Origin of the sequence: Rhizobium sp. ZX09, from assembly GCF_017357485.1 — a bacterium.
GTDB lineage: Bacteria > Pseudomonadota > Alphaproteobacteria > Rhizobiales > Rhizobiaceae > Agrobacterium > Agrobacterium pusense.
In genome coordinates this window covers 1-57,671 of the sequence record NZ_CP031364.1, presented here as the reverse complement: position 1 = coordinate 57,671, position 57,671 = coordinate 1, and the positions used below count along the sequence as shown (strand labels likewise).

General features: G+C 58.8%; 52 protein-coding genes and 4 pseudogenes (1 of these 56 running past the window's edge). 33 read left to right on the top strand and 23 right to left on the bottom strand.

The window, feature by feature from the left end; all coding sequences use genetic code 11:
- The 7 genes from BTN45_RS14920 to BTN45_RS14890 form a co-directional block, all read right to left on the bottom strand.
- A protein-coding gene (locus BTN45_RS14920; RefSeq protein WP_022562620.1) for an LLM class flavin-dependent oxidoreductase crosses the window boundary here: on the bottom strand, positions 1–624 show its start. 702 nt of this gene lie to the left of the window's left edge; the window shows 624 of its 1,326 coding nt (coding positions 1–624); its start codon is at positions 622–624; the stop codon falls past the left edge of the window.
- A 300-nt stretch (positions 625–924) separates the two neighbouring features.
- Positions 925–2,046 carry a sn-glycerol-3-phosphate import ATP-binding protein UgpC gene (locus BTN45_RS14915; protein WP_207589798.1) on the bottom strand — a complete coding sequence of 374 codons (1,122 nt, stop codon included), beginning with the start codon at positions 2,044–2,046 and terminating at the stop codon, positions 925–927.
- A 33-nt stretch (positions 2,047–2,079) separates the two neighbouring features.
- Complete coding sequence (locus BTN45_RS14910) at positions 2,080–2,964, bottom strand: ABC transporter permease subunit (RefSeq protein ID WP_207589796.1); 885 nt, start codon at positions 2,962–2,964, stop codon at positions 2,080–2,082.
- A gap of 7 nt (positions 2,965–2,971) precedes the next feature.
- Positions 2,972–3,862: a sugar ABC transporter permease gene (locus BTN45_RS14905; RefSeq protein WP_004444905.1), complete on the bottom strand. Its 891-nt coding sequence runs from the start codon at positions 3,860–3,862 to the stop codon at positions 2,972–2,974.
- Between the two features lie 79 nt (positions 3,863–3,941).
- Positions 3,942–5,285 carry an extracellular solute-binding protein gene (locus tag BTN45_RS14900; protein ID WP_004444904.1) on the bottom strand — a complete coding sequence of 448 codons (1,344 nt, stop codon included), beginning with the start codon at positions 5,283–5,285 and terminating at the stop codon, positions 3,942–3,944.
- Between the two features lie 261 nt (positions 5,286–5,546).
- Positions 5,547–6,020, bottom strand: coding sequence for a VOC family protein (locus BTN45_RS14895; RefSeq protein WP_207589794.1), 474 nt, complete (start codon positions 6,018–6,020; stop codon positions 5,547–5,549).
- A 130-nt stretch (positions 6,021–6,150) separates the two neighbouring features.
- On the bottom strand, positions 6,151–6,741 hold the full coding sequence (locus tag BTN45_RS14890) for a methyltransferase (protein ID WP_207589792.1): 591 nt from the start codon (positions 6,739–6,741) through the stop codon (positions 6,151–6,153).
- Positions 6,742–7,005: 264 nt separating this feature from the next.
- Here BTN45_RS14890 and BTN45_RS14885 point away from each other — a divergent pair, with 264 nt between their 5' ends.
- From BTN45_RS14885 to chrA, 15 genes are all read left to right on the top strand, one after another.
- Positions 7,006–8,787, top strand: coding sequence for a PAS domain-containing methyl-accepting chemotaxis protein (locus tag BTN45_RS14885; RefSeq protein WP_207589790.1), 1,782 nt, complete (start codon positions 7,006–7,008; stop codon positions 8,785–8,787).
- A 167-nt stretch (positions 8,788–8,954) separates the two neighbouring features.
- Positions 8,955–9,866, top strand: a complete 912-nt coding sequence (locus BTN45_RS14880; RefSeq protein ID WP_042936997.1) for a lytic transglycosylase domain-containing protein — start codon at positions 8,955–8,957, stop codon at positions 9,864–9,866.
- 142 nt (positions 9,867–10,008) lie between these two features.
- On the top strand, positions 10,009–10,422 hold the full coding sequence (locus BTN45_RS14875) for a hypothetical protein (protein WP_034496568.1): 414 nt from the start codon (positions 10,009–10,011) through the stop codon (positions 10,420–10,422).
- Positions 10,423–10,615: 193 nt separating this feature from the next.
- Positions 10,616–11,599 carry a 3'-5' exonuclease gene (locus tag BTN45_RS14870; protein WP_034496567.1) on the top strand — a complete coding sequence of 328 codons (984 nt, stop codon included), beginning with the start codon at positions 10,616–10,618 and terminating at the stop codon, positions 11,597–11,599.
- A 168-nt stretch (positions 11,600–11,767) separates the two neighbouring features.
- Entirely contained in the window at positions 11,768–12,520 is a 753-nt protein-coding gene (locus BTN45_RS14865; RefSeq protein ID WP_037092628.1) for a GntR family transcriptional regulator, read from the top strand.
- Positions 12,517–13,302: a transporter substrate-binding domain-containing protein gene (locus BTN45_RS14860; RefSeq protein ID WP_004444890.1), complete on the top strand. Its 786-nt coding sequence runs from the start codon at positions 12,517–12,519 to the stop codon at positions 13,300–13,302. The genes BTN45_RS14865 and BTN45_RS14860 overlap by 4 nt, the downstream gene beginning before the upstream one ends.
- Positions 13,303–13,371: 69 nt before the next feature.
- A complete protein-coding gene (locus BTN45_RS14855) occupies positions 13,372–14,043 on the top strand; it encodes an amino acid ABC transporter permease (RefSeq protein WP_034496560.1) in 672 nt (223 codons plus the stop codon).
- Positions 14,040–14,699 carry an amino acid ABC transporter permease gene (locus tag BTN45_RS14850; RefSeq protein ID WP_006700491.1) on the top strand — a complete coding sequence of 220 codons (660 nt, stop codon included), beginning with the start codon at positions 14,040–14,042 and terminating at the stop codon, positions 14,697–14,699. The genes BTN45_RS14855 and BTN45_RS14850 overlap by 4 nt, the downstream gene beginning before the upstream one ends.
- Positions 14,677–15,402, top strand: coding sequence for an amino acid ABC transporter ATP-binding protein (locus tag BTN45_RS14845; protein WP_006700492.1), 726 nt, complete (start codon positions 14,677–14,679; stop codon positions 15,400–15,402). Before BTN45_RS14850 ends, BTN45_RS14845 begins: the two co-directional genes overlap by 23 nt.
- Positions 15,403–15,686: 284 nt before the next feature.
- The gene (locus tag BTN45_RS14840; RefSeq protein ID WP_004444882.1) at positions 15,687–16,772 is read left to right on the top strand and encodes an ABC transporter ATP-binding protein; all 1,086 of its coding nucleotides are present in this window, start codon (positions 15,687–15,689) and stop codon (positions 16,770–16,772) included.
- 30 nt (positions 16,773–16,802) lie between these two features.
- Positions 16,803–18,092, top strand: coding sequence for a PotD/PotF family extracellular solute-binding protein (locus BTN45_RS14835; RefSeq protein WP_004444880.1), 1,290 nt, complete (start codon positions 16,803–16,805; stop codon positions 18,090–18,092).
- Between the two features lie 173 nt (positions 18,093–18,265).
- Positions 18,266–19,177 carry an ABC transporter permease gene (locus BTN45_RS14830; RefSeq protein ID WP_004444878.1) on the top strand — a complete coding sequence of 304 codons (912 nt, stop codon included), beginning with the start codon at positions 18,266–18,268 and terminating at the stop codon, positions 19,175–19,177.
- Positions 19,178–19,179: 2 nt separating this feature from the next.
- The gene (locus BTN45_RS14825; RefSeq protein ID WP_022562606.1) at positions 19,180–19,998 is read left to right on the top strand and encodes an ABC transporter permease; all 819 of its coding nucleotides are present in this window, start codon (positions 19,180–19,182) and stop codon (positions 19,996–19,998) included.
- Positions 19,999–20,009: 11 nt separating this feature from the next.
- Positions 20,010–20,768, top strand: coding sequence for an aspartate/glutamate racemase family protein (locus tag BTN45_RS14820; RefSeq protein WP_048902868.1), 759 nt, complete (start codon positions 20,010–20,012; stop codon positions 20,766–20,768).
- A gap of 137 nt (positions 20,769–20,905) precedes the next feature.
- The gene (gene chrA, locus BTN45_RS14815; RefSeq protein WP_207589788.1) at positions 20,906–22,135 is read left to right on the top strand and encodes a chromate efflux transporter; all 1,230 of its coding nucleotides are present in this window, start codon (positions 20,906–20,908) and stop codon (positions 22,133–22,135) included.
- A 5-nt stretch (positions 22,136–22,140) separates the two neighbouring features.
- On the opposite strand, the gene BTN45_RS14810 is transcribed toward chrA, so the two are convergent.
- Positions 22,141–23,019, bottom strand: a complete 879-nt coding sequence (locus BTN45_RS14810; protein ID WP_004444871.1) for a LysR substrate-binding domain-containing protein — start codon at positions 23,017–23,019, stop codon at positions 22,141–22,143.
- Positions 23,020–23,150: 131 nt separating this feature from the next.
- Between BTN45_RS14810 and ampC the strand changes: the two genes are divergently transcribed.
- From ampC to catB, 6 genes are all read left to right on the top strand, one after another.
- A complete protein-coding gene (gene ampC, locus BTN45_RS14805) occupies positions 23,151–24,308 on the top strand; it encodes a class C beta-lactamase (RefSeq protein WP_207589785.1) in 1,158 nt (385 codons plus the stop codon).
- A gap of 243 nt (positions 24,309–24,551) precedes the next feature.
- Complete coding sequence (locus tag BTN45_RS14800; RefSeq protein ID WP_072492933.1) at positions 24,552–25,874, top strand: solute carrier family 23 protein; 1,323 nt, start codon at positions 24,552–24,554, stop codon at positions 25,872–25,874.
- Positions 25,875–26,075: 201 nt separating this feature from the next.
- Positions 26,076–28,865: a bifunctional aconitate hydratase 2/2-methylisocitrate dehydratase gene (locus BTN45_RS14795; protein WP_207589783.1), complete on the top strand. Its 2,790-nt coding sequence runs from the start codon at positions 26,076–26,078 to the stop codon at positions 28,863–28,865.
- A gap of 407 nt (positions 28,866–29,272) precedes the next feature.
- Positions 29,273–31,216 carry a methyl-accepting chemotaxis protein gene (locus BTN45_RS14790; protein WP_207589781.1) on the top strand — a complete coding sequence of 648 codons (1,944 nt, stop codon included), beginning with the start codon at positions 29,273–29,275 and terminating at the stop codon, positions 31,214–31,216.
- Between the two features lie 200 nt (positions 31,217–31,416).
- Positions 31,417–31,599, top strand: coding sequence for a hypothetical protein (locus BTN45_RS14785; protein WP_207589780.1), 183 nt, complete (start codon positions 31,417–31,419; stop codon positions 31,597–31,599).
- Positions 31,600–31,802: 203 nt separating this feature from the next.
- Complete coding sequence (gene catB, locus BTN45_RS14780) at positions 31,803–32,438, top strand: type B chloramphenicol O-acetyltransferase (protein ID WP_207589779.1); 636 nt, start codon at positions 31,803–31,805, stop codon at positions 32,436–32,438.
- A gap of 173 nt (positions 32,439–32,611) precedes the next feature.
- Here catB and BTN45_RS14775 read toward each other — a convergent pair whose 3' ends face one another.
- On the bottom strand, positions 32,612–32,944 hold the full coding sequence (locus tag BTN45_RS14775) for a tetratricopeptide repeat protein (RefSeq protein WP_207589778.1): 333 nt from the start codon (positions 32,942–32,944) through the stop codon (positions 32,612–32,614).
- Positions 32,945–33,191: 247 nt separating this feature from the next.
- Between BTN45_RS14775 and BTN45_RS14770 the strand changes: the two genes are divergently transcribed.
- Positions 33,192–34,178 (top strand): hypothetical protein, encoded by a 987-nt coding sequence (locus BTN45_RS14770; protein WP_207589777.1) that lies wholly within the window; start codon positions 33,192–33,194, stop codon positions 34,176–34,178.
- A gap of 46 nt (positions 34,179–34,224) precedes the next feature.
- Here BTN45_RS14770 and BTN45_RS14765 read toward each other — a convergent pair whose 3' ends face one another.
- The 7 genes from BTN45_RS14765 to BTN45_RS14735 form a co-directional block, all read right to left on the bottom strand.
- Positions 34,225–34,638, bottom strand: a complete 414-nt coding sequence (locus BTN45_RS14765; RefSeq protein WP_034496519.1) for a curlin — start codon at positions 34,636–34,638, stop codon at positions 34,225–34,227.
- A 168-nt stretch (positions 34,639–34,806) separates the two neighbouring features.
- The gene (csgH, locus tag BTN45_RS14760; RefSeq protein WP_207589776.1) at positions 34,807–35,205 is read right to left on the bottom strand and encodes a curli-like amyloid fiber formation chaperone CsgH; all 399 of its coding nucleotides are present in this window, start codon (positions 35,203–35,205) and stop codon (positions 34,807–34,809) included.
- Positions 35,206–35,265: 60 nt separating this feature from the next.
- Positions 35,266–35,703: a curlin gene (locus tag BTN45_RS14755; RefSeq protein ID WP_006700628.1), complete on the bottom strand. Its 438-nt coding sequence runs from the start codon at positions 35,701–35,703 to the stop codon at positions 35,266–35,268.
- A 180-nt stretch (positions 35,704–35,883) separates the two neighbouring features.
- On the bottom strand, positions 35,884–36,372 hold the full coding sequence (locus BTN45_RS14750; protein WP_207589775.1) for a cupin domain-containing protein: 489 nt from the start codon (positions 36,370–36,372) through the stop codon (positions 35,884–35,886).
- Between the two features lie 180 nt (positions 36,373–36,552).
- Positions 36,553–38,556 carry a hypothetical protein gene (locus BTN45_RS14745; protein WP_207589773.1) on the bottom strand — a complete coding sequence of 668 codons (2,004 nt, stop codon included), beginning with the start codon at positions 38,554–38,556 and terminating at the stop codon, positions 36,553–36,555.
- A 225-nt stretch (positions 38,557–38,781) separates the two neighbouring features.
- Positions 38,782–39,186 carry a hypothetical protein gene (locus BTN45_RS14740; RefSeq protein ID WP_077987649.1) on the bottom strand — a complete coding sequence of 135 codons (405 nt, stop codon included), beginning with the start codon at positions 39,184–39,186 and terminating at the stop codon, positions 38,782–38,784.
- Between the two features lie 46 nt (positions 39,187–39,232).
- On the bottom strand, positions 39,233–39,451 hold the full coding sequence (locus BTN45_RS14735; protein ID WP_004444840.1) for a hypothetical protein: 219 nt from the start codon (positions 39,449–39,451) through the stop codon (positions 39,233–39,235).
- Positions 39,452–39,638: 187 nt separating this feature from the next.
- On the opposite strand from BTN45_RS14735, the gene BTN45_RS14730 reads away from it, so the two are divergent.
- A complete protein-coding gene (locus BTN45_RS14730) occupies positions 39,639–39,980 on the top strand; it encodes a metalloregulator ArsR/SmtB family transcription factor (RefSeq protein WP_037092612.1) in 342 nt (113 codons plus the stop codon).
- Positions 39,977–40,894, top strand: a complete 918-nt coding sequence (locus BTN45_RS14725; protein WP_207589772.1) for an SRPBCC family protein — start codon at positions 39,977–39,979, stop codon at positions 40,892–40,894. Before BTN45_RS14730 ends, BTN45_RS14725 begins: the two co-directional genes overlap by 4 nt.
- 55 nt (positions 40,895–40,949) lie before the next feature.
- On the opposite strand, the gene BTN45_RS14720 is transcribed toward BTN45_RS14725, so the two are convergent.
- From BTN45_RS14720 to BTN45_RS14700, 5 genes are all read right to left on the bottom strand, one after another.
- Positions 40,950–41,120: a hypothetical protein gene (locus BTN45_RS14720; RefSeq protein WP_199233045.1), complete on the bottom strand. Its 171-nt coding sequence runs from the start codon at positions 41,118–41,120 to the stop codon at positions 40,950–40,952.
- 262 nt (positions 41,121–41,382) lie between these two features.
- Positions 41,383–43,212 (bottom strand): ATP-binding protein, encoded by a 1,830-nt coding sequence (locus tag BTN45_RS14715; RefSeq protein ID WP_207589766.1) that lies wholly within the window; start codon positions 43,210–43,212, stop codon positions 41,383–41,385.
- Positions 43,213–43,214: 2 nt separating this feature from the next.
- Positions 43,215–43,712 (bottom strand): ABC-three component system middle component 2, encoded by a 498-nt coding sequence (locus BTN45_RS14710; RefSeq protein ID WP_174058907.1) that lies wholly within the window; start codon positions 43,710–43,712, stop codon positions 43,215–43,217.
- Position 43,713: 1 nt separating this feature from the next.
- The gene (locus BTN45_RS14705; protein ID WP_174058908.1) at positions 43,714–44,712 is read right to left on the bottom strand and encodes an ABC-three component system protein; all 999 of its coding nucleotides are present in this window, start codon (positions 44,710–44,712) and stop codon (positions 43,714–43,716) included.
- A 61-nt stretch (positions 44,713–44,773) separates the two neighbouring features.
- Positions 44,774–45,871, bottom strand: coding sequence for an IS630 family transposase (locus BTN45_RS14700; protein ID WP_125269925.1), 1,098 nt, complete (start codon positions 45,869–45,871; stop codon positions 44,774–44,776).
- A gap of 2,555 nt (positions 45,872–48,426) precedes the next feature.
- Here BTN45_RS14700 and BTN45_RS14695 point away from each other — a divergent pair.
- The 5 genes and pseudogenes from BTN45_RS14695 to BTN45_RS14675 all read left to right on the top strand — a co-directional run bounded on the left by BTN45_RS14695 (position 48,427) and on the right by BTN45_RS14675 (position 53,347).
- Positions 48,427–49,523: pseudogene (locus BTN45_RS14695) on the top strand (IS630 family transposase).
- 61 nt (positions 49,524–49,584) lie between these two features.
- Complete coding sequence (locus tag BTN45_RS14690) at positions 49,585–50,583, top strand: ABC-three component system protein (RefSeq protein ID WP_174058908.1); 999 nt, start codon at positions 49,585–49,587, stop codon at positions 50,581–50,583.
- A 1-nt stretch (position 50,584) separates the two neighbouring features.
- The gene (locus BTN45_RS14685; RefSeq protein WP_174058907.1) at positions 50,585–51,082 is read left to right on the top strand and encodes an ABC-three component system middle component 2; all 498 of its coding nucleotides are present in this window, start codon (positions 50,585–50,587) and stop codon (positions 51,080–51,082) included.
- Between the two features lie 2 nt (positions 51,083–51,084).
- Complete coding sequence (locus BTN45_RS14680; RefSeq protein ID WP_207589766.1) at positions 51,085–52,914, top strand: ATP-binding protein; 1,830 nt, start codon at positions 51,085–51,087, stop codon at positions 52,912–52,914.
- A 262-nt stretch (positions 52,915–53,176) separates the two neighbouring features.
- A complete protein-coding gene (locus BTN45_RS14675; protein WP_199233045.1) occupies positions 53,177–53,347 on the top strand; it encodes a hypothetical protein in 171 nt (56 codons plus the stop codon).
- 55 nt (positions 53,348–53,402) lie between these two features.
- Here the strand turns inward: BTN45_RS14675 and BTN45_RS14670 are convergent.
- Together BTN45_RS14670 and BTN45_RS14665 are read right to left on the bottom strand one after the other, a co-directional pair.
- Positions 53,403–54,319 (bottom strand): annotated as a pseudogene (locus tag BTN45_RS14670) (SRPBCC family protein).
- Positions 54,316–54,656: pseudogene (locus BTN45_RS14665) on the bottom strand (metalloregulator ArsR/SmtB family transcription factor). Before BTN45_RS14665 ends, BTN45_RS14670 begins: the two co-directional pseudogenes overlap by 4 nt.
- Before the next feature lie 187 nt (positions 54,657–54,843).
- On the opposite strand from BTN45_RS14665, the gene BTN45_RS14660 reads away from it, so the two are divergent.
- The 4 genes and pseudogenes from BTN45_RS14660 (at position 54,844) to BTN45_RS14650 (ending at position 57,417) form a co-directional block, all read left to right on the top strand.
- Positions 54,844–55,062: a hypothetical protein gene (locus BTN45_RS14660; protein ID WP_004444840.1), complete on the top strand. Its 219-nt coding sequence runs from the start codon at positions 54,844–54,846 to the stop codon at positions 55,060–55,062.
- A 46-nt stretch (positions 55,063–55,108) separates the two neighbouring features.
- Positions 55,109–55,512: pseudogene (locus BTN45_RS26380) on the top strand (hypothetical protein).
- A gap of 223 nt (positions 55,513–55,735) precedes the next feature.
- Positions 55,736–55,987: a hypothetical protein gene (locus tag BTN45_RS26375; RefSeq protein ID WP_246751697.1), complete on the top strand. Its 252-nt coding sequence runs from the start codon at positions 55,736–55,738 to the stop codon at positions 55,985–55,987.
- Positions 55,988–56,040: 53 nt separating this feature from the next.
- Positions 56,041–57,417 (top strand): hypothetical protein, encoded by a 1,377-nt coding sequence (locus BTN45_RS14650; protein WP_246751696.1) that lies wholly within the window; start codon positions 56,041–56,043, stop codon positions 57,415–57,417.
- The last annotated feature ends 254 nt before the right edge of the window (positions 57,418–57,671 follow it).

Sequence of the window (57,671 nt, the reverse complement as noted above, 5' to 3'; positions counted from 1 at the left end):
ATTGAGCGGTCCGCGCACCGAAAATTCGGGGCCCCTGTGGTTCAGCACATGCATTTTTTCAGGGTCGAAGAACAGTCCGCTATCGACATCCCGAATGAAGGCATCGTCCGAAAATGAATCCCACAGCCCGGTGACGACATCATAGAACTCCCGCGCGCGGCCATAGCGCTCGGCGTGGTCGGGTTGATCATCACGGCCGAAATTCCGGGCGGCGTCCGGGTTCGAGGTAGTGACGATGTTCCAGCCGGCGCGGCCATTGCTGAGGTGATCGAGAGAGGCAAAACGCCGGGCCACGTGATAGGGCTCGTCGAATGTGGTGGACGCGGTGGCGACGAGACCGATGCGCTGGGTGACGGCGGCCAGGGCGGAAAGAAGCGTGAAGGGCTCGAAGGAAGTAACGGTATGGCTGCGGCGCAGCGCCTCCGTGGGCATGTTCAGGACGGCGAGATGATCGGCCATGAAGAATGCGTCGAATTTCGCAGCTTCGAGCTGCTGCGCGAAACGCGCCAGATGGGCGAAATTGAAATTGGCGTCAGGAAAGGCGCCGGGATAACGCCATGCGCCCGTGTGGAGGCTGACGGGCCTCATAAAGGCGCCGAGATGCAGTTTGCGATCATTTGCCATTGGCTTTCACTCTCTTGTCGGTGTTTCGGCGCGGACGGCTCGCTGTCGCATCCGCTGGCGGGCGCAAGCCCGCTTCTTGCTTGCGGCGACGATATCCCCGTCAGGGAATTGGCGCGGCAAAGACTATTCCGATTATGATTTCCAAACCGAAAGATTTTTCCCGGGATCGCGTTTGCGACGATGCAACCGTCACTGCCGACCGGTTGTCGCGGGCTGGTAATATGTCTGCAACTTCGTATCGTCGTGTGAAGGTCCGGCAGGTGGCCTGCCACCGGACCTCTTTTTCGGTGCCGTCCGCGTTCAGACCGCCAGAAGCGCCTCGTTGCCCGTGCGGTGGGTCTCAATGGCGCTTTCCGTTTCGATACGCTTGCCGGTAGCCGGATCGAAGAAGTGCAACTGCGCGGCCGGCAGGTCGAGATGGATGCGCTGCCCGGGCTTCACGGCCAGGTCCTCGCCGATGGCAGCGGAGAATGTTTCGCCGGCAATCTCGGCGTGTACGATGCGGCCCGATCCCAGTTCTTCGACGAAATCGACGATGGCCGGGACGCCCTCGCCATCCGCGCTGACGAGGCATTGCTCCGGGCGGATGCCGACCGTTACGTCGCGGCCGCGCAGTTCCAGTGCGGTTTCGGGGAAGAGTTTCACCGGCGTGCCGGCCAGCATGACGGCGTGGGATTCCACTTCAACCCGGGTGGTGAACAGGTTCATGGCCGGCGAACCGATGAAGGATGCAACAAAGGTGCTGGCGGGACGGTGATAGATATCGAGGGGATGACCGACCTGTTCGACGATGCCCCTGTTCATCACGACCAGCCGGTCGGCCAGCGTCATGGCTTCCACCTGGTCGTGGGTGACGAAGACGGAGGTGGCGGACAGGCGCTGGTGCAGCTTGCGGATTTCGGCGCGCATGGTGACACGCAGCTTGGCGTCGAGATTGGAGAGCGGCTCATCGAACAGGAAGACCTGCGGCTCCCGAATGATTGCCCGGGCCATGGCCACACGCTGGCGCTGGCCGCCGGAAAGCGCAGCCGGCTTGCGTTCCAGATAATCGGAAAGGCCGACAATCTTCGCCGTTTCCTCGATCCGGCGCTGGCGCTCGGCCTTGGCGACGCCAGCGACTTTCAGCGCGTAGCCGATATTGCCGGCGACGGTCATGTGCGGATAGAGCGCATAGTTCTGAAATACCATGGCGCATCCGCGCTCACGCGGCTCGAGCCTGTTGACCACGCGTCCGCCAATCGCGATTTCGCCGGAGGTGATGTCCTCCAGCCCGGCGATCATGCGCAGAAGGGTGGACTTGCCGCAGCCGGAGGGACCGAGGATGACGACGAATTCGCCGGAGCCGAAAGTGAGATCCACGCCATGCAGCGTGGGGGTCTTGCCATAGGATTTGCGGAGCTGGCGGATATCGATCTGAGCCATGATGGGAACCTTGTTGTTAAAAGCCGCGCGCCGTCACTTTTCGGACGAAACGAGACCGCGGACGAACCAGCGTTGCAGGAAGGCGACAACGAGAAGCGGCGGTGTGATGATGATGAGGGAGCCGGCCAGTGTCACGTTCCAGTCCGGAGTGCCGTCTTCGGCGGGCAGAAGGGCGCGCAGCGACATCATCACCGTCTTGTAGGAAGGATCGGTGACCATCAATAACGGCCAGAGATACTGGTTCCAGGCATAAACGAACATGATGGTGGTGAGCGCCGCCATGTTGGTTCGGGAGAGCGGCAACAGCATTTCCACGAAGAAGCGGATTGGCCCCGATCCGTCCATGCGCGCCGCTTCAGCCAGTTCGTCGGGGATGGTCATGAAGAACTGGCGGTATAGAAAGGTGCCGGTGGCGGTTGCGACCAGCGGCAGGGTGAGGCCGACATAGGAATTCAGGAGGTTCCACTCCACTGAGACCTCAATTCCGAACCATCCGAGGATGGAGCGGAATGGCTGGAAAATATCCGCGGCCACCGAATAGGTCGGCACCACGCGCACTTCCAGCGGCAGCATGAGGGTGATGAACACCGTCCAGAAGAAGATGTGCTTCAGCGGCGAGCGGAAGAACACGATGGCGAAGGCGGTAAAGGCCGAAAGGGCCACCTTGCCGATCGTGACCAGCGTGGCCATGATCATGCTGTTGAGAAGGGCGTTGCCGAGATTGGCGCGTTGCCAGGCGGTTTGGGCATTGGTGAGGAATTCGCCCTGTGGCAGAAAGCTGAACGGGATGCTGTTGACCTGAACGACAGACTGGCTGGCGCCGGCGATCACGACGAGCAGGGGACCGATGAGCAGAAGAAAACCGGCAATCATCAGCCCGTAGGTCAGGGCGTCGGCATAAGGGGTGCGCTGGATCATCGTCGCCTCACTTGTAATGGACCTGCCGCTCGACGAAGCGGAACTGGATGAAGGTGAAAATCATGATGAGGCCGATGAGGACGAGGCTCTGTGCCGAGGCGCCGGAATAGTTCAGCCCCTCGAATGCTTCGCTGACGATGCGGTAGACCATCACTTCGGTGGCGCGGTTGGGACCGCCCTCGGTGGTGGAGGCGACGATGCCGAAGGTATCCGCGCCGACGAAACCCTCCGTCATCATGATGACGGTCAGGAAGAACAGGGTCGGTGCCAACAGCGGCACCTGAATGTCGATGGCGCGGCGGACGGGCCCGGAGCCGTCCATGGCGGCTGCTTCCGTCAGCGCGCGCGGCACGGATTGCAGGCCGGCAAACAGGAAGATGAAGGTGTAACCCGCCCATTTCCAGATGAAGATGACGATGACGAGGATCAGCGCGTGCTCGCCATATTTTGCCGGGTTCCAGAAATCCGGCCACCAGGCGTTGAGCGAGGCGGCAAGCCCGCGTTCCGGCGAGAGGATGAAACGGAAAGCCATGCCCGCCGCAGGCCCGGCGATGGCGTAAGGAAGAATGTAAAGCACCCGGAAGAAGCCGGAGCCGGGAAGGGCGCGATCTACGCAAAGCGCAAGGACAAGGCCGATGAGAATGGTGAAGAACGGACCGGCGACGGCGAAGATCAGGCTGACGAGCACCGATTGCCAGTAAAGCGGATCGAAGAAGGTCTCCTTGAAATTGGCGAGCCCGACGAATTCCGCCGCACCGCCGAAGGGCGGTTCAAGTGTGAACGCCCAGTTGATGACCGCTGCCACGGGCCAATAAAAGAACAGAAAGATCAGCAGAAGCTGCGGCAGGGCGAACAGCACGGGTAACCACGTGCTCTTGAAGACGGCGCGCTTTTCCATTGAGTAACCGGCAAAAGTGGAGAACTGGACGGGCTTGCCCGGGAGATCCCGCGGGCAAGCCCCTTCAAAACGGCAAAGCTTAGTTCAGCTTGGCGCCGGCATAGGTCTTTTCGAAGCGGCGCAGGCCGGCATTGGAGCGCTCGACGGCCTTGTCGAGTTCTCCCTGAACGTCGGCATTCTGCATGAAGATGGCTTCGAGTGCCGTGGAGACTTCCTTCCGGATCTGCGTGAAGTTGCCGAGACGGATGCCGCGCGTATATTCGGAAGGCGGCGTGAAGGTCAGGCTCTCGATTGCCTTTTCACGGCCCTTATAGGGTGCCTTGTCGTAGAAGCCGTTGGCCTTCATGGCGTCGAAGCCGGTCTTGGTGACCGGGATGTAACCGGTGACCGTGGACCACCACTGAACCATCTCCGGCTGGGCGATGAAGTTGAGGAATGCTGCCGCGCCCTTGTATTCCGCTTCCGGACGGCCGGCCATGACCCACAGGGAAGCGCCACCGACGAGTGAGTTCTGCCGCTGCGTGCCCTTCCAGACCGGCAGCATGGCCACGTCCCACTTCACGCCCTCAGGCATGCCTTTGCCCACGGTGCCGTGCCCGGCAATCGAAGACATGAACATCTGGCAGGTCTGCGAGGTGAATGCGGGCAGGATGTCCATGCCGAGCTGCTTCGTCTTGACGACGAACAGCTTCTCGTCCTGCATCTTTTTGAAGAATTTCACATGGTCGACGAACTTGGTCTTGTTGATCGTCAGTTCCGCGTCGAGGCCCTGATAGCCGTTGCCTTTGGTGGCGATCGGCTGGTTATGGATGGCGGAGAACTGTTCCATCAGCATCCAGGTGTCGAAGTTGAAGGCGAGAGGGCATTCGAAACCGGCGGCTTTCAGCTTCTTCGCGGCCTCTTCAACCTGTTCCCATGTATCGGGCTTGAAGGTGATGCCGGCTTTTTCGAAAGCATCGACATTGTAATAGAAGACAGCGGTGGAGGAATTGTAGGGGAAGGAGTTCAGCTCGCCCGCAGCCGTTGCATAATAATTGGCAATGCCCGGGAAATAATTGTCCCAGTCGATCTTGTAGCCATTGTCAGCCATCAGCTTTTTCGCGGGAACGAAAGCCTTGGACAGCATCATGTCCAGCGTGCCGGCGTCGTAAATCTGGGTGATCGCCGGCTGCTTCTTGGCGCGGTAGGCGGCGATGGTGTTCTGCAGCGTGGCGTCGTAATCGTTCTGAGACGTGCAGACGATCTCGAATTCAGCCTGGGATTCGTTGAACTTCTTGCAGGTGTCCTGAACGCGTTCGCCAAGATCGCCGGAAAGGCCGTACCAGAATTCGAACTTGGTCTTTTCAGCGTGGGCAGCCGTTGCGCCGAAGGCGGCGGCTATGGCGACGCCGGCCATGAAAGAGGTTAGAGCGGAAGGTTTCATGAGTTGAGCCCCGTTGATGGAATGATGGCCTGATCGGCAGGGACGTCATGTCCTGAGCACGAAGCCACGGGCTCTGCTAACAGTCGTATTTGACGGATAGCTTACATTTTGTTGAACGTTTTATGATGACTTGCGGCGCAGCATCGTCGGCGCCGCGAAATACGATCGCTGGAAGCGCAATGCATGTATTTCTGTTTAGACGTCAGTTATTTACGTGGAAAGCGGGCGTTTCGCTACCTGATGCTGAACCGTCTGTCTCCATCAACCCCGGCGTGCGGCTTCGATGGCGGCGACGTCGATTTTCTTCATATCCATCATCGCCGTGAAGGCTCGTCTGCCTTCTGCCCCGCCGGCAGCCATGGCATCCATCAGTACCCGCGGCGTGATCTGCCAGGAGATTCCCCATTTGTCCTTGCACCAGCCGCAGGCGCTTTCCTGGCCGCCATTGCCAACGATGGCGTTCCAGTAGCGGTCGGTTTCCTCCTGATCTTCAGTCGATATCTGGAATGAAAAAGCTTCGCTGTGCTTGAATTGCGGCCTACCATTGAGGCCGATGCAGGTTACGCCTGCGACAGTGAACTGCACCATGAGGACGTCCCCCTGCTTGCCGGAGGGATAGTCGCCCGGCGCGTGATACACTTTTATAACCTCGCTATCGGGAAACGTGTCGGCATAAAAACGGGCTGCTGCCTCTGCGTCCTTGTCGTACCAGATACAGATCATGTTCTTTTGCATGGGTATGGTCCTCCGAGGTTGACGGCATCCCCCTTGCCGGCGGGTAACTCATGGGCAGATTGACGGCTCCCCATCCGGCATAAAATGCAGCCGCAGCGAAAACGTTCCGAAAACGCTACGGTGACCAGTGTCAAAGCCAGCGTCTCACCCTGCGCCGATAGGCAACATAGGCCGGGCCAAGTTCCTTTGTCAGCACGCGCTCTTCAATGTTGACCTGCAGCATCACCGCAATGATGAGGACGATGGCGACGGTGAGCTGCAGAACGGAGGTGAACACCAGAACCAATCCCGTAAACAGCACAATCTGCCCGACGAAGACGGGGTTTCTTGACATGCTGAAAGGCCCGGTATCCACGATGGTTCCGAGATGGCCTTCGGCCGCGCCGATGCGCCACGATTTGCCCATGTAACGCTGCGCGTAGAGCGCGAGCGCACTTCCCGCCAGCGCCATAACCACCCCAGCGAAGCGGATGGCTGCGCCGGTATAGTGTCGGTCCAGCAGCCAACCGGCCTGTTGCGGTTCCAGCCAGAGGGTGAAAAGCGGCAGAAGCGCGCCGAGAAGAAACGCGACACGGAAAAGCGTGGCGGGAACGGTTTGCCTTTCGCGACCCTTGGCAAAAAGCCAGACCGGTTCGCCCGTGCGCTTCGCCAGCCGGGCCGTCAGCCATAAGAAGCCGCCGATATAGGTCCACACCGCAAGCACTGCCACAAGATCAATCATGTCTCCCCCAAATATATTGCCCAGGCCGGAAGCGGGCTCCCGACTCGGAACAAATGTATCAATGGAACTATTGCATCGCCCTGTCTTCGACTACGGGGACAGGTGTGAAATTTCAAAAAACGAACCAATGAATGGAAATTTCGCTGGAGTACGCACGCGCATCGGACGAAAATAAAATTATCATTAAATATCAATTAATACTGAAATTATAATATGCGTGAATAATTTTGGATGGAAACTTCCTGTTTTATCGGAGAAGCGCGCTTGAGTGTTCTTGATCGTGGTGCCAATGCTTTCGCGGTTCTCGCCGCGCTTTCCAAATCCCAGGCCATCATAGAATTCGACCTTTCGGGAAAGATTCTTGCCGCCAATGAGAATTTCTGTCGGGCTCTGGGTTACGAACTTTCGGAAATCCTCGGCAGGCATCACAGCATGTTCGTCGAACCCGCCGTCATGGCTTCGGCGGATTACAAGGGCTTCTGGGCAAAACTTGCTGCCGGTCAGTTCGATCAGCAGCAGTATAAGCGTATCGGCAAGGGCGGCAGGGAGGTCTGGATCGAGGCTTCCTATAACCCGGTGTTTCGCCGCGGCAAGCCGGTGAAGGTGGTGAAGATCGCTACAGACATCACCGCACGCAAGCTGAAGGCGGCGGAAGACGCCGGCAAGATCGACGCCCTTTCCCGGGCGCAGGCCATCATCGAATTCTCGCCGAACGGCGAAATCCTAACTGCCAACGAGAATTTTCTGACGGCGCTGGGCTATTCTCTGGCGGAAGTGCAGGGCCGGCATCATTCCATGTTCTGCGAGCCGGCCTATACACAGTCACCGGCCTACAGGCAGTTCTGGGAAAGGCTCGCCGGCGGCGATCTGGTGGCGGATGAATTCATGCGTCTTGGCAAGGGCGGCCGCAAGGTCTTCATCCAGGCTTCCTATAATCCGATCTTCGATCTGAATGGGAAAGTGTTCAAGGTCGTCAAATTCGCGACCGATGTGACCGGCCGTGTCGAGAATGTCGAAAAGCTGGCGCAGTGCCTTACAGACCTTGCCGAAGGCGATCTTGCCCAGAGCATCGACACGCCTTTCATTCCCTCGCTTGAACGGCTGCGCACGGATTTCAACGCGGCTTCGGAAAAGCTCAAGCGGGCCATGACGCGGGTGTCTGAAAATGCCGGCGCCATTTCTTCCGGGTCGAATGAAATACGATCCGCGGCAGATGATCTTGCCAGACGGACGGAGCAGCAGGCGGCTTCGATAGAGGAGACCGCTGCCGCGCTTGAAGAGGTCACCACCGCAGTCGGTGATTCAAGCCGTCGGGCGGAAGAAGCCGGCAGGATCGTTGCCCGTGCCCGCGACCATGCCGAACATTCAGGCCAAGTGGTGCGCGATGCCATAGGCGCCATGGATCAGATTGAAAAATCATCGCGGGAAATCTCGAGCATCATCGGCGTGATCGACGAAATTGCTTTCCAGACCAATCTTCTGGCGCTTAATGCGGGCGTGGAAGCGGCCCGTGCAGGCGAGGCAGGCAAGGGTTTTGCCGTTGTCGCGCAGGAGGTGCGCGAGCTTGCGCAGCGCTCGGCGACGGCTGCAAAGGAAATCAAGAACCTGATCAACGCTTCGGGCAAGCAGGTGGAAAACGGCGTCGGCCTCGTCACCAGGGCGGGTTCGGCGCTGCAGGAAATCGCAGAGCAGGTCCGCGACATCAATACCAATGTGGCGGCGATCGTGGATGCGGCCCGCGAACAGTCCACGGCGCTTGCCGAAATCAATCAGGCGGTCAACAGCGTGGATCAGGCTACCCAGCAGAACGCCGCGATGGTGGAGGAGCAGACGGCCGCAAGCCACAGCCTCGCGCGGGAGGCCGCGGCCCTGTTCGAGCTCCTTGGCCAGTTCCGGTTCGAGGAGACTGCGCGTCATGCGGCCTCTACGCGCAGCTGGTCGGACCAGCCCGGCGCCGCCGCCCCGCGCCGCCCGCTATCCCGCCCGCCGGGCGTGCGTGGCGCATCGAGCGCGGCTGTCGCGCGTGAGGAATGGCAGGACTTTTAGAGGCATCTGGGGTTCCCTTCCATCCCCTGCGGGCCTTGGCATGGGGGCCATGAAACGTCTGAAACCGAAATCGATCCATGCAAGTGCGGGGTATAGGCATATCGTCGCGATTGTCGGATAATCGACGCAGCGCGCCTGAAGATTACGGGGACTTTCGTTTGGCAGGGATGACATCAACAGGCAGGGTCGTGCTCGTTCTCTGCTGGCTGGCGGCGTTTCTCGGGCCGGCGCAGGCCGAAACGCCGGCTGACGGCAAGGCGTCCTGCGCCCATGCCCACGATGTGGCGCCCGAATTGTGCATCAGTCCCCAGAGCTACAACAGGGACCTTTGCCACGCCATCGAGGTTCTCGCCGCGCGCCATGCCGTTCCGCCGGATTATTTCGCCAGGCTGATCTGGCGGGAGAGCCTGTTCCGGGCCGATGCGGTGAGCCCGAAGGGGGCGGAAGGCATTGCCCAGTTCATGCCGGGGACGGCGAGGCTGCGTGGTCTGGACAACAGTTTCAACATCATTGCTGCGCTGGAGGCGTCGTCACGCTATCTGTCGGAGCTGAAGCTGCGCTTCGGTAATTTCGGTCTGGCAGCCGCAGCCTATAATGCCGGCGAGGCGGGGCTGCGCGGTTTTATCGCGACAGGTCGCCTGCCGGTGGAAACGCGCGATTATGTCTTTGCAATCACCGGGTACCCTGTGGAAAGCTGGAAAGACAATCCACCTGATAAGGCCGCGCCGGCGCTGGACGGCAGCCGGCCCTTCATCGACGCCTGCCTGCGGCTTGCCGATACACGCACGATCAACGATCCCGTCCTGATATCTTCGGCCGACTGGGCGCCATGGGGTGTGCAGCTTGCCGCCCATTACAATCCGACGGTGGCGAACCGGCTCTTTACCCGTGCCATAGGCCAATTGTCGGGGCCTCTCAATGCCGAGCGCGCACTGATCGTGCGGCAAAGGGGTGGCAATTTCGGTTCGCGCCCGCGTTACGCCGCGCGCATCGGCCGCGAGACCAGAGCCGAAGCCAATGCGCTTTGTGGTGAAATCCGTGGGGCGGGTGTTCCCTGCACCGTGTTCCGCAACCGCTAGCGGGGGCCGCGGCTGATCATGACAAGTTGATCGGCCCATACGCCGCTCCTCCTTTCAGTGCGAGATGATCGCTCCTAGATTTGCGGCCGGCGGCGACCGCAACCCGCGGGCCGGTGGCGTGTGACGAGGGGATGAATTGCACATGAGATTGCTTGAAACCGGAGCGCTGGCAGCGATGCTGACCATGGCCGTGGCGTGCACCAGCACCGGGCAGACGGAAATCACCCGCACTGTGGCCGGTTTTAAAGGGCAGCCGCGGGAGGCGGCAATCGCCCGGCTTGGCCGCCCCAACAAGGTCATCATCGAAAAGGGCGCAACCGAATCCTACTGGCTGAAAGTGGATGTCGAGACCTATGCGGGGCTCAGCAACCGGCGCGAATACCGGACCGTCGACGGGCAGGCGCAGGTCTCGCAGACCGAGGGCATGAAAATCAAGCAACATCGCCGCGATTGCATCATCAAGATCACCGCGGACGCAGCTTCCATCATCACCACGAGCGAGATCATCGGCGATCCGGCGAGCTGCGAGACTGTCCTGGGGCGTCCGGCTCCCTGACCGCCGTGGTTGAGATCGCCGCAGATTTACAGATGACGGCGGTTTTTTCCGAAGCCTGAAACCGTGCGTGTCTTTCGTTAACGGATTGGCGCCGCCTTTCTGTGGATGAGAGCGTCTGCTGTTGTTACCGTGAGCCTCTACGCATATGTTGGAGTACTGATTTTCGATTTCCGGGCAAGGCGGCAGGCACCTCATGACCTCCCAGTTGGACTTTTTCGCTTCCGCGGCCGCGCGGCTTCCCGAGACCGAACGGGGGCGAAAAATGCCGGGACGCGGAGCGGTGCAGAGGGTCGCAATGGATGATGAGGGGCTGGCGGGCTATCTCGAATCCACCGGCAATTACCGCGTTCTGCGCAAGCTCATGCCGCGTCAGGTCGTGGAACGGCCAAGGCCGGAATTTTCCCGCCGGGGCGTGATCCTCGACACGGAAACCACGGGTCTGAACCACCGGACGGACGAAATAATCGAGATCGGCGTCATCGCCTTCACGTTCGACGATCAGGGCGCCATTGGCGACGTCACCGGCATTTACGGCGGACTTCGGCAGCCCAACGTCGCCATACCGGCGGAGATCACCCGGCTGACTGGGATCACCGATGACATGGTTGCGGGGCAGGCGATCGACATGGAGCGGCTGACTTTTCTCGTCGGCGATGCTGATCTGATCATTGCCCACAATGCCGGCTTCGACCGTCCCTTCTGTGAAGCCTTCTCGCCCATATTCAATGAGAAGGCCTGGGCCTGCTCCGTTTCCGAAATCGACTGGCGGGTGCGTGGATTTGAGGGCAACAAGCTGGGTTATCTGATCGGTCAGTCCGGTTATTTCCATGATGGTCATCGCGCCGTTGATGATTGCTTCGCGCTGCTGGAGGTGCTCGAGCAGAACCGGCCGGGCCAGGAAGGCATGACGCCCTTCATGGAGCTTCACGCGGCTAGCCGTAGATCGCGCGTCCGGATCTACGCGGAGAACAGCCCCTTCGATATGAAGGATCACCTGAAGAAGCGGGGTTATCGCTGGTCGGACGGTTCGGACGGCCGGCCGAAATCCTGGTGGGCGGAGCTGCCGGAAGAGATGCTGGCGGAGGAGCTGCATTTTCTGCGCACCGAAATCTATCGTTGGGACGCCGACCCTACGGTCAAATATCTCACGGCTTTCGACCGGTTCAAGGCCGGGTAGGGTTAATCGCCTGCGGGCGTTTTTGATCGAGTGATGAAAATCTGTCCTGTTAACAGGCTGCTTCTTTCGTGTGCGCTGGACAGGTTGCTCAAATTTTGAGCTCATGTCGTTTTCCCCGCGATTTAAAGTGGGGAATCCGTCTGGCACGGGCTTTGCTTTCTGTCTTGTATGCAAGATTTACATACCAGGCAGGATCGTCAGATAAACATTGAAGAGGCCATCGTATCCGGCATTTTGTCGGCGCGTATCCGGCCGGGCACACGGCTCAGCGAAAACCAGCTTGCCGGTCTTTTCTCCGTATCGCGCACCCGGGTACGCGAGGCGATGATGCGGCTGGAAACCCGGGGAATCGTGCACGTTAGTGCGAGGCGGGGCTGGTTCGTGGTCGAGCCGTCTGCCGAGGAGGCGATGACCATCTATGAAGCGCGCCGGATCATCGAATCCGGGTTAGTGCGCAGTATGCGGACCCTTACCGAAGAAGGGCGCGGCGTTCTCCTGGCGCATCTCGAGGAAGAGAAAGTCGCCATAGCCGCGGGCGACCGGCAGCGCCTGACCTGCCTCATGGGCGATTTTCACATCAGGATCGCCGAGCTTTGTGGCAATGCCGTCCTCGTTGAACTGCTGCGCGACCTGACGGCCCGCACGATCCTCATTTCCATGCTTTACCAGTCGGAATTTCATGCGCTGCAGTCGCATCAGGGACATTGCCGGATATTCGAGGCGATGGCAGCCGGCGATTTCGCGAGGGCGGCGGAGCTTTCAATCGAACATCTGGACGAGGTGGAAACCGGCCTCGATCTCACCCGGCGACCTGACCCGCTCGCCGGTCTTCGCCACTCGCTCGCCCTTCCGGAACATAACCGCGGCGATACCGACAAAAAAACCGAGCAACAGAACCAGCACAAGGAGAATGACCCATGATATTCAGACGGACCTTCATCGCCGCCGCCGCCATGGCTGCCGCCTTCGGATTTTCCGCGCCCGCAAAGGCGGACGCCCTTGCCGACATTGCCGCACGCGGCACGCTGCGCGTCGCCGTGCCGCAGGATTTTCCACCCTTTGGCAGTGTCGGGGCCGACATGACCCCGCAGGGTTATGACATCGACGTCGCGAAGCTGATCGCCGACAAGCTGGGCGTGAAGGTGGAGCTGGTGCCAGTCACCAGCGCCAACCGCGTTCCCTATCTGCAGACCAACAAGGTCGATCTGGTGATCTCCAGCCTCGGCAAGAACGCCGAACGCGAGAAGGTCATCGATTTTTCGACCGCCTATGCTCCTTTTTTCAACGGCGTGTTCGGTCCGCAGGACGTCTCCCTCTCCAAAGCCGAGGACCTGAAGGGCAAGACCGTTGCCGTGACACGCGGTTCTGTCGAAGACCTCGAGCTGACGAAGGTTGCGCCCGCTGACGCCACCATCAAGCGCTATGAGGACAATAACGGCACCATTTCCGCCTTCCTGTCCGGTCAGGCGGAGGTTGTCGCAACCGGCAATGTGGTCGCCGCCGCCATTCTGGCGAAGAACCCGCCGAAGCGGCCGGAAATGAAATTCCTGATCAAGAATTCGCCCTGCTACATCGGCCTCAACAAAAATGAGACGGCCCTGCTGGAGAAGGTCAATGCGACTATCGCCGCGGCCAAGGCGGACGGTTCGCTGAATGCCATCGCCACCAAATGGCTCGGGCAGGATCTGCCGGCCGATCTCTGATCGTCACATATCCCCGTCGTCCCGGTTCCCCGGGACGGCTTTCTCACCACCGGCGCAAGGGGACTTTTCTTGAGCTATCAATTTGATTTCCTGTGGCTCGGCGAATATTGGCCGCAGATTGCCAAGGGTATTGCCATCACCAGCCAGCTGACGCTGGTGGGCGGCGTTATCGGCGTGTCGCTCGGCACCGCCTGCGCCTGGGCCCGTGCGCTTGGCCCCTCCTGGCTAAGGCCCATCGTCGGCGGTTACGTCGAACTCATCCGCAATACGCCTTTCCTCATCCAGCTGTTTTTTATCTTTTTCGGCCTGCCGTCGCTTGGTTTCAAGCTTTCGGAGCTGACCGCCGCCAATCTGGCGATGATCGTCAATCTCGGCGCCTATAGCTGCGAGATCATTCGCGCCGGCATCCAGGCAACACCGAAAGGCCAGTTCGAGGCGGGGGCGAGCCTTGCGATGACTCGCTTCGAAACCTTCCGCCACGTGGTGCTCCGGCCATCGCTGCAGCGCATCTGGCCAGCGCTCACGTCGCAGGTTGTCATCGTCATGCTCGGGTCGGCGGTTGTCTCGCAGATCGCGGTGGAAGACCTGACGTTTGCGGCCAACTTCATCCAGTCGCGCACCTTCCGCGCCTTCGAGGCCTATATTGTTTCGACGGTGATCTACCTGCTGCTCGCGATCCTGCTGCGGCAGGGCATGCTGGCGCTGGGCGGCTTCCTTTTTCCGCGGAGGCTGGCGCGATGATGGAATTCACCTTCTGGGATATTCTGCGCAACCTGTTGCTTGCCACGCGCTGGACGCTGCTGCTGTCGCTGGTTTCCTTCGCTGGCGGAGGCCTGGTCGGCCTCGCGCTTCTGTGGCTGCGCATCAGTTCGCGTCCGGCCTTGAGCCGTCTTGCCCGCATCTACATCGAAGTCTTTCAGGGTACGCCGCTCCTGATGCAGCTTTTCATCGCCTTTTTCGGCCTCGGCCTCTTCGGAATCGATGTTCCAGCCTGGCTTGCCGCAGGCGTGGCGCTCATCCTGTGGACTGCTGCGTTTCTGGCGGAAATCTGGCGCGGCTGTGTAGAGTCGATCGCAAAGGGGCAATGGGAAGCCTCGGCAAGCCTTGCCATGGGCCGCCTTCAGCAGATGCGTTACGTCATCCTGCCCCAGGCGATGAAGATCGCCATTCCACCGACAGTCGGTTTTTCCGTCCAGGTGATCAAAGGCACCGCGCTCACCTCCATTATCGGTTTCGTTGAACTGTCCAAGGCCGGCACGATCGTCACCAACGCGACCTTCCAGCCTTTCACGGTATACGGGCTGGTGGCGCTCATCTATTTCGCCCTCTGCTGGCCGCTGTCGAAATCCAGCCAGTTTCTCGAAAGGAAGCTCAATGTCGCTCATCGAAATCACTGAAGTCCACAAGAGCTTTGGCGACAACGAAGTGCTGAAGGGCATCAACCTGGATGTCGAGCCCGGAGAGGTGATCGCGATCATCGGGAAAAGCGGTTCGGGAAAATCGACGCTGCTGCGCTGTATCAACGGTCTTGAGACGATCAGCAGCGGCTCCATTCAGGTGGCGGGCGCCCAGCTGCTTGATGACGAGCTGCATCTGAAGGCCCTCAGATTAAAGGTGGGCATGATTTTCCAGCAGTTCAATCTCTTTCCGCATCTGACTGCCGGCGGCAATGTGATGCTGTCGCAGATGGTTGTGAAGAAGCTGGCGGCGCCCGAGGCGGAGGCGATGGCGCGCAGGATGCTGGAGCGTGTCGGTCTGGCGCACAAGTTCGACGCTTATCCGGACCAGCTCTCCGGCGGTCAGCAGCAGCGTGTGGCCATCGCCCGCGCGCTTGCCATGCAGCCCATCGCGCTTCTGTGTGATGAAATCACGTCCGCGCTTGACCCGGAACTGGTGTCGGAGGTGCTCGCTGTCGTGCGTGAGCTTGCCAGGGAGGGCATGACACTTTTGATGGTGACGCATGAAATGAAGTTCGCCCGTGACGTCTGCTCGCGCGTCGTCTTCATGCATCAGGGACGGGTACACGAGATCGGCCCGCCGGAAGAAGTTTTCGCTAACCCCCGCACACCGGAACTCAGGCAGTTCCTCGGTGTGCTCTAACATTCCATGGCTGCGCACGCCTGCAGAGCGGCGTGCGCAGTGGTCCGTGCGCCGCAGGCTTCGCGCTGCGACTTGCGGGTTCATGCGCCATGTGAACCAGCGGCGCGTAATCAATTAGTCGCCAAGATTGCATACAATTTTTCCATCGCATCGAAAACAATCGCTGTAAATTTGGGCACTCTTCTCACCCTGTGTTTCTCCTCTTTTAAATTATCCTTTTGCATCAATGAGAAAGCCGATTGGCACGCCTCCTGCATGGATAGAAGTGTCGCAGGAGAGTGTTTATGAGCAAAGCCGCCGCAATTGACATCGCTTCCGTATCCAAGATTTACGGCAACACCACCGCCGTGCATGCGATAAGCCTGAAGATACCGGCCGGGAGCTACTGCTGCCTGCTCGGCCCGTCGGGCTGCGGCAAGACCTCGACGCTCAGGATGATCGCTGGTCACGAGAGCATTTCCAGCGGCGATGTCAGGCTTGGCAACACCGTCGTGACCGATCTGCCGCCCGCCCGGCGCGGCACGGCGATGATGTTCCAGTCCTATGCGCTGTTTCCGCATCTCGATCTCGTCGACAATGTCGCCTTCAGCCTCAAGATGAAGGGTGTGGACAGGGAGACCCGGCGCACAAAGGCGCTGGACATGCTGCGCCTGATGCAGCTCGAGCCTTATGCCGGCCGCCGCCCGGCCCAGCTTTCCGGCGGGCAGCAGCAGCGCGTGGCGCTGGCGCGCGCGCTCATTACCGATCCCGAGGCGCTGTTGCTGGACGAGCCGCTTTCGGCGCTCGATCCCTTCCTCAAGATCCGCATGCGCGCAGAGCTGAAGAAGCTGCAGACTTCACTCGGCATCACTTTCGTCCACGTCACCCACAGTCAGGAAGAGGCGATGGCACTGGCCGATATCATCGTCGTCATGAATGACGGCCGGATCGAGCAGGCGGCGACCCCGCGTGAGGTTTTCGAGCGACCGGCGACCGCTTTCGTCGCCCGTTTCATGGGCGACCACAATGTCATTTCCGGACGATTCAGGGAAAGGTCCGGCGAGCTGGTAACGCTTGAAGTCGCAGGCGGCGGCACATTTACCGCGACAGGCGCGGCGCCGGATGACGGGGCGGTCGATATCGCCGTTCGCACCGATCGGGTGCGTGTGGGTGAGACCGATCAACCCGGTCTCGGTTTCACGGGCATCGTCTCCAATGTCGAGTATCGCGGCGCCACCGTGAAGATCGCCGTGACCGGCGCCGGCATGGAGGATTTCAACGTCATCCTCAGCGACGCCGCCTTTTTCGAAAACCCGGTCAGGACCGGCGACGCCATACCCCTTTCATGGAATGCGGCCGATGCCATCGTGCTCGGCCGGGTAGAGAAGTGACCCCAAAAATAACCAGAGGAGAACTTTGAAATGACCGATACCACCAGCAGCAAGAAGGGCCTGTCCCGCCGCGGCCTCCTGAAAGCGGGCGCGGCTGCCACGGGTGCGGCGATCGGCTCCGGCCTCATCACCGGCTTCCCGACCATCTGGGCGCAGAACCCCATCACCATCCGCCAGTTCGGGACCGGCGTCTCCAACCTCAACGCCATTGCCGAAAAGTGCAAGGCGGACCTCGGGATCACTCTTGAGATGACGGCGACGGATTCCGACGCCGCTGCCCAGCGCGCCGTCACCCAGCCGAACTCCTACGATATCGCCGATATCGAATACTGGATCCTGAAGAAGGTCTATCCGGCCGGCGTCATCCAGCCGATGGAAATCAAGAAGCTCAAATATTACGACAAGATCGTGCCGCTGTTCAAAAACGGCAAGCTGAAGCCTGACAGCGTGGTCGCGCAGGGCACTGCGCCGCACACTGTCGGTTACGTCGAGAAGCCCGGCGACAAGACATTTGCCAAGGGTGAGACCGATTATTTCACCATGGTTCCGACCATCTACAATGCCGATACGCTCGGCATCCGCCCCGATCTCGTCGGCCGCGATATCACCAGCTGGGCCGATATCATGGATCCCAAGTTCAAGGGCAAGACCTCCATCCTCAACATCCCGTCGATCGGGATCATGGACGCGGCGATGATCATGGAAGCCATGGGCAACATCAAATATGCCGACAAGGGCAACATGACGAAGGCGGAAATCGACAAGACCATCGATTTCCTCATCAAGGCCAAGAAGGACGGCCAGTTCCGCGCCTTCTGGAAGAGCTTCGACGAAAGCGTCAACCTCATGGCCTCGGGCGAAGTCATCATCCAGTCCATGTGGTCACCGGCCGTTGCCGCGGTCCGCTCCAAGGGCATCGCCTGCAAGTACCAGCCGCTGAAGGAAGGCTATCGCTCCTGGGGCGGCGGTCTCGGTCTTGCCAAGCATCTGTCCGGTGCGAAGCTCGATGCAGCCTATGAATATATCAACTGGTACACTTCGGGCTGGGTCGGCGCCTACCTCAACCGTCAGGGTTATTACTCCGCCGCCATGGAAACGGCGAAGGAGCACATGACCGCCGACGAGTGGGGTTACTGGGTCGAGGGCAAGGCGGCTCAGGGCGATATCATCGCGCCAGACGGCAAGGTCATGGAAAAGGCCGGTGCCGTGCGCGATGGCGGTTCCTTCGAGGAGCGTATGGGCAAGGTGGCGTGCTGGAACTCGGTCATGGACGAAGACCGCTACATGGTCCGCCGCTGGAACGAATTCATCGCGGCGTGATGCTTTCAGGACGACCGGCGGCAAGTGCCGCCGGTCAATTGCGACAGGCACCCACCTCTCGACGTCATCCTCGGGTCAAGCCGAGGATGACGTCGAGGGTGTGGCGGACCTTTCAACGTGCCCGCTGGCGGCAATGCCGCCGGCACTTCTGCAAATCCACAGAAAGGCTCCCTATGGTGACGGTCAGACTCATCGGCGTCAGCGACAAGAAGGACAGACCGCCCCGCAGCTTCGCGCTGCCGCAAAAACTCGTCTCCTATGTGCAGGCTGCCCCGCTTTTCCTGATCCTCGGCTTTTTCCTGGCTCTGCCGATCCTGATGATCGCCGTCGTCAGCTTCTGGGATTACGATTTCGCCCAGATGTATCCTGATTTCGTGACCTTCAATTACAGCGAGACACTGGGATCGTGGGTCACCTGGCAGACCTATCTAAATACGCTGAAATATGCAGCGATGGTCTGGGCCATCACGCTGTTCTGCGGTTTCTGGGTGGCTTATTTCCTCGCCTTTCACATCCGCACCACCACCATGCAGATGGTGCTGTTCCTTGTCTGCACCGTGCCCTTCCTGACGTCCAACATCATCCGCATGATTTCGTGGATACCCGTTCTGGGGCGAAACGGTCTCGTCAACAGCGCGCTGGTCGGCACCGGCATCATCCCCGAGCCGATCGAGTGGCTGCTCTATTCCGATTTCGCCGTGGTGCTGGCCATGGTGCATCTCTATACGCTGTTCATGGTCACGCCGATCTTCAATACGCTGATGCGCATCGACAAATCCTTGATCGAGGCGGCGCGCGACGCTGGTGCGACCGGCTGGCAGACGCTCACCAATGTCATCATCCCGCTCGCAAAACCCGGCATGGCGATCGGCAGCATCTTCGTTGTCACGCTGGTCATGGCCGATTTTTCCACGGTTCAGGTCATGTCGGGCGGCCAGAGCGCCTCGGTGGCGCTGATGATGAAGAACCAGATGTCGCTGCTGCAATATCCGGCCGCCGCTGCCAATGCCGTCATCCTGCTCGTCCTCGTTCTTCTGATGGTCGCGGGCATCCTGCGCATCGTCGATATCCGCAAGGAGCTTTGATCATGCACCGGGAAAAACGCGGCCGCGAATTCTATATCCTCGCTTTCTTTTTCGCCCTCTTCGTGCTGTTTCTTTACGGCCCGTTGTCGGCCATCCTCATCCTCGCCTTCCAGGGGCCGAACGGAGGCCTAACGTTCCCGCTGAACGGCGTCTCGCTGCACTGGTTCGGCAATCTCTTCGAACAGCAGGCAGTCGGCGATTTCGGCGGATCGTTCCGCCGTTCCTTCGCTCTCGGCCTGATGGTCATGGTCGTAACCGTGCTTGTCTCGCTGCTGGCCGGCCTGGCCTTCCGTCGCAAATTCATCGGCGCGACGCCGCTGTTTTATCTGTCGGTCGCCAGCCTGGTGGTGCCTTCCATCATCATATCCCTTGGCATTGGTGTTTTGTTTCAGCAGCTTGGGCTTGAACCTTCATGGTATACATCAGCTTTTGGCGCGCATCTGACCTGGACGTTGCCCTTCGGCGTTCTCATCATGCTTGCCGTCTTCAATCGGTTTTCGCCATCCTATGAGGAAGCGGCGCGCGATCTCGGTGCGTCCTCATGGCAGACCTTCGCCCATGTGGTGCTGCCGATGATCGCGCCGAGCCTGATCGGTGTCGGCCTCTTCGGGTTCACGCTTTCCTACGACGAGTTCGCCCGCACATTGATGACGTCTGGCACCTACAACACGTTGCCGCTGGAAATCTACGGCATGACCACCAATGTCACGACCCCTGTGCTTTATGCGCTCGGCGCCGTTACCACCCTGTTTTCCTTCCTGGTGATTGCGGCCACGCTCGGCCTGATCGTCACCCTTAATCGACGCCATTCGCGCGGATGAAGAAACCCAAGATGCGCATTCTCGTCATCAATCCCAATACCACGCAGTCCATGACCGCGACCATCGCCGACGCCGCGACACGGGTGGCGGGCCGCGATACGGAAATCCTTGCCGTCACCTCTTCCATGGGGCCAGTCTCCATCGAAGGTTATTACGACGAGGTATTCGCGGTGCCTGGCCTTCTGCTGGAGCTTGCCAAGGCTCCGGCGCTGCGCGTCGACGCGGCGATCATCGCCTGTTTCGATGATACCGGGCTTGATGCGGCCCGGGCTCTTGCAGATATTCCCGTCATCGGCATCTGTGAGGCGGCGGTTTCCGCCACGGCCTTCATCGCGCAGAAATTCACCATCGTCACGACGATGGAACGGTCCCGGCTGCCGCTCGAACATCTCGTCCAGCGTTATGGCATGTCTTCCCGCTGCAATGTCCGCGCCGCCGACATTCCGGTGCTGTCGCTGGAAGAGGCGGGTTCGAATGCACGCGAAAGGCTGCGGGAGGAAATCTCCCTGGCGCTGAGGCAGGATCGTGCCGAGGCGATCGTGCTCGGCTGCGCCGGCATGGCCGACCTGACGGCGGAACTCCGCGCCGAATTCGGCGTCCCTGTCATTGACGGCGTCGCAGCAGCCGTCAAACAGGCGGAAGCACTGGTATCCATGGGGCTCTCCACCGCCAAGCGCGGCGCTTATGCCACGCCGGTCGCCAAGCCCTATCGCGGATTGCTGGACATGTTTCAGCCGGGCAGGAGCGGCGGGATGCCGGAGGGCGGCTGAGACGTTTCCCGGTCCGGTTCACACGGTGCTGATTTCGCAAGCCCCTTCATATCCCTGTCGTAATAGTGTCTGATACCCTCGGCGTTTCAGTGCGGACGATATGTATGCGCAGCCGTCATACGCTTAGGGAGCTATCGTTGAATTCCTCGACACCCACGATTTCGAAAGACACCGCGCGTCACAAAATCGGAACGCCCGGCGAAGTTTTCGCGGCCTTTCTGAAGCTCGGGGTCACGTCCTTTGGCGGCCCCATCGCTCATCTCGGCTATTTTCGCGATGAGCTGGTCGTCCGGCGCAAATGGGTCGATGAAGCTGGTTATGCGGACCTTGTGGCGCTCTGCCAGTTTCTGCCTGGTCCCGCTTCCAGCCAGGTGGGCTTTGCGCTCGGGCTGCTGAGGGCAGGGCCGCTCGGGGCGCTGGCCGCCTGGACGGCGTTTACGCTGCCATCTGCCATTCTTCTCGTCGCTTTCGCACTGGTCGCCGCATCCATCGAAGGCCCCGTCGGCACCGGTCTGCTGCATGGACTGAAGATCGTCGCTGTTGCCGTGGTCGCCCACGCGGTATGGGGAATGGCAAAAAGCCTCGCACCGGATCGTGAGCGCGCGACCATCGCGATGGCCGCCATCGTCTGTGTCGTATTCATCGCCGGCGCTTTCGGGCAAATCCTGGCGCTTTGCGCCGGAGCGCTCTCCGGGCTGGTCTTCTGCCGCGCCGCCTCGGCGGGGTCGACCAGCCATCTTGCCTTCCGCGTGTCGAAACGCGTGGGATATGTTTCGCTTGCCGCTGTCGCCCTTCTTCTCGTTCTGCTGCCGGTTTTTGCGGCGGGCGCGGCCTGGCAGGGGCTCTCCTTGTTTGATGCCTTCTATCGGGCCGGCGCGCTGGTCTTCGGCGGCGGCCACGTGGTGTTGCCTCTTCTGCAGTCCGAAGTCGTCGCCTCGGGCTGGGTCACCAGGGATGCCTTCATTACCGGCTATGGCGCAACGCAGGCCGTGCCCGGTCCGCTCTTCACTTTTGCTGCTTATCTCGGCGCGGTGGCGGGCCCTCAGCCGAACGGCGTGGCGGGCGCAGCCATCGCTCTCGTCGCCATCTTCCTGCCCGGCATGTTGCTTCTCGTCGGCGCACTTCCTTTCTGGGAGGGTTTTCGCCGGCATCCTCTGGCGCAGGCCGCCATGCGCGGCGCCAATGCCGCGGTGGTCGGCATATTGGGCGCGGCGCTTTATGATCCCGTCTGGACCAGCGCCGTCTTCACCCCCAGGGATTTTGCACTGGCGCTTGCGGGTTTCATCCTGCTGACGGTCTGGAAAGCGCCGCCATGGGTCGTCGTTCTTCTTTGCGCGGCCGGCGGCGTGGCGCTCGCCCTCGTGTAAAGGCTTCAGGCAGTGCTGATGCTGTCGAACAGCCAGTCGGAAAAGACCTGCATGGCTGGGGTCGGCGGTTTCGATTGCAGCCGGGTCAACCAATAGCTTCCGAGCGACATGGTGACGGGAAAAGGTTGGACGACCGCTCCGGAAGCCAGATGCCGTGAAAACATCGACGGCGGCGCCAGCGCGACACCGAGCCCTTGCAGGGCGGCCTCCATCATCCCGAGCGACGTGTCGAAGACAATGCCGGCATTGACCTGTGCGGCCGGCGTGACGCCCGCCGCCGCAAACCAGCTGCTCCATTCATCGGCGCGGTAACTGCGCAGCAATGTCGCTTCCATCAGGTCGGCCGGCGCTTTCAGCGTTTCCGCCAGTTTCGGCGTGCACAGCGGCGAAAGCGGCGCGTCAAAGAGACGAAACGCATCCGTGCCGTGCCACGAGCCCTGACCGAAACGAATGGCGAAATCCAGCCCCTCTGCCGCCATATCCACCCGGTTGTTGTTGGTGGAAACCCTGACGTCAATAAAGGGGTGGCGCTTCTGAAACGCCTGCAGGCGCGGCAGCAGCCAGCCGACCGCGAAGGTGCCGACAACGCCGAGAAACAGCAGTTCGCGCACCTGCCCGGCCTCGATGCGGTCAAGCGTCGTTGCCATCTGGTCGAAGGAACTGGTCACCGTCGGCAGCAGGGCTTCGCCTTCCGCAGTTATCTTCAGGCCGCGCGGGAGACGTTGAAAAAGCGCGACGCCCAGCCGCTTTTCCAGTCCCTTGACCTGCTGGCTCACAGCCGCCTGCGTCACGCATAGTTCGATCGCCGCGCGGGTAAAGCTCAGATGCCGCGCGGAAGCTTCGAACGCGCGCAAACCGTTCAGGGGAAGAAATTGACGGACCATTCGAGACCTAGATTTTCTTGTGTCTCCTCCGAGATATCATGATTTGTTCGTGCAATGTAGGGCGGCTAAACGTCTTTCGCGCTGGCTGGGGAAACGCCTGATATCCACCTGAGGTTTTGGAGACGAGACAGATGAATTTTCACCGCGGACATATCGTATGGACGGCCATGCTTTCGGCGATCCTCCTCACGCCGGCTCTGGCCGCCGACGAGGCGAGGCTGAAGGCGATAACGGATGCGGCGATCAAGCCCATCATGGAAAAGAACGGCATACCCGGGCTTGCGGTCGGCATCAGCGTCGATGGAGAGAGTTACATCTTAACTTACGGCGTGATGTCAAAAAGCACCGGCCAGCCGGTGACGGCTGAAACGCTGTTCGAACTCGGCTCCATCAGCAAGACATTCACGGCTACCCTTGCGACCTACGCCGAGGCGAACGGGCATTTGTCGCTGTCCGGCAGGGTCAAGGATTATCTTCCGGGAATGAAGGGCACCGCTTTCGGTGACGTTACATTGACGCATCTGGGCACCCACACCGCAGGCGGCTTTCCGCTACAGGTGCCTGACAATGTCAAAACGGAAACGCAGCTGCTTGCTTATCTCAAGAGCTGGAAGCCTTCTTACGGCGCCGGAACGCACAGGACCTACGCCAATCCCAGCATCGGCATGCTGGGCTACATCACGGCAAAGGCGATGGGGCAGGGCTACGACGCCGCCATGCAGGACACGCTCTTTCCCGCGCTCGGGCTGAAGGACACGTTCACGGTCGTTCCCAAGGCGAAGTTGGCCAATTATGCACAGGGCTACACGCGAAACGACGAGCCGGCCCGCCTGACGCCGGGCATTCTATCTTCGGAAGCCTATGGCGTCAGATCGACGGCGACAGACATGATCCGCTTCGTCAACGCGAATCTGGGGCTTGAAAAACTGGACGGCAAGATCCGGCAGGCGATCGCAAGCACCCATACCGGTTATTTCGCGGTCGGCGCCATGACGCAGGATCTCGTCTGGGAGCAATATGCCCGGCCCGTCGCCTTGAAGACGCTTGTCCAGTCCAATTCCGGCGTGCTTCTCAAAAACGTTCCGGTGCAGGAAATCGCACCGCCCCTGAAGCCCGGACAGGATGTCTTCATCAATAAGACGGGTTCCACCAATGGTTTTGGTGCCTATGTCGCCTTCATCCCTCAACGGAAACTCGGCATCGTCATACTGGCCAACAAAAACTATCCCAATGAGGATCGTGTCACGGCGGCCGTTGAGATTTTGACGGCTGTCGACAAGGCGGACTGATATCCGCTTGATGCTTCCTTGCGTGCCGGCGCGGGGTGCACTCCCGCCGGCGCCAAACGCATTTCGATCCCGCCGCCCGGATGACAGCGAGAACCAATCGCGCTACCGGAGAAAAGATACGCCGGCCACCGATTCGATCTCGGCCGACCGCGCTTATCATCAAAAGGCAACTCTTTTTGCGCGGCTGCGATCTGCGACGGAAAAGCCGTCAGTCTCGCGCCGGGCGGTTCGTGGGGGACGACGATGAGCGACACGGGTGGTTATTTTCCTCGCTGGCGATTGAAAACCGAAGGGCGCATCATGCCGGATGAGCGGTTGCCCGCCGGGCAGACCGCGGTGCTCGGTTTGCAGCATGTCGTGGCCATGTTCGGCTCCACGGTTCTCGCGCCGCTGATCATGGGCTTCGATCCGAATGTATCGATCCTGTTTTCCGGTATTTCCACGCTGATCTTCTTCATCGCCGTTGGCGGTCGCGTGCCGAGCTATCTTGGTTCGTCCTTCGCCTTCATCGGCCCCGTTCTGGTGGCGACCGGGGCGGCGGCGGGCGCGGCAAGCCCGAATATCGCGCTTGCGCTTGGCGGCATCATCGCCGCGGGCGTGCTTTATGCACTGATTGGCGTGATCGTCATGATTGCCGGTCATAACTGGATCGAGCGGCTGATGCCGCCGGTCCTGACGGGGGCCATCGTCGCCGCCATCGGCCTCGTGCTTGCGCCGATCGCGATAGCCAGCGCCTCGGGCTCCGGCCCTGGCAATCCCGATGGCGACCAGCTGTCGCGATGGATTGCCATTCTGACGGTCACCTCGGTCGGTGCGATTGCCGTCTATGCGCCCGGAATGGCGCGGCGTTTGCCGATCCTCATCGGCGGCGCGATCGCCTATCTCGCCTATCTCGTGGTGGCGAACGGTCTCGGCCTCGGCAAACCGGTTGATTTTTCAGGCGTCGCGGCCGCGGCCTGGTTCGGATTGCCAACCTTCACAACGCCGGTCTTTTCCGCATCGGCAATCGCATTGATCGCTCCGGTCGTCGTCATCCTCGTGGCGGAAAATCTCGGGCACATCAAGGCTATCGGCGCGATGACCGGCAGGAACCTCGATCCCTATCTCGGCCGGGCCTTTATCGGCGACGGCATCGCGACCATCTTCTCCGGCGCCTTTGGCGGAACCGGCATGACCACCTATGCCGAGAACATGGGCGTCATGGCGATAACCCGCATCTTCTCGACGCTCGTTTTCATTGTCGCGGCGTTGGTGGCTATCCTCCTCGGCTTTTCGCCGAAATTTGGCGCGCTGATACAGACGATACCCGGGCCTGTCATCGGCGGCCTGTCCGTCGTCGTCTTCGGCCTCATTGCGGCAACCGCCGGGCGCATTTGGGTGGAAAACAAGGTCGACTTTTCCGAACCACGCAACCTCATCACGGTGGGTATCGCCCTTGTTCTGGGGGCAGGAAATTTCAAGCTGAATGTGGGCGGATTCACGCTCGATGGCATCGGCACGGCGACAATCGGCGCCATCGCCTTTTATCATCTGCTCGGCCTCGGCAAGCCGGCGCAGGGACGATAAGGCGGGGAGTGCCGGCGCTGCCTGGCGGCAAAGATGTGGGATGGGCGAAATATCGCGCATCCCCGCGCTTACAGGCATGCGACATCTTGTCAGCGGCCCCGGGTTGGCGTAGTCGAAACCGACAGAAACCCGGGGGCGACCAGCACTACCGTTTGGTGGCGCTGTGTTCGGCTCCATAGACATCATGACGTTGGGATTGCGATGAACCTTTACTTGGATTACCTGGCTGAAATCAAAAGCAGAGAACCACAGGGACTAGCGCCCAAGCCGATTGATGACGGTGCGTTGACCGCCGAAATCATCGAACTGATCAGGGATGCAGGCAGCGAACACCGCGCCGATGCCCTGAAGTTTTTCATCTATAACACTTTGCCGGGAACCACGAGCGCCGCCGGTGTGAAGGCTGCGTTTCTGAAGCAGATCATCCTCGGCGACGTCATCGTCCCTGAGATCACCCCGACCTTCGCGCTGGAACTGCTGTCGCACATGAAGGGCGGCCCGTCGATCAAGGTGCTGCTCGACATCGCGCTCGGCAACGATGCCGCAATCGCCACCAAGGCGGGTGAAGTGCTCAAGACCCAGGTCTTCCTTTACGATGCCGACATGTTCCGCCTGCGGGATGCTTACAAGGCTGGCAACGCGATTGCCCGGGACGTGCTTGAAAGCTACGCCAGGGCCGAGTTCTTCACCAAGCTTCCCGATGTCGAGGACGAGATAAAGGTCGTCACCTTCATCGCCGCCGAAGGCGATATCTCGACCGACCTCCTGTCTCCCGGCAATCAGGCGCATTCGCGCTCCGACCGCCAGCTGCACGGCCAGTGTATGATCTCGCCGGAAGCGCAGGCACAAATCGTCGCGCTGCAGAAGCAGCACCCCGACAAGCGGGTGATGATGATCGCCGAAAAGGGCACGATGGGCGTTGGCTCCTCGCGCATGTCGGGCGTCAATAACGTGGCGCTGTGGACCGGCAAGCAGGCCAGCCCCTACGTGCCCTTCGTCAACTATGCCCCCATCGTAGCGGGCACCAACGGCATTTCGCCGATTTTCGCCACCACCGTCGACGTGACGGGTGGCATCGGCATCAATCTGAAGAACTGGGTGAAGAAGCTCGGCGAAGACGGCAAGCCGATCCTCAACAATGACGGCAACCCCATCCTTGAGCAGAAGTATTCGGTCGAAACCGGCACGGTCCTCAAGATCGACGCCAAGAATCGCAAGCTGCGGGACGAAAACGGCACCGAGCTGGTCGACCTTGCTTCGTCCTTCACGCCCCAGAAAATGGAGTTCATGAAGGCCGGTAGCTCCTATGCCATCGTCTTCGGCAAGAAGCTCCAGACTTTTGCCGCTGAAACGCTTGGCGTCGAGGCGACCCCTGTCTTTGCACCGAACAAGGAAATTTCGATCGAAGGCCAGGGCCTTACCGCCGTCGAGAAGATCTTCAACCGCAACGCCGTTGGCGTGACGCCTGGCAAGGTACTGCACGCCGGCTCCGACGTTCGCGTCAAGGTCAACATCGTCGGTTCGCAGGATACGACCGGCCTGATGACCGCGCAGGAGCTGGAAGCGATGGCGGCCACTGTCATTTCGCCGCTGGTGGACGGCGCCTATCAGTCCGGCTGCCACACGGCGTCCGTCTGGGACAAGAAGGCTCAGGCCAACACGCCGAAGCTCATGGCCTTCATGCACAATTTCGGCGTCATCACCGGCCGTGATCCGAAGGGCGTCTATCACTCAATGACGGACGTGATCCACAAGGTGCTGAACGACATCACCGTTGATGACCGGGCAATCATCATCGGCGGCGACAGCCACACCCGCATGTCCAAGGGCGTCGCCTTCGGTGCGGACTCCGGCACCGTCGCTTTGGCGCTCGCCACGGGCGAGGCGACCATGCCGATCCCGCAATCGGTCAAGGTCACCTTCAAGGGAACGATGCAGCCCTACATGGACTTCCGCGACGTGGTGCACGCGACGCAGGCGCAGATGCTGCAGCAGCACGGGGACAACGTGTTCCAGGGCCGTATCATCGAAGTCCATCTCGGAACACTGCTTGCCGACCAGGCTTTCACCTTCACCGACTGGACGGCCGAGATGAAGGCCAAGGCGTCGATCTGCATTTCCGAAGACGAAACGCTGATCGAGTCGCTGGAGATCGCCAAGTCGCGCATCCAGATCATGATCGACAAGGGCATGGACAATGCCGCACAGACGCTTAAAGGCCTGATTGCGAAGGCGGATCAGCGCATTGCGGAAATCCGTTCCGGTGAAGTTCCAGCATTGAAGCCTGACGCGAACGCGAAATATTTCGCTGAAGTCGTCGTCGATCTTGATGTCATCAACGAACCGATGATCGCCGACCCCGACGTCAACAACAACGACGTTTCGAGACGCTACACGCACGATACGATCCGTCCGGTTTCCTATTATGGCGCTACCAAGAAGGTCGATCTCGGCTTCGTCGGCTCGTGCATGGTGCATAAGGGCGACGTGAAGATCGTCGCGCAGATGCTGCGCAACATCGAAAAGACCGAAGGCAAGGTCGAATTCAAGGCGCCGCTCGTCGTTGCCGCGCCGACCTATAACATCATCGACGAGCTGAAGGCGGAAGGGGATTGGGAAATCCTCCAGAAATATTCCGGCTTCGAATTCGATGACATCAACCCGAAGACAACGAACCGGACCGAATACGCAAACATCCTCTATCTGGAACGCCCGGGCTGTAACCTGTGCATGGGCAACCAGGAAAAGGCAGCGAAGGGTGACACGGTTCTGGCAACCTCGACGCGTCTCTTCCAGGGCCGTGTCGTTGAAGACAGTGCCGAAAAGAAGGGTGAATCGCTTCTGGCCTCGACCCCGGTCGTGGTGCTGTCCGCCATTCTCGGCCGTACGCCGAGCATCGAGGAGTATCGTTCCGCCGTCGAGGGCATCGATCTGACGAAGTTCGCTCCGCCGAAGACGACGCCGATCGATTCCCAGTCGGTGCATTATTAATCCGCAATACCGCCTGCATCTGGATGCGGGAGGGTGCGGTGAATGAAAGAGGGGCGGCGGGGAGATATTCCCGCTGCCCTTTTTGTATTGGCCCTTGTCGCTGGCCCGCCGGGTCTTGAGCATTATCAAGACAATAGCCGTCTGCGGCATGCCGAATTGTCAGCACTTGCATGGCAAGGGTAACACTTCGTTTAGTTGTTTTGTGAAATCTAAAATACGCAGGTTCCAAGGTTTTATCGGTGGAGCCGGTAGAACAAGCGGACCCGTCACGACCTGCCCTGCGGTTCGAAAAAGGCACCCGCTTGTCGCCCTATGAGGAGGGGCAACAGCTACCCGCGATGTTTCATCATATGGTTCCCCCGGCCACCCGTGCGGCGGCAGGAGGAGCGCTTGCCTTGAGGCCGTTCATGTCATTCCTGAAGAATACCAAGATAAAAACGAAGGTCGTTTTTGTCATCTCGCTGATGAGCCTGATGTCGCTTTCCGGCATAAGCTATGTCAGCCTGCAATATAAAAGCACCGATAATGTCTATAGTGATTTCATCGGCCACGAGGCCCTTGCTGCGGTGCTGAACGCCAGAACAAGCGGAAATCTCAATGCGCTCGGCATGCAGATGCTTCGCGCCAGCCTCAACGATCCGGCCAGCAGCGATTTCGAAGCGGCCGTAAAGACCTTCAGGGCAGATCGCAAGCAGCTCGAGGAACGCCAGAACAAGATCATGGAACTCGTGCCGGCCCGCACGGACGCCGCGCGGGACATCCTCAAGGGTGTTGTCGAAGTCGAGGAAATCGGCAATCAGGTCATTTCCCTCATGCAGGCAGGACAGCGGGCCGAAGCCCAGCAGATGGCGCTTAACGTCCTGCGGAAAATCACCGAGGTTTCGCCGAAAATCAGTGCGGGTAACGAACAGCTCATCCAGGTCATGAATGAGGGCCGGGAGCGCCTTACCGCAAGCACGAATACGACGATCTGGACGGGTGTTGTCACACTCGCACTCATGTCTCTGGCCGTGATCGCGCTTGGCCTGCTCATCTCGTCCCGCGGCATTACCACGCCGATTGCGCGCCTTCGCGCCCGCATGGAAGCGCTGGCGGCGGGGGATACTGCAAGAGAAATCGTCGGCATGGATCGCAAGGATGAAGTTGGCCAGATGGCCGCAACCGTTCAAGCGTTCCGCGAAAGCGCAGTGGAGCGCCTGCGGCTCGAGGCTGAAACGGACGCGAACCGGTCCATGTCCGAAAAGGATCGGATCGAGCGGGAGAAACAGAAGGCGCAGGAAGCCGCCGACGTTCAGTTCGCGGTCACCAATCTTGCCACCGCGCTTTCGAAGATCGCCGAAGGCGATGTCACTTACCGCATAGCGCAGCCGTTTGTGCCGAGCCTGGACGGTATTCGCGGCGACTTCAACAGGGCCGCGGAACAGCTGCAGTCGACGCTCAACCAGGTGGCGCAGAATGCCCGTGGCATTGATTCCGGCGCAAACGAAATCCGCGCAGCGGCCGACGATCTGGCGAAACGGACGGAGCAGCAGGCTGCGGCGGTAGAGGAAACCGCTGCGGCGCTGGAAGAGATCACCACGACGGTGAAGGATTCGACCAAACGGGCGCAGGAAGCGGGACATCTCGTCAGCCGCGCGAAGATCGGCGCCGAAAGATCCGGAGACGTGGTGCAGAAGGCCGTTGCCGCGATGGAACAGATCGCGACATCCGCGAATGAGATTTCCAATATTATCGGCGTTATCGATGAGATTGCCTTCCAGACCAACCTTCTGGCACTGAATGCCGGGGTGGAGGCTGCCCGTGCGGGCGAGGCGGGCAAGGGCTTCGCCGTTGTCGCGCAGGAGGTTCGCGAACTGGCGCAGCGTTCCGCAGGCGCCGCCAAGGAGATCAAGAACCTGATCACGACCTCGAACGGTCAGGTCCAGCAAGGCGTGCAGCTCGTCGGAGAGACCGGCAAGGCATTGGAACTGATCGTCACGGAAGTGCAGGAAATCAACCGCCACGTGGCGGCGATTGCGGAATCGGCACAGGAACAGTCCTCCGGTCTCCAGCAGATCAATACGGCCGTGAACCAGATGGACCAGGACACCCAGAAGAACGCCGCAATGGTGGAGGAGAGCACCGCGGCGAGCCACGGGCTCGCACGCGAGGCGTCGTCGCTCAACCGGCTGATCGCCCAGTTCAAGCTGTCTGAAGCCGGTTACAGCGAGGCGTCCGCGCCCGTGCGAACCGCTTCGTCGGCCGACAGACCGGCGACCTCACCGGCCCGCGCCCTTGGCGGCCGGATCAGGGCGGCGTTCTCCGGCAACGCGGCACTGAATACGACAACGGATAATTGGGAGGAGTTCTGATACCCACCCTGCCTTCACGCCTTCCATGGCGCTGAAAGCACTATTCCAGACAGGGGCACCGGGGTCGGGTTTTTAGCCTGAGCCCGGTGTTCTGCTTTTCGGGACGAGTCAGCCTGCCACTGCCCTGGGGCTATTCGTTGCCATTCGTCTTCATGCTGGTTAGGTTTGCCGCCATTGGGGTGGTGCCGGGAGGGGAAGACATGATCGCAGCCTATATTGATGAATTCATCATGTTCTGCGTCGGCCTCTGGATGACGCTGGTGGGGTTCGGATATCTGTCCCTGTCAAGAAATTCAGCTCACCGGCCACCGGTGGCGCGTCACTTCAAGTGGATGGGCCCCATGCTGCTTATGATCGCGCTCATTCTGGCCATCGCTTCCTGATCTTTGAAGGTTGTCGTGTGGCGGCACTTTGCCTCTGGCTCGTTTTGCGGTAACAGGGAGCCATGATCAAGGCATCGAGTACCACCTGCATCTAGCTCCCGCCGCAGCGCGAGGAGCATCGGACGAGAAGCCAGCCGGCTTTTCGCCTGGTGTCGGCTTGCCGCAAGGCAAGCGAAAGCGAAGACATGCAGTGAGATTACTCAATGGAAAACTATTTCGAAAGCCCGTTCCGGGGCATCACGCTCGACAAGCAGGTAAAGAACCCAAACCTCCTGGTCGGAAAATACAGCTATTATTCCGGCTATTATCACGGCCACAGCTTTGAAGATTGTGCCCGTTATCTGTTACCGGATGAGGGCGCGGACAGGCTGGTGGTGGGGAGCTTCTGCTCGATAGGTTCGGGCGCAGCCTTCATCATGGCGGGCAATCAGGGCCATCGCAATGAGTGGATCAGCACCTTTCCCTTCTTCTTCATGCCCGAAGTGCCGGAATTCGAGAATGCCGCAAACGGCTATCTGCCGTCTGGCGACACAGTCATCGGCAATGATGTCTGGATAGGCTCGGAAGCTGTCATCATGCCCGGTGTTACCATAGGCGACGGCGCCGTGATTGGAACGCGTGCGCTGGTGACGAAAGATGTCGAACCCTACGCTATCGTCGGTGGCAACCCCGCGAAAATGATCCGCAAGCGGTTCGACGACGACTCGATCGAGCTGCTTCTGGAGATGAAGTGGTGGGATTGGCCGGGGGACCGGCTGAAAGCCGCGATGCCGCTCATGACCAGCGGCAATGTTGCGGAGCTTTACCGGTTCTGGCGGTCGGATAGCGCCCAGCCGTAAACAAACGGCCGGCCCGTCTCATCACGGCGGGCCGAGCCTTTCCGAGGGCCGGACATGTGGGTCAGCGTCGCCGTCAGTAAGCGGTGTAGTCAGCCCGGCATGAACGACCAAGACAGCTCCGTATAATCCTGCAAAGCCATCCTGTTGAGACATCACGCCGGGTTTCATAGTGATCAAGCCGCCGAATGAGGTCGCGCGGTGCGTGATCGTAGACGCCGGAGCCGGACTTCCATCTGTCTCCTGGCCTGAATGTCGCCTCGCCTAACGGCGACCGACATTCCTTCCACCCACGCCGTAATGGCGCCGTCATTGTCTCCCAACCGTGCACGGCATTCGCCGAGTTCTGCCCATGCCGCCGAATAGTCGGGATCCTGCCGGATCGCCTCCTGCAGGTGATACGCGGCATTTTCGAACTGCCCCGCTGCCGCCAGAGCCTTCGCGATTGAAAAGCGCAGAAGGGGACTGTCCCTCCCGTCTTCCAGCATCTTCATGAGTTTTGTTATCATCGTTGTCCCGGAGCAATGGTGAAACACCATGTATCGGTACGATCTCAAGCGCAGTTGAGGTCAAGCGGTATTTGGCGCGCTCATCCGGCATGGGCCCTCATGCGAACACGTCCGATGACGGCGCGCGCCCTCCGTCAGGCTACGTCGCATCTCTCGCCATCGCCGAGTTGAAATGACCACAGCCTGTGGGTTAAAGCACGGATGTCCCTAAAGAATGGAGACGATTCCCCCAGAGTTATGGGTTTGCATGATCCCCGTCGCATTGCCCTCCGTCGAAGCGTTGCTTCTCCTTGCCTTCTTTCTCATCACGACCCTTGTGTGGGGCGTCTGGTCACTATGGCTGTTGGTTCGATACATGGGCGGGCGCTGGAAGCGCCCGATGATCCTGCCTTACGGGCTGGTGGCCGCGGTTGCGCTTTTCACGCTTTTTCGGTTCGGTGAATTTTATCTGGAGATGAGCGCTTACGACAGGGAGAGAGCAATACGTTATCAGCCCGAACTTCCGGAACCCGCACGTCTGGGCGGGATAGATATGCCCAAGGGTACGAAGCTCGAACTCGCCATTGCCGACAACAAGGAGGCCTTCGATAGGGCCGTGTTTCCGCATCCGGTGCGGATCGCGGATATCGATGCCGTTGAGATCGCCCGTTATATCGCGATAAAAACCAATGAAAATTACGAAACGATCGGTTTCACCCCAGGCGACATGCGGATAACCGGTATTGGCGTGACCACGCAGAGCGGCTGGCGTTGTGATGCAACGCAGCCGGTGGAGTTCGATCTCATGGCTGATGGTAGCATCTCTACCTTCAGCAAATGCATTCTCGCGGATGGCAATGTTGTTGACGGTATCAGCCTGCCGAAAGGCACCTCCCTGCGGGCCTCCACCGGCAATGTTTACACCGATGGCTTTGTCGATTCCGACAGATGGGTTCTCGATATGCCGACTGGGCAGACCATTCACATCGATGATTTCGATCTTTCAGAGGTAACGCTTGCCTTGAACAGCGAGCGAAAGCTCCACGAAATCAGCAGAGGCACCCTGTCAAAAGATGGCGTTCTTGGAACGCTTCACCATGCCGCTGGAACCAATATTCGTTATAATCCCCGCCATCTTCGCAATGACTACCCAGACGCATGGCTGATAATTCCGCCTCTGCCCGATACCGGTGCTCCGCCGGTTCCATCGCCGGATTTCGTTCAGAGCAGGGATGGCGAGGTTCTTGCGAATTGAGTCTGCGGCGAAGACCTGCAGGGACGGCTGACTGTCCCGCCTTGCCCTACCAGCCGTAGCTGAAGGTCAGGCCGCTGCCGTTATTGCCGTCCTGCACGACGTTGGTATCCGTGTTGCGGCCGTACTGAAAAATGCCATAGGCATTGTTGTTGCCGTTCTGCTGCAATGTCGCGGAGTGGCCTACGCCACGTTGCCGGATAAAGCCGAGATTGCCGCCGCCGTTCTGGGCAATGCCGGCGGCGTTGCCGCGGCCGAGCTGGCGGATGTCGGCATCCTTCAGGCCACGGTAGAGCGAATAGGCACGGAGGCCCGTCGAAAGCAGATCGCCATCGGCGGCATTGCCGGGTGCGAGATCGAAGGAGATGCGACCGCCGGCGTGGGCCGGTGCCGGAGAACCAAGAGGCGCGAGGCCCCCGACGAGCAGGGTAACAGTCATGAGTTTCAATATGTTGCGCGTCATTCTGATCTCCATCCGTCAGCGCCTTGCCGATGATCGATAATCGCATTTCGCAACTGAACCTGATCGGAACTGCCCGTTCATACGTCGTTCAGTCGCTCGGCAGGATCAAAAGAAAAGGGCGCCTGAAGCGGCGCCCTTCACGGGTATAATTTACGGGCATGTCTTGGCTTAGTCGCCATCAACCTGCTTTGTGCAGCTGAAGCTCCGGCCATCGATAACCATATCGAGCACCGCCTTATAGCGGGCTCCCTTCGCATCGAGCGTTACCGCGCTGAGCAATTGCGGACGTCCGGATGCGGCATCAAAGTCGCCGCCCTGATTGATCACCGAATGTCCGCCGCTTCCCGATTTTTCGACGTGAAACCCGTAGGTCCCGCCGGCAGTGACATCGGCTCCGGCAAAGGCCTCCAGCTTCACCATGCCCGCCTGCGACGTTGCCCTGATCTCGCAGACGTTTCCAGCCGTCGACTCCCGTGCGGTCGATATGGCCGCAACGGTGCCGGCGGGAAGCAGTGCCAGCGCGAGGATCGCCGCCAGGCGGCGCTTATGACTGATGCGGTGGGGCATGGCTGGTCTCCCGGATGATCTGATGTTTCGAGCCCGACCGGTTGCACGTCGTGCGGCCGGTCAAGGGCAGGCTTGCACGAAGGCGGCGACATTGTCGTTGCCGCCCTGGCTCACATTGGCGCTGCATCCGCGACCTACCTGGACACCGGCCGCTATGTTGCCGTTGCCGTCCTGCGTGAGGATGGTGGTGTGATTGGAACCGAACTGGCCGATGCCGGCCACGTTGCGGCTGCCGTTCTGATAGGTGGAGCCGTAATTGTCGTGCCCCTCCTGGCCGACAGCCGAGAGGTTATGCCTGCCATATTGATGACCGACAATCCGGTTGTAGCCGCCGTTCTGGTATGTGCGGATCCGGTTGCCGTAACCCTCCTGTGCACCGCCGGCAGAATTGGACCAGCCATATTGTTCGATGCGCACATCATTGGCCATGGCGGGTGCCGCGGCAGCGAGGCCGACGAGAGCGACGAGTGCACTTGCAATGAAAGACTTCCGGATCATGACGTGTCTCCTCAGGCGGATGGACCGCGGTTGAACGTCCCTGTTTTAGAACGTTCCACCGGAACGGAGGCTGAAGGCGTCATTCAGTCGTGGTTCATTGGCCGAAGCCCATAGGCGCCGGCATCGCTGAAACCAGCCTCCACGTTCCTGCGGTATCCTGACGGAACCGGAAACGCCTCTTCAGCGCCATATATCTGTCAGGCCGCCCGAAGCTCCGTGCACAGGATCGGTCTCCGGCTTCGGCAGGGATCTGATCCGCTCAAGCATGTCAGCGCTGGCGGAGGATGTTTGAATATCGGCTTCCTGCCCGGGCGGATAAGCACCCACCACTTGAAAATCCGGGGAGGAGTTGAGGTTCATGTGGCCTGTCCCGGCGGGCAGGATCAGGCAGTCACCGCGGGCAACATCGAGAATTTGCCCCTCAGGCCCGCCGATCTGCAAGGTCGCTTCGCCACGTCCGACGCCCAGAACCTCGTGTGCCCCGCTGTGGTAATGGTGGTAGTCGAAAACGCCGTTGCGCCAGATGCCGCTCCATCCGTTGCGGGAAAATGTCGCTTCGAAATCCGCGGAATGAAAGTCCGCGCCGACATTGCGGTAAATGATCACGGGAAAGATCTGGTTATTGGGGACCTGTCCGCTGGGGCCGAAGGTCAGTCGCTCGGTTTTCATGGCGATGCTCCTCATGACCGTTTCTACCGCGAACAATGCGGACCGAAATCTGGCGGCGCATTTCAGCCGCCCAGGTCATAATCACTCCGGAGAGCGGGCAGTTCCGCAATGTCTTGACGAAAACGCGGTTGCGGCGGTCTCAAGCCCGGCGAACCGGGCTTGAGACGTTTTCTGGCTGGCTTACTCGGCTGTCGCCTGAATATCGACCTTGTCGAGAAGACCCATCGGATTGTCGGAAGCCGCAACCAGGTCGAAGACCCCGAGGCCATTGACGCCCGTGGATTTGACTGTGACAGTCAGGGTTCCGGGCGTGCTGATGAAGCGCACCAGCGCCTCCACCGCGCCTTGCAGCTTCGGCTGCTCCGCCGCCACCTGCTGCAGCATCACACTCGCCACCAGCGTCAGCGTGCCGCGCACCTGATCCTCGGTCATGTCGTTCTGCAGGGCATAGAGCTTGATCGCCTTGGCCATCAAGCCTTCGTCCTTGACGGTGAGCTTCACCTCACGGCCGGCAAGCCCGAAAAGCGCCGCCTGCGCGCGATTGACGTCGAAGGAGAAGAACTCCTCCGTAAAGCCGCTGACCAGTCCGGAAAGATTGACGCTGCCGAAATCCCTGCTGCTGAGCGAGATGTCGCGGATCACCAGATTGCTGTTCGGCTCGTCCCAGCCTGCGGAAAGCCCATAGGAGAAAGCCAGCGTCTCGAGACCCAGCTTGCGGGCCTCCACGAAAACGTCCTCCGTCGCGTCTGCCGGGATCGGAAGTGTGAGGTCGTCCTGCCTGATCTCTATATCGGTCGGAATGCCGTTGAAGGGCTTGGTCAGCCCCATCTCGAAATTCTTGAGCGTGAACCTGATGCGTTCCGGCGTTCCGGCCGCTTCTTCCTCCGGCTCTTTCGGCGCGGCAATATCGACGTTGATGCCGCCGACGCGCACCCGGCCAAGTTCCGGTATCAGGCGATTGAACTGAAAGGTCTCGATCTCGGTTTCATCGAGCGCGATTATCTGGGAAATACCCTCGATCGTCGAACTCCAGTCGAAACCCTTGAGGCTTGCTTCCGCCACTTCGATCTTGCCGTCGCCGTCACCGATCGACAGACCGTTCAGACCGAAGTCGAGCTTGCGGCTGTCCATCTGCATGTCGATGCGGTCGATGGCGGCCTTGACCCTTTTGCCGGCCGCTCCCTCTTTTTCATCCGGTGCGTCGGCCTTGAAGCCGATGAGCTGCATGTTGCTCCTGCCGATCATGTCGAGGATGGACACGACCTTGGCAAAAAGCGCTTGGCGTTCCTCCGGCGGAAGCTGGTCGGGATCCTTGGTAACTGTCAGTGCCTTGAGGGTGTCCAGCAGCGGTTCGGATGGCATGCGGGCGGTAAAGCCATCGCTGCGGATCTCGTCGTAGCTGAAACGGCCATCGCCATCGATAAATGAAACCGTCTTGACGGAAAGCGGCCCATAGAGAGGTTTTGCCTCCTTGTCGTCAGGGCCGGCCTTTTCCGTATAGAGCCGGGCGAGATAAGCGACGTCGATGTCCTGACCAGCGATCACGCCGGTCGACACCGCCACATGCTTGTCCTTCATCGCGCCGTCGCTGTCGGGAAGCTGCATCTTGATGTCGTAGCTGCCCTTGTCGATCGAATACCGGGCGATACGGCCACCGGCGATCTCGGAGAGGATCAGGTTGTTGTAAACCGTCTTCTGCTCGGTGGTCGCGACCGACTGGCTCAACGTCAGCTCGGGCGTGGAGATGCGCGTCGCTGTGAAGCGCTCGATGCGGGGGGGCAGGGAGCCGCCGTTTCCTTCCGCCTGTGCGGACTTCTCGAACGCCGCATTCTCGATGCGGGCATGCGCCATGGAAAGCTTGCCGGTGGGCACATCCACATCGATGTTGCTCATGTCCAGCGCGCCATCCAGAAAGGGCAGCTTCGGACGACCGTCAATAGAGGCAATGCGAAGGTTTTTGCCATCTTCGAGCGGCAGCGTCAGATCGCGAACATGAATTTTCCCGAGGAAATCGACTTCCACGGAACCGGCAGTCGCGCCGGTGCGCGCAACCAGTTCCTTCACCTTCGCCTCGTAGAAGGTCTTGCCGCCGATGACACCTGCGGCCGCAACGGCGATAATTGCCACCGCCGCCCATAGCGCCCTGCGCCGGCCCTTGCCGGTATGGCTGTTTTCCTGTTCCACGACGTTGGTCCTCTCTCACAGACTGATCATATTGCGCGCCTTTTAAGCACGCAAAAGTTGCTTAGCAAGAGGTGATCGACGCCCGTGAAGGCTGCGCTACATCCAGACCGTCAACGCCATGCCGGCCACCACAGGTGCGGCGCCAGCGCAAGCGTCGGGCGAAGGGGCAGACGCGGCCTCACCGGCAATCAGCGTTTGGGTGGGCAGGGCTTGGAATCCGCCGCGTCACGCGCCATTGATGATATTGCAGATACCCTCGCGGATCACGTTCTTGTCCGCGATCTGCCCTGCCTGAATGTTGAAGACGGCGTCGATCCGCACAGCCGCACCCTTTTGCCGGGCCACCACCCGCAGCGTCTGAATTCTGCCGCTGCCGCTGGTCTCCTGGTGCGCGTCGATGGACGACAGCGACTTGTTGATCTGGATGCCCGAAAAACCTTCCGCCGCCACGGCCTGGGCGAGCTTTTGAAGCACGGCCGGCGCTTTTGCCTTCGGCAGCTCCTGCCAGGACTTGTAGGAAACAGCCGTCACCATCGGCACGCCGGAGACGGTGAAGTTCTTCTCGCAGGAAGCCGCGAAAACGGGGCTCGAGAAGGTGATCAGGCCAAGAGCCGCTATGAGGTATTTCATTTCGAACAATCCAATCGTTGGTGAAGGCTGACGACAATCGGCCGTGTCAGAAGGTTGACCGTTTGCCTCTGTAGGTGGAGGGCGGCGGCAGAGCCTCATGGGCCTGCGCAAGCGTTTCAAGCCATGTGGCCAGCCCTTCGGGAACCTCTTCATTGCCCGCCTCAAGCGCCTCGATCCAGGAGAGTTCGCATTGCAGCGCGGAGGCGATGTTGATCGGCGTCCAGCGAATGACCCGCAGGCATTGGTTAAAGCGTTCTGGCGACATGATGATTTGATTTTTCCCCGTCTTTTTTCCCACCGAAGCTCACCCACCGGGCGGCGGGAGTCAATTGCTTTTTTGCAACTCTCGATGGCTTGTTTCACTTCCCGATCCGGATTTGCCGGATGATAAACTTAGCTGATCGACTAAGTTTTTGCTTGTGCCGCGACGATGGAACATGATAGTTAGCGATATGGCTAAGCATCATCCAGAGCTTTCACTCATCTTTCAGGCCCTTGCCGATCCCACACGGCGGGCAATTCTCGCTCGCCTCGGCAGCGGGCCGGCGCAGGTTACCGCATTGTCCGCTCCCACGGGTCTGCGCTTGCCCACGGTCATGCGCCACCTCGCCGTGCTTGAGGAGGCGGGGCTCATTGCCACCTCCAAGGATGGGCGCGTGCGCACCTGCGCAATAGTACCTGAAGCGCTGGAGCCGGTGAGAACGTGGCTCGATGAGCAGCGGGCCATGTGGGAGAGCCGGCTTGACCGGCTGGAGGCATTTGCAGTTCACGCCATGAAGGAGGAGGAACAATGACAACGAAACCCGGTCAACAAAGCGCACACGCTGAACCGCCACAAGACCGTTTTGCAACGCTCAGCTTCGAACGGGAAATTGCCGTTCCGCTATCGGCTCTGTGGCAGGTGTGGCTCTCACCCGCCGCCCGGGCGGTGTGGGCCTCTCCCTCACCCTCGGTGACAGTGGAATTCCTGGAGGCGGACAGCAGGCTGGGCGGTCGCGAAGTGTCGCTCTGCAAGGTCGCCGGCCAGCCGGATATTCGCTGTGAATGCGGCTGGCTGGAGCTTCAGCCAAGCCGCCGCAGCGTGAATTACGAGGTGGTCTCATCCAGCGGCATAACGCAGTCGGCAGCGCTGGTGACTGCTGATTTTCAGGCGACGGAAGAGCGCAGCCGCTTGACCGTAACGGTGCAGCTTTCCTCGCTGGCGGAGGATATGCGCGATGGCTATCAACAAGGTTTCAGCGCCGGTCTCAACAATCTGGCCAGCGTGGCCGGGCGAACCATGGTGCTGGAGCGAGTGATAAAGGTGCCGCGAAACATTGTCTGGAAAGCCTGGATGAACGAAAAGACGCTGCCGCAATGGTGGGGCCCGGAAGGCTTTTCCTGCCGCACGAAGAGGATTGACCTGCGCACCGGCGGGGAATGGGTCTTTGACATGATCGGCCCTGACGGCACAGTTTTCCCGAACCATCATCGTTATGTCGAGGTCCGCCCCGAAGAGCGGCTCGCCTATACGTTGCTGTGGGGCGAAAACGGCCCAAAACATGCCGATGCCTGGGCCTCCTTCGAAGATCAGGATGGCGCGACGAAAGTTGTGCTTGGCATGGTGTTCAGCACGGAAGCCGAGTTCCAGCAAGCGAAGGGTTTCGGCGCCTTGGAGCTGGGTCAGCAAACGCTGGGCAAACTGGAGCGCTTCGCCAAGGCGCTATAGATGCGCCGTGCCGTCAGCTCCATGTGTGGATGCTGGCATCCTGTTCAGACCGACATTAATCTTCAAAGCCGCTCTGCGCGTGCGAGATCGTCTTGCAGGTTCCGCCATCCTTCTCGCCAACCATGCGCTTATCACGAATGACTGAACCCTTGGCGATGTCGATCTCCCATGCCACCGAGCCTTCATTCAGGCTCGCTTTACCACCGGCAAAGGTGCCTTTCTCCATTCTCTGACTTCCAGAAGCCGGGACATAAACTCCAAATGTCCCGGCGGCTTCGTCGAGAGCGAAATTGAACACCTGAGGCGTTCCTTTCGAACTTGCGAATTCGCAGCTGAGATATGTCGGCGCGGCAAAAGCGCTTTAAACCGAGAAAAGCAGGGCGGCAGCGGCAAATGCAGTTCTTGTGGTTACCTTCAATTCCTGGTCCTCAGTCATGTTCTTCTGTTCGATTGGTCGTATTTCGCGCGGTCGGCGAAATAAAGCGCTTCTATTTCGGAAACAATCCCGCACGTCCTGCAGCCGCGTTGCCGGTGAAATGCGTGACGTTGGGTTGCCCCTCCAACCACTGCGGAACATCGACGTTTTCGAGGATGATCAACTGAAGGTTGGGCGGCATGGCGGAAAACGCCTTGAATGCGCGATCCTTCAAGGGAGTGCTTGCGATTGCACTATCACCTGCATCTGAGGGGTCGCGATAGGTGATGAACAGCGAGTCTAAGATCAAAAAGCCAGGATGAGCTCTAGCGCGGTCCCTGCAAAACTTCATCAACGCGATACTGAACGCGCCGTGTAGCAGGGCCCTGACGCCCTTACCGTTCGCCGCTCTCGCTTTTCCGCTGACCGATATGTCCATTTTAGGCAGTTCGAAGAATACGCGTTGGGCATCCGGAAATTGCCAAGACTCGAGTTCGGCTTCAACCACCTGGCTGAACTGGTCTAGCGTTGCTCCATCAAGCTGTTGCTGTGCGACGATGGTGCTACTGTCATAGCCTGGACTGACACCGAGTTCAGTGCGCTGCACGACAAGCGCATCACGCCGGCGCACGAGTTCGAGGCTCTTTTGCACGTTTAGCTTTCGCGCGATGACGGCGCTGGTGCGTGAGCGAATGGTCTGAACCGCCGGCACTTCGCGAAGAATGTTCTCCTGAAGGCTATTCATCTGCGGTAGAAGTTCGCGCATGCGGGCCGTTCGCGCGCCCCTTTCCGCTTCAAGCGCCTCAACCGTTTCCCGCAGCTCTGCGGCGCGTTCGCGAACATCAGCAATCTCAGCCTGCGCCGCGGCAGTTATATCTGCAACGTTCCCGTCGCAGGCCTCATCCGGACGGTGGTATTCGGCAGCCGATCCACAAACAGGGCACAGAACTGGGTCTTCCAAAGTATAGTAGGCGCCTGCCTCGACGATCGATGCCAGGCGAGCTTCGTCCGATCGATAATGTTCGGCCAAAAGCTTGAAACGCTCGGTTAGCGTATCGATTTCCCCGACTCGGTCCTGTAGCGTTTCATATTCGCGGCGCAGTTCCAAGCGGGTGCTGGTCAGCTCACGGTAGGTTGCCTCGGTACTTTCCTGAACCGAGAAGGTCTGCCTCAGCTCGACGTCAAGATCGCTGTCTTGCTGCAGTAGCTCCTCATGATCCTGATCTGATTCTTCGATTTCGCGCTCCGCATCGCGAATCTGCCTATCGAGGAGTTCGAGTTGCGCTGCCTGCCTCATAGGTTGATCGGCACTGGTCTTTGCTGCATCCAACGCAGAATCATCTACACCCGTCAGCATGTATTTGAAGACTGACGTCTCCGCAGTCTTCGTTACGAACTGGCCAGAAAGGACAGGCGAGGAAACGTCCTGGATTTTTGTCTCGCTGACGAGGGCGTGGCGCTCGAGATCGCGGAAGCTCAGATCCCGCGTCTTTCCACTGGCGTCCGTGCGCACACGAGCGTTTGCCGCCCCTACTTGGGCAAGTAGTAAGCGTGACAGAGAATTCTGGGCACCGTGCTGGGCAGAAACTGAGACACCATCATTCTGCCCCGGCCGAATACGCGTTAGCCCGTCCAAAACCTTCACGTTACCGCCTTGCAAGGCGCGAACGAATGTCTTCTCCGATCCATCGTCTAAAACAACACCGACGTGAGCAAAATCGTAGCCCGCTTGTTCGATGATTGGCTCTGGTGGGTTCTTGGCACCTAGTACATAGTCGATAAGGCGCAGGATGTGCGTTTTGCCGGTGTTCGAGCCACCATAAATGACGTTTAGACCTGGTCCGAAATCGACGGATGCGGGGGCGCTATGAGGGCCGGTAATGTATAGAAAGCGCAATTGCATAATTAGCTCGTTGCTCCCTGATCAGTCTGGAACTCGGTATCCCATAAATCCATGCGCGACCGCACCAAATTATCTATCTCCCCGTCGGAAAGCGGGGCGACCTCACTTGCCAGCCAATCTGCTCGCTCCTTCAATGCGACGCTGTAGTCGCTCCGAAGAAGATCGATGAACGCCCCAGCCTCCTCTCCTGCACGATAGCGAAAACCCTCGCTTGTAGCTGAGCGCACCACCAAGCCTCGCGTGCCCATGAGCGCGAGCCCGGAACTCACCAGACCACGTCGAACGAGAAGCTCTGCACCGCGGGAACTCTCACTCGGATGTAAGCTCTCCGGACCATCGATATCGCCCGTGTGCACCACCAGATGATCCAACACGACGAGACGCCGTAGTCCCACGCTTAAGGGAAAGCAAGCGGTCAGAAGGATAAGTGATCTTACACCGCTTTCGAATGCAGTGTTAAAAATGCGTGGCTTGGACCGGGTTGGGGCAGTGGCGGCCATTCTATAGTTTCCAACTCACGCGATCTTCGTTCGCAAGTTGATGACAAACGCCTTGCTTCACGCGCACCTTGGCTCGCGGCGCGAGTACGCTGGCAGGTTGGGCCTGGCCAGCGGTTGCGAGCGCGACGGTGAGCCGTGGGTGGGCCTCCGTCTCAGCATCGAGTACCGGCTCGATGGCATCGTGGATTTGTTCGGCGAAATCCTCAATTGTCCCAGGTTCGGTCTGGTCACGATAGTGTGCCATGAACGCCTCAGCATCATAAAATCGGACGCGCTGTTTCTGGAGATCCGCCTTCCAAGCTGCCTGACCGTTAAGGTCGGCGGCGCAACTGATTTGGGTTCCGGTTTCTTCCGAATAGACATCTAAAAGTTTGGTGACATACACGGATTCTTTGGCCGCTATCTCGGCCGGCGTCACTCCTGCAGGAGCTGGCGGCAATACGCCATTGAATCGGGACGCCCAATAAGCAGTCTTGCGATGGTCATCAAGGATTTCGTCAATTGTGGCGTAAGTGAAAGTTGTGAAGTCATAAGCCTCTACATATACCTCTAGCGCGCCAGCGAGCATGTGTTTTTCGTTTGCGACCACGTTGCCGGCGACGCGCTTGTTCCACGTAGCTATGACTTCCGCCTTGAACTTGTTAGGACGAAGCAATAGGTCGCGTAATTCTGTGCTTGGCCCGCGAGGCGCGACAAACGAGCATTTACGAGGAGGTGTGAATGCTCCTTGGAAGGCATGGAAGATGATTTTTCCAGCGTCCTCACATGCTTTGGGCGTTGAAAGCGGGACTTCGTAGTGCTTGCATTGGTAATTGTCCCACTCGCCTTGGCAGCCAGCGGATGAATACAACCCTATCACATCGCGTCCCTGATCACCCGATCCACCAAGACGCTTGACGGATGCATAGCCACTCAGACCTTTCTGCCATTCGGAGATGAAAATTTCCCATTCGGTGGCATCATATGCGCGCACGAGCTTCACAATAGGCGCTAAATTCACGTTTGTCCCCCGCCCAGTGTTTCTAGCGGCCTTTTTCCAATCCTGGAAAACCTATTACACGCTAGTCACCTGAATCTGAAGTTCGGCTCATTGTTTTCTGGCAGAATCGCTTGACCGAGGCGAGGATTTGGTCGGCGGACTTGACCCACTTGTATGGGGTGGGGTTCTCGTTGTGGGTTTCGATGAAGGCGTGGATGTCGGCTTCCAGTTCTGCGGTGGAACGATGTACGCCGCGCTGCAACTGCTTTCGCGTTAGCTCTGCAAACCACCGCTCGACCTGGTTGATCCAGGATGCTGAAGTTGGTGTGAAGTGAACATGCCAGTGTGGACGGCGAGCAAGCCAGGCCTTGATCCTCGGCGTCTTGTGGGTCGCATAGTTGTCCATCACTAGATGCACATCCGGTCCATTGGGCATTTCGGCGTCAATCCGCTTCAGGAAGTCGAGGAATTCGGTGGCCCGGTGACGCTTGTAGCAATGACCGATCACCGCACCAGTGGCAATGTCGAGCGCGGCGAACAGCGACGTTGTGCCATTGCGGACGTAGGTATGGGTGCGCCGTTCGGCGACACCCGGCGCCATGGGCAGAACGGGCTGCTCGCGATCCAATGCCTGGATTTGCGATTTCTCATCCACGCAAAGCACGACTGCCCGATCCGGCGGTGACATGTAAAGACCGACGATGTCTTGCACCTTGTCAACGAAGAGGGGATCGGAAGAAAGCTTGAATGTCTCGGCACGATGCGGCTGCAGACCAAATGCCGTCCATATCCGGCGGATGGTGGTGTGTGACAGCCCGCTGTCGGCAGCCATCGAACGAATGGACCAGTGCGTGGCATCCTTTGGAGTGGCATTCAATGTACGCTCGACGACCTCGGCAACCTGAGCATCAGAGACAGTTCGTGGCCGACCTGTCCGGTATTCGTCCGTCAGTCCTTCGATACCATCGTGTACGAACCGGCGGCGCCACTTGCCTACCGTGTGCTCGTGGACCCCGAGCCGCTCGGCTACATCCTTGCTCCGCAGACCCTGCGCGCACAGCAAGACCATTCGGCACCGATCCGACAAGGAGCGTGGCGCTTTATGCCGGCGCACCTGAGATTCGAGGAAATTTCTATCCTCGTCGCTCAGAACGACGAGGTCCGCCTGCCTGCCAACCATAAAACAAACTCCTGCTCTTGTGACAGAAGCTGAACAAAATGAGGCTTACTTTGGTTCCAGGTGACTAGGTTGAACTGTTCGTAAAAGTTCACCTCTTTAGTTAAAACAAACGCGCGACCAAGACGCAAGCCCTATAAGGCCTTAACCGGTCTGCCGTTCATCGACTACGCGATCACGCGAAAGGCTAAGGCGGCGTGGATGATCGGAATGAGGGCACGAAACAGTCTTTCAATGCTCTAGTCTTTCTTAAAGTTGCTTTGGCATGATTCTTCTCTGTCAGGGAAATTGTCTTGATGAATTTCTTGGGTTCCGGTTATGTTTTTCTTGCTGAAAATTCTTATTAATTTTTGTTTTTCAAATGCTTAGTGATTTTTTTGGTGGTTTCAGTGTGCTGCATTTTGTGTGAAAGCATTTTTATTTCCTCATTCATCCCCGCCCTTTTCGCTGGCTCTATAATGTCCCTGTTCTGCAATGAACGGGAGGCATTCGGTTTTGATCGGAGCGAGCGCTGATTGAGAGAGGACGTCACTCTCATATTTCGGTGTGTGGTAGGAAAAGTCCTCTGACGGTGACCGGAGGAGAGATGGATTGGGTTTGTGGTGGACCTTTCTATTTCTCTGACGGTCGTTGACTGAAGGATGGGCTTTGCAGGCATGAATCGCTGATGCGGGGCACTGATAAGTGTCTTTATTTTTCCAGGTGGCAGTTTTCAGTGCCCCGTTGCGATGCCCATTGAGCTGAAAGGCTGATGGGAAAAGAGATGAAGCTCAAGACACGGTCGCAACTGCGCCGCGTGGTAGGAAGGGTGTGTTCAAATGGGTCTCTATGAAATGTACGTTCTTGCAGCTCGTGCAGATACAGCCCTGATGAGGCGAAGGGTGGCGAAGATTATGAATCGTCGGCGCAAGAGGCAATATTTACACAACCAGAAGAAGAATTTGGATTTGGAAACCGAGATGAAGAGAGGAGTGCCCCTTCGACCTGGGAGGATTCCGTAAACATATATTTATATAGATATATATGCAGAAACATATAAAATATATGCTGCGTTGAATTGTATAGGAATATTGAGGGCGGATGAAAATCCGTGACCAGAATCTTGTTTTGCGGTCTGCAATTTGCGGATTGCGGGACGAGAACGTGTAAATATATGATTTTTATGTTGAAATTGCCGATATGGCTGGAGAATGATTATGCGCGGAAACTATATGAGTGAGATGGAATTGATTGGAGTGGAGATCAGATTTGAGCGACGATCAATCATAATAACAATATCATGATATTGTTATTATGATTGATCGTCGCTCAAATCTGATCTCCACTCCAATCAATTCCATCTCACTCATATAGTTTCCGCGCATAATCATTCTCCAGCCATATCGGCAATTTCAACATAAAAATCATATATTTACACGTTCTCGTCCCGCAATCCGCAAATTGCAGACCGCAAAACAAGATTCTGGTCACGGATTTTCATCCGCCCTCAATATTCCTATACAATTCAACGCAGCATATATTTTATATGTTTCTGCATATATATCTATATAAATATATGTTTACGGAATCCTCCCAGGTCGAAGGGGCACTCCTCTCTTCATCTCGGTTTCCAAATCCAAATTCTTCTTCTGGTTGTGTAAATATTGCCTCTTGCGCCGACGATTCATAATCTTCGCCACCCTTCGCCTCATCAGGGCTGTATCTGCACGAGCTGCAAGAACGTACATTTCATAGAGACCCATTTGAACACACCCTTCCTACCACGCGGCGCAGTTGCGACCGTGTCTTGAGCTTCATCTCTTTTCCCATCAGCCTTTCAGCTCAATGGGCATCGCAACGGGGCACTGAAAACTGCCACCTGGAAAAATAAAGACACTTATCAGTGCCCCGCATCAGCGATTCATGCCTGCAAAGCCCATCCTTCAGTCAACGACCGTCAGAGAAATAGAAAGGTCCACCACAAACCCAATCCATCTCTCCTCCGGTCACCGTCAGAGGACTTTTCCTACCACACACCGAAATATGAGAGTGACGTCCTCTCTCAATCAGCGCTCGCTCCGATCAAAACCGAATGCCTCCCGGTTCATTGCAGAACAGGGACATTATAGAGCCAGCGAAAAGGGCGGGGATGAATGAGGAAATAAAAATGCTTTCACACAAAATGCAGCACACTGAAACCACCAAAAAAATCACTAAGCATTTGAAAAACAAAAATTAATAAGAATTTTCAGCAAGAAAAACATAACCGGAACCCAAGAAATTCATCAAGACAATTTCCCTGACAGAGAAGAATCATGCCAAAGCAACTTTAAGAAAGACTAGAGCATTGAAAGACTGTTTCGTGCCCTCATTCCGATCATCCACGCCGCCTTAGCCTTTCGCGTGATCGCGTAGTCGATGAACGGCAGACCGGTTAAGGCCTTATAGGGCTTGCGTCTTGGTCGCGCGTTTGTTTTAACTAAAGAGGTGAACTTTTACGAACAGTTCAACCTAGTCACCTGGAACCAAAGTAAGCCTCATTTTGTTCAGCTTCTGTCACAAGAGCAGGAGTTTGTTTTATGGTTGGCAGGCAGGCGGACCTCGTCGTTCTGAGCGACGAGGATAGAAATTTCCTCGAATCTCAGGTGCGCCGGCATAAAGCGCCACGCTCCTTGTCGGATCGGTGCCGAATGGTCTTGCTGTGCGCGCAGGGTCTGCGGAGCAAGGATGTAGCCGAGCGGCTCGGGTCCACGAGCACACGGTAGGCAAGTGGCGCCGCCGGTTCGTACACGATGGTATCGAAGGACTGACGGACGAATACCGGACAGGTCGGCCACGAACTGTCTCTGATGCTCAGGTTGCCGAGGTCGTCGAGCGTACATTGAATGCCACTCCAAAGGATGCCACGCACTGGTCCATTCGTTCGATGGCTGCCGACAGCGGGCTGTCACACACCACCATCCGCCGGATATGGACGGCATTTGGTCTGCAGCCGCATCGTGCCGAGACATTCAAGCTTTCTTCCGATCCCCTCTTCGTTGACAAGGTGCAAGACATCGTCGGTCTTTACATGTCACCGCCGGATCGGGCAGTCGTGCTTTGCGTGGATGAGAAATCGCAAATCCAGGCATTGGATCGCGAGCAGCCCGTTCTGCCCATGGCGCCGGGTGTCGCCGAACGGCGCACCCATACCTACGTCCGCAATGGCACAACGTCGCTGTTCGCCGCGCTCGACATTGCCACTGGTGCGGTGATCGGTCATTGCTACAAGCGTCACCGGGCCACCGAATTCCTCGACTTCCTGAAGCGGATTGACGCCGAAATGCCCAATGGACCGGATGTGCATCTAGTGATGGACAACTATGCGACCCACAAGACGCCGAGGATCAAGGCCTGGCTTGCTCGCCGTCCACACTGGCATGTTCACTTCACACCAACTTCAGCATCCTGGATCAACCAGGTCGAGCGGTGGTTTGCAGAGCTAACGCGAAAGCAGTTGCAGCGCGGCGTACATCGTTCCACCGCAGAACTGGAAGCCGACATCCACGCCTTCATCGAAACCCACAACGAGAACCCCACCCCATACAAGTGGGTCAAGTCCGCCGACCAAATCCTCGCCTCGGTCAAGCGATTCTGCCAGAAAACAATGAGCCGAACTTCAGATTCAGGTGACTAGCGTGTAATAGGTTTTCCAGGATTGGAAAAAGGCCGCTAGAAACACTGGGCGGGGGACAAACGTGAATTTAGCGCCTATTGTGAAGCTCGTGCGCGCATATGATGCCACCGAATGGGAAATTTTCATCTCCGAATGGCAGAAAGGTCTGAGTGGCTATGCATCCGTCAAGCGTCTTGGTGGATCGGGTGATCAGGGACGCGATGTGATAGGGTTGTATTCATCCGCTGGCTGCCAAGGCGAGTGGGACAATTACCAATGCAAGCACTACGAAGTCCCGCTTTCAACGCCCAAAGCATGTGAGGACGCTGGAAAAATCATCTTCCATGCCTTCCAAGGAGCATTCACACCTCCTCGTAAATGCTCGTTTGTCGCGCCTCGCGGGCCAAGCACAGAATTACGCGACCTATTGCTTCGTCCTAACAAGTTCAAGGCGGAAGTCATAGCTACGTGGAACAAGCGCGTCGCCGGCAACGTGGTCGCAAACGAAAAACACATGCTCGCTGGCGCGCTAGAGGTATATGTAGAGGCTTATGACTTCACAACTTTCACTTACGCCACAATTGACGAAATCCTTGATGACCATCGCAAGACTGCTTATTGGGCGTCCCGATTCAATGGCGTATTGCCGCCAGCTCCTGCAGGAGTGACGCCGGCCGAGATAGCGGCCAAAGAATCCGTGTATGTCACCAAACTTTTAGATGTCTATTCGGAAGAAACCGGAACCCAAATCAGTTGCGCCGCCGACCTTAACGGTCAGGCAGCTTGGAAGGCGGATCTCCAGAAACAGCGCGTCCGATTTTATGATGCTGAGGCGTTCATGGCACACTATCGTGACCAGACCGAACCTGGGACAATTGAGGATTTCGCCGAACAAATCCACGATGCCATCGAGCCGGTACTCGATGCTGAGACGGAGGCCCACCCACGGCTCACCGTCGCGCTCGCAACCGCTGGCCAGGCCCAACCTGCCAGCGTACTCGCGCCGCGAGCCAAGGTGCGCGTGAAGCAAGGCGTTTGTCATCAACTTGCGAACGAAGATCGCGTGAGTTGGAAACTATAGAATGGCCGCCACTGCCCCAACCCGGTCCAAGCCACGCATTTTTAACACTGCATTCGAAAGCGGTGTAAGATCACTTATCCTTCTGACCGCTTGCTTTCCCTTAAGCGTGGGACTACGGCGTCTCGTCGTGTTGGATCATCTGGTGGTGCACACGGGCGATATCGATGGTCCGGAGAGCTTACATCCGAGTGAGAGTTCCCGCGGTGCAGAGCTTCTCGTTCGACGTGGTCTGGTGAGTTCCGGGCTCGCGCTCATGGGCACGCGAGGCTTGGTGGTGCGCTCAGCTACAAGCGAGGGTTTTCGCTATCGTGCAGGAGAGGAGGCTGGGGCGTTCATCGATCTTCTTCGGAGCGACTACAGCGTCGCATTGAAGGAGCGAGCAGATTGGCTGGCAAGTGAGGTCGCCCCGCTTTCCGACGGGGAGATAGATAATTTGGTGCGGTCGCGCATGGATTTATGGGATACCGAGTTCCAGACTGATCAGGGAGCAACGAGCTAATTATGCAATTGCGCTTTCTATACATTACCGGCCCTCATAGCGCCCCCGCATCCGTCGATTTCGGACCAGGTCTAAACGTCATTTATGGTGGCTCGAACACCGGCAAAACGCACATCCTGCGCCTTATCGACTATGTACTAGGTGCCAAGAACCCACCAGAGCCAATCATCGAACAAGCGGGCTACGATTTTGCTCACGTCGGTGTTGTTTTAGACGATGGATCGGAGAAGACATTCGTTCGCGCCTTGCAAGGCGGTAACGTGAAGGTTTTGGACGGGCTAACGCGTATTCGGCCGGGGCAGAATGATGGTGTCTCAGTTTCTGCCCAGCACGGTGCCCAGAATTCTCTGTCACGCTTACTACTTGCCCAAGTAGGGGCGGCAAACGCTCGTGTGCGCACGGACGCCAGTGGAAAGACGCGGGATCTGAGCTTCCGCGATCTCGAGCGCCACGCCCTCGTCAGCGAGACAAAAATCCAGGACGTTTCCTCGCCTGTCCTTTCTGGCCAGTTCGTAACGAAGACTGCGGAGACGTCAGTCTTCAAATACATGCTGACGGGTGTAGATGATTCTGCGTTGGATGCAGCAAAGACCAGTGCCGATCAACCTATGAGGCAGGCAGCGCAACTCGAACTCCTCGATAGGCAGATTCGCGATGCGGAGCGCGAAATCGAAGAATCAGATCAGGATCATGAGGAGCTACTGCAGCAAGACAGCGATCTTGACGTCGAGCTGAGGCAGACCTTCTCGGTTCAGGAAAGTACCGAGGCAACCTACCGTGAGCTGACCAGCACCCGCTTGGAACTGCGCCGCGAATATGAAACGCTACAGGACCGAGTCGGGGAAATCGATACGCTAACCGAGCGTTTCAAGCTTTTGGCCGAACATTATCGATCGGACGAAGCTCGCCTGGCATCGATCGTCGAGGCAGGCGCCTACTATACTTTGGAAGACCCAGTTCTGTGCCCTGTTTGTGGATCGGCTGCCGAATACCACCGTCCGGATGAGGCCTGCGACGGGAACGTTGCAGATATAACTGCCGCGGCGCAGGCTGAGATTGCTGATGTTCGCGAACGCGCCGCAGAGCTGCGGGAAACGGTTGAGGCGCTTGAAGCGGAAAGGGGCGCGCGAACGGCCCGCATGCGCGAACTTCTACCGCAGATGAATAGCCTTCAGGAGAACATTCTTCGCGAAGTGCCGGCGGTTCAGACCATTCGCTCACGCACCAGCGCCGTCATCGCGCGAAAGCTAAACGTGCAAAAGAGCCTCGAACTCGTGCGCCGGCGTGATGCGCTTGTCGTGCAGCGCACTGAACTCGGTGTCAGTCCAGGCTATGACAGTAGCACCATCGTCGCACAGCAACAGCTTGATGGAGCAACGCTAGACCAGTTCAGCCAGGTGGTTGAAGCCGAACTCGAGTCTTGGCAATTTCCGGATGCCCAACGCGTATTCTTCGAACTGCCTAAAATGGACATATCGGTCAGCGGAAAAGCGAGAGCGGCGAACGGTAAGGGCGTCAGGGCCCTGCTACACGGCGCGTTCAGTATCGCGTTGATGAAGTTTTGCAGGGACCGCGCTAGAGCTCATCCTGGCTTTTTGATCTTAGACTCGCTGTTCATCACCTATCGCGACCCCTCAGATGCAGGTGATAGTGCAATCGCAAGCACTCCCTTGAAGGATCGCGCATTCAAGGCGTTTTCCGCCATGCCGCCCAACCTTCAGTTGATCATCCTCGAAAACGTCGATGTTCCGCAGTGGTTGGAGGGGCAACCCAACGTCACGCATTTCACCGGCAACGCGGCTGCAGGACGTGCGGGATTGTTTCCGAAATAGAAGCGCTTTATTTCGCCGACCGCGCGAAATACGACCAATCGAACAGAAGAACATGACTGAGGACCAGGAATTGAAGGTAACCACAAGAACTGCATTTGCCGCTGCCGCCCTGCTTTTCTCGGTTTAAAGCGCTTTTGCCGCGCCGACATATCTCAGCTGCGAATTCGCAAGTTCGAAAGGAACGCCTCAGGTGTTCAATTTCGCTCTCGACGAAGCCGCCGGGACATTTGGAGTTTATGTCCCGGCTTCTGGAAGTCAGAGAATGGAGAAAGGCACCTTTGCCGGTGGTAAAGCGAGCCTGAATGAAGGCTCGGTGGCATGGGAGATCGACATCGCCAAGGGTTCAGTCATTCGTGATAAGCGCATGGTTGGCGAGAAGGATGGCGGAACCTGCAAGACGATCTCGCACGCGCAGAGCGGCTTTGAAGATTAATGTCGGTCTGAACAGGATGCCAGCATCCACACATGGAGCTGACGGCACGGCGCATCTATAGCGCCTTGGCGAAGCGCTCCAGTTTGCCCAGCGTTTGCTGACCCAGCTCCAAGGCGCCGAAACCCTTCGCTTGCTGGAACTCGGCTTCCGTGCTGAACACCATGCCAAGCACAACTTTCGTCGCGCCATCCTGATCTTCGAAGGAGGCCCAGGCATCGGCATGTTTTGGGCCGTTTTCGCCCCACAGCAACGTATAGGCGAGCCGCTCTTCGGGGCGGACCTCGACATAACGATGATGGTTCGGGAAAACTGTGCCGTCAGGGCCGATCATGTCAAAGACCCATTCCCGCCGGTGCGCAGGTCAATCCTCTTCGTGCGGCAGGAAAAGCCTTCCGGGCCCCACCATTGCGGCAGCGTCTTTTCGTTCATCCAGGCTTTCCAGACAATGTTTCGCGGCACCTTTATCACTCGCTCCAGCACCATGGTTCGCCCGGCCACGCTGGCCAGATTGTTGAGACCGGCGCTGAAACCTTGTTGATAGCCATCGCGCATATCCTCCGCCAGCGAGGAAAGCTGCACCGTTACGGTCAAGCGGCTGCGCTCTTCCGTCGCCTGAAAATCAGCAGTCACCAGCGCTGCCGACTGCGTTATGCCGCTGGATGAGACCACCTCGTAATTCACGCTGCGGCGGCTTGGCTGAAGCTCCAGCCAGCCGCATTCACAGCGAATATCCGGCTGGCCGGCGACCTTGCAGAGCGACACTTCGCGACCGCCCAGCCTGCTGTCCGCCTCCAGGAATTCCACTGTCACCGAGGGTGAGGGAGAGGCCCACACCGCCCGGGCGGCGGGTGAGAGCCACACCTGCCACAGAGCCGATAGCGGAACGGCAATTTCCCGTTCGAAGCTGAGCGTTGCAAAACGGTCTTGTGGCGGTTCAGCGTGTGCGCTTTGTTGACCGGGTTTCGTTGTCATTGTTCCTCCTCCTTCATGGCGTGAACTGCAAATGCCTCCAGCCGGTCAAGCCGGCTCTCCCACATGGCCCGCTGCTCATCGAGCCACGTTCTCACCGGCTCCAGCGCTTCAGGTACTATTGCGCAGGTGCGCACGCGCCCATCCTTGGAGGTGGCAATGAGCCCCGCCTCCTCAAGCACGGCGAGGTGGCGCATGACCGTGGGCAAGCGCAGACCCGTGGGAGCGGACAATGCGGTAACCTGCGCCGGCCCGCTGCCGAGGCGAGCGAGAATTGCCCGCCGTGTGGATCGGCAAGGGCCTGAAAGATGAGTGAAAGCTCTGGATGATGCTTAGCCATATCGCTAACTATCATGTTCCATCGTCGCGGCACAAGCAAAAACTTAGTCGATCAGCTAAGTTTATCATCCGGCAAATCCGGATCGGGAAGTGAAACAAGCCATCGAGAGTTGCAAAAAAGCAATTGACTCCCGCCGCCCGGTGGGTGAGCTTCGGTGGGAAAAAAGACGGGGAAAAATCAAATCATCATGTCGCCAGAACGCTTTAACCAATGCCTGCGGGTCATTCGCTGGACGCCGATCAACATCGCCTCCGCGCTGCAATGCGAACTCTCCTGGATCGAGGCGCTTGAGGCGGGCAATGAAGAGGTTCCCGAAGGGCTGGCCACATGGCTTGAAACGCTTGCGCAGGCCCATGAGGCTCTGCCGCCGCCCTCCACCTACAGAGGCAAACGGTCAACCTTCTGACACGGCCGATTGTCGTCAGCCTTCACCAACGATTGGATTGTTCGAAATGAAATACCTCATAGCGGCTCTTGGCCTGATCACCTTCTCGAGCCCCGTTTTCGCGGCTTCCTGCGAGAAGAACTTCACCGTCTCCGGCGTGCCGATGGTGACGGCTGTTTCCTACAAGTCCTGGCAGGAGCTGCCGAAGGCAAAAGCGCCGGCCGTGCTTCAAAAGCTCGCCCAGGCCGTGGCGGCGGAAGGTTTTTCGGCATCCAGATCAACAAGTCGCTGTCGTCCATCGACGCGCACCAGGAGACCAGCGGCAGCGGCAGAATTCAGACGCTGCGGGTGGTGGCCCGGCAAAAGGGTGCGGCTGTGCGGATCGACGCCGTCTTCAACATTCAGGCAGGGCAGATCGCGGACAAGAACGTGATCCGCGAGGGTATCTGCAATATCATCAATGGCGCGTGACGCGGCGGATTCCAAGCCCTGCCACCCAAACGCTGATTGCCGGTGAGGCCGCGTCTGCCCCTTCGCCCGACGCTTGCGCTGGCGCCGCACCTGTGGTGGCCGGCATGGCGTTGACGGTCTGGATGTAGCGCAGCCTTCACGGGCGTCGATCACCTCTTGCTAAGCAACTTTGCGTGCTTAAAAGGCGCGCAATATGATCAGTCTGTGAGAGAGGACCAACGTCGTGGAACAGGAAAACAGCCATACCGGCAAGGGCCGGCGCAGGGCGCTATGGGCGGCGGTGGCAATTATCGCCGTTGCGGCCGCAGGTGTCATCGGCGGCAAGACCTTCTACGAGGCGAAGGTGAAGGAACTGGTTGCGCGCACCGGCGCGACTGCCGGTTCCGTGGAAGTCGATTTCCTCGGGAAAATTCATGTTCGCGATCTGACGCTGCCGCTCGAAGATGGCAAAAAACCTTCGCATTGCCTCTATTGACGGTCGTCCGAAGCTGCCCTTTCTGGATGGCGCGCTGGACATGAGCAACATCGATGTGGATGTGCCCACCGGCAAGCTTCCATGCGCATGCCCGCATCGAGAATGCGGCGTTCGAGAAGTCCGCACAGGCGGAAGGAAACGGCGGCTCCCTGCCCCCCCGCATCGAGCGCTTCACAGCGACGCGCATCTCCACGCCCGAGCTGACGTTGAGCCAGTCGGTCGCGACCACCGAGCAGAAGACGGTTTACAACAACCTGATCCTCTCCGAGATCGCCGGTGGCCGTATCGCCCGGTATTCGATCGACAAGGGCAGCTACGACATCAAGATGCAGCTTCCCGACAGCGACGGCGCGATGAAGGACAAGCATGTGGCGGTGTCGACCGGCGTGATCGCTGGTCAGGACATCGACGTCGCTTATCTCGCCCGGCTCTATACGGAAAAGGCCGGCCCTGACGACAAGGAGGCAAAACCTCTCTATGGGCCGCTTTCCGTCAAGACGGTTTCATTTATCGATGGCGATGGCCGTTTCAGCTACGACGAGATCCGCAGCGATGGCTTTACCGCCCGCATGCCATCCGAACCGCTGCTGGACACCCTCAAGGCACTGACAGTACCAAGGATCCCGACCAGCTCCGCCGGAGGAACGCCAAGCGCTTTTTGCCAAGGTCGTGTCCATCCTCGACATGATCGGCAGGAGCAACATGCAGCTCATCGGCTCAAGGCCGACGCACCGGATGAAAAAGAGGGAGCGGCCGGCAAAAGGGTCAAGGCCGCCATCGACCGCATCGACATGCAGATGGACAGCCGCAAGCTCGACTTCGGTCTGAACGGTCTGTCGATCGGTGACGGCGACGGCAAGATCGAAGTGGCGGAAGCAAGCCTCAAGGGTTTCGACTGGAGTTCGACGATCGAGGGTATTTCCCAGATAATCGCGCTCGATGAAACCGAGATCGAGACCTTTCAGTTCAATCGCCTGATACCGGAACTTGGCCGGGTGCGCGTCGGCGGCATCAACGTCGATATTGCCGCGCCGAAAGAGCCGGAGGAAGAAGCGGCCGGAACGCCGGAACGCATCAGGTTCACGCTCAAGAATTTCGAGATGGGGCTGACCAAGCCCTTCAACGGCATTCCGACCGATATAGAGATCAGGCAGGACGACCTCACACTTCCGATCCCGGCAGACGCGACGGAGGACGTTTTCGTGGAGGCCCGCAAGCTGGGTCTCGAGACGCTGGCTTTCTCCTATGGGCTTTCCGCAGGCTGGGACGAGCCGAACAGCAATCTGGTGATCCGCGACATCTCGCTCAGCAGCAGGATTTCGGCAGCGTCAATCTTTCCGGACTGGTCAGCGGCTTTACGGAGGAGTTCTTCTCCTTCGACGTCAATCGCGCGCAGGCGGCGCTTTTCGGGCTTGCCGGCCGTGAGGTGAAGCTCACCGTCAAGGACGAAGGCTTGATGGCCAAGGCGATCAAGCTCTATGCCCTGCAGAACGACATGACCGAGGATCAGGTGCGCGCACGCTGACGCTGGTGGCGAGTGTGATGCTGCAGCAGGTGGCGGCGGAGCAGCCGAAGCTGCAAGGCGCGGTGGAGGCGCTGGTGCGCTTCATCAGCACCCGGAACCCTGACTGTCACAGTCAAATCCACGGCGTCAATGGCCTCGGGGTCTTCGACCTGGTTGCGG

Bases quoted from the DNA above. Each gene is read 5' to 3' on its own strand.
- BTN45_RS14650 (WP_246751696.1), top strand. From the start codon at position 56,041: ATGTGGATGTGCCCACCGGCAAGCTTCCATGCGCATGCCCGCATCGAG.
- BTN45_RS14820 (WP_048902868.1), top strand. From the start codon at position 20,010: ATGCGCATTCTCGTCATCAATCCCAATACCACGCAGTCCATGACCGCG.
- BTN45_RS14910 (WP_207589796.1), bottom strand. From the start codon at position 2,964: ATGATCCAGCGCACCCCTTATGCCGACGCCCTGACCTACGGGCTGATG.
- BTN45_RS14835 (WP_004444880.1), top strand. From the start codon at position 16,803: ATGACCGATACCACCAGCAGCAAGAAGGGCCTGTCCCGCCGCGGCCTC.
- BTN45_RS14790 (WP_207589781.1), top strand. From the start codon at position 29,273: ATGTCATTCCTGAAGAATACCAAGATAAAAACGAAGGTCGTTTTTGTC.
- BTN45_RS14740 (WP_077987649.1), bottom strand. From the start codon at position 39,186: ATGAAATACCTCATAGCGGCTCTTGGCCTGATCACCTTCTCGAGCCCC.
- BTN45_RS14875 (WP_034496568.1), top strand. From the start codon at position 10,009: ATGAGATTGCTTGAAACCGGAGCGCTGGCAGCGATGCTGACCATGGCC.
- BTN45_RS14675 (WP_199233045.1), top strand. From the start codon at position 53,177: ATGGAGAAAGGCACCTTTGCCGGTGGTAAAGCGAGCCTGAATGAAGGC.
- BTN45_RS14720 (WP_199233045.1), bottom strand. From the start codon at position 41,120: ATGGAGAAAGGCACCTTTGCCGGTGGTAAAGCGAGCCTGAATGAAGGC.
- catB (WP_207589779.1), top strand. From the start codon at position 31,803: ATGGAAAACTATTTCGAAAGCCCGTTCCGGGGCATCACGCTCGACAAG.
- BTN45_RS14715 (WP_207589766.1), bottom strand. From the start codon at position 43,212: ATGCAATTGCGCTTTCTATACATTACCGGCCCTCATAGCGCCCCCGCA.
- BTN45_RS14880 (WP_042936997.1), top strand. From the start codon at position 8,955: ATGACATCAACAGGCAGGGTCGTGCTCGTTCTCTGCTGGCTGGCGGCG.
- BTN45_RS14750 (WP_207589775.1), bottom strand. From the start codon at position 36,372: ATGAAAACCGAGCGACTGACCTTCGGCCCCAGCGGACAGGTCCCCAAT.
- BTN45_RS14905 (WP_004444905.1), bottom strand. From the start codon at position 3,862: ATGGAAAAGCGCGCCGTCTTCAAGAGCACGTGGTTACCCGTGCTGTTC.
- BTN45_RS14770 (WP_207589777.1), top strand. From the start codon at position 33,192: ATGATCCCCGTCGCATTGCCCTCCGTCGAAGCGTTGCTTCTCCTTGCC.
- BTN45_RS14710 (WP_174058907.1), bottom strand. From the start codon at position 43,712: ATGGCCGCCACTGCCCCAACCCGGTCCAAGCCACGCATTTTTAACACT.
- BTN45_RS14700 (WP_125269925.1), bottom strand. From the start codon at position 45,871: ATGGTTGGCAGGCAGGCGGACCTCGTCGTTCTGAGCGACGAGGATAGA.
- BTN45_RS14810 (WP_004444871.1), bottom strand. From the start codon at position 23,019: ATGGTCCGTCAATTTCTTCCCCTGAACGGTTTGCGCGCGTTCGAAGCT.
- BTN45_RS14800 (WP_072492933.1), top strand. From the start codon at position 24,552: ATGAGCGACACGGGTGGTTATTTTCCTCGCTGGCGATTGAAAACCGAA.
- BTN45_RS14850 (WP_006700491.1), top strand. From the start codon at position 14,040: ATGATGGAATTCACCTTCTGGGATATTCTGCGCAACCTGTTGCTTGCC.
- BTN45_RS14795 (WP_207589783.1), top strand. From the start codon at position 26,076: ATGAACCTTTACTTGGATTACCTGGCTGAAATCAAAAGCAGAGAACCA.
- BTN45_RS14730 (WP_037092612.1), top strand. From the start codon at position 39,639: ATGGCTAAGCATCATCCAGAGCTTTCACTCATCTTTCAGGCCCTTGCC.
- BTN45_RS14765 (WP_034496519.1), bottom strand. From the start codon at position 34,638: ATGACGCGCAACATATTGAAACTCATGACTGTTACCCTGCTCGTCGGG.
- BTN45_RS14685 (WP_174058907.1), top strand. From the start codon at position 50,585: ATGGCCGCCACTGCCCCAACCCGGTCCAAGCCACGCATTTTTAACACT.
- BTN45_RS14870 (WP_034496567.1), top strand. From the start codon at position 10,616: ATGACCTCCCAGTTGGACTTTTTCGCTTCCGCGGCCGCGCGGCTTCCC.
- BTN45_RS14725 (WP_207589772.1), top strand. From the start codon at position 39,977: ATGACAACGAAACCCGGTCAACAAAGCGCACACGCTGAACCGCCACAA.
- ampC (WP_207589785.1), top strand. From the start codon at position 23,151: ATGAATTTTCACCGCGGACATATCGTATGGACGGCCATGCTTTCGGCG.
- BTN45_RS14735 (WP_004444840.1), bottom strand. From the start codon at position 39,451: ATGTCGCCAGAACGCTTTAACCAATGCCTGCGGGTCATTCGCTGGACG.
- BTN45_RS14900 (WP_004444904.1), bottom strand. From the start codon at position 5,285: ATGAAACCTTCCGCTCTAACCTCTTTCATGGCCGGCGTCGCCATAGCC.
- BTN45_RS14775 (WP_207589778.1), bottom strand. From the start codon at position 32,944: ATGATAACAAAACTCATGAAGATGCTGGAAGACGGGAGGGACAGTCCC.
- BTN45_RS14840 (WP_004444882.1), top strand. From the start codon at position 15,687: ATGAGCAAAGCCGCCGCAATTGACATCGCTTCCGTATCCAAGATTTAC.
- BTN45_RS14865 (WP_037092628.1), top strand. From the start codon at position 11,768: ATGCAAGATTTACATACCAGGCAGGATCGTCAGATAAACATTGAAGAG.
- BTN45_RS14845 (WP_006700492.1), top strand. From the start codon at position 14,677: ATGTCGCTCATCGAAATCACTGAAGTCCACAAGAGCTTTGGCGACAAC.
- BTN45_RS14680 (WP_207589766.1), top strand. From the start codon at position 51,085: ATGCAATTGCGCTTTCTATACATTACCGGCCCTCATAGCGCCCCCGCA.
- BTN45_RS14755 (WP_006700628.1), bottom strand. From the start codon at position 35,703: ATGATCCGGAAGTCTTTCATTGCAAGTGCACTCGTCGCTCTCGTCGGC.
- BTN45_RS14660 (WP_004444840.1), top strand. From the start codon at position 54,844: ATGTCGCCAGAACGCTTTAACCAATGCCTGCGGGTCATTCGCTGGACG.
- BTN45_RS14890 (WP_207589792.1), bottom strand. From the start codon at position 6,741: ATGATTGATCTTGTGGCAGTGCTTGCGGTGTGGACCTATATCGGCGGC.
- BTN45_RS14860 (WP_004444890.1), top strand. From the start codon at position 12,517: ATGATATTCAGACGGACCTTCATCGCCGCCGCCGCCATGGCTGCCGCC.
- BTN45_RS14785 (WP_207589780.1), top strand. From the start codon at position 31,417: ATGATCGCAGCCTATATTGATGAATTCATCATGTTCTGCGTCGGCCTC.
- BTN45_RS14895 (WP_207589794.1), bottom strand. From the start codon at position 6,020: ATGCAAAAGAACATGATCTGTATCTGGTACGACAAGGACGCAGAGGCA.
- BTN45_RS14825 (WP_022562606.1), top strand. From the start codon at position 19,180: ATGCACCGGGAAAAACGCGGCCGCGAATTCTATATCCTCGCTTTCTTT.
- BTN45_RS14830 (WP_004444878.1), top strand. From the start codon at position 18,266: ATGGTGACGGTCAGACTCATCGGCGTCAGCGACAAGAAGGACAGACCG.
- csgH (WP_207589776.1), bottom strand. From the start codon at position 35,205: ATGCCCCACCGCATCAGTCATAAGCGCCGCCTGGCGGCGATCCTCGCG.
- BTN45_RS14915 (WP_207589798.1), bottom strand. From the start codon at position 2,046: ATGGCTCAGATCGATATCCGCCAGCTCCGCAAATCCTATGGCAAGACC.